At 54.4% G+C, this 54112-nt stretch carries 65 protein-coding genes and 4 tRNA genes (1 of these 69 cut by a window edge); 65 read left to right on the forward strand and 4 right to left on the reverse strand.

Features of this window, described 5'->3' with window-relative positions:
- Positions 1-306 precede the first annotated feature (306 nt).
- The 4 genes from lon to PUV47_RS01110 all read left to right on the forward strand — a co-directional run bounded on the left by lon (position 307) and on the right by PUV47_RS01110 (position 4237).
- A complete protein-coding gene (lon, locus tag PUV47_RS01095) occupies positions 307-2736 on the forward strand; it encodes an endopeptidase La (protein ID WP_274216603.1) in 2430 nt (809 codons plus the stop codon).
- Between the two features lie 185 nt (positions 2737-2921).
- On the forward strand, positions 2922-3197 hold the full coding sequence (locus PUV47_RS01100; RefSeq protein WP_274216604.1) for an HU family DNA-binding protein: 276 nt from the start codon (positions 2922-2924) through the stop codon (positions 3195-3197).
- A 238-nt stretch (positions 3198-3435) separates the two neighbouring features.
- Positions 3436-3511: transfer RNA gene (locus tag PUV47_RS01105), tRNA-Val, on the forward strand.
- 231 nt (positions 3512-3742) lie between these two features.
- The gene (locus PUV47_RS01110; RefSeq protein WP_274216605.1) at positions 3743-4237 is read left to right on the forward strand and encodes a hypothetical protein; all 495 of its coding nucleotides are present in this window, start codon (positions 3743-3745) and stop codon (positions 4235-4237) included.
- Positions 4238-4340: 103 nt separating this feature from the next.
- Here the strand turns inward: PUV47_RS01110 and PUV47_RS01115 are convergent, their stop codons facing one another.
- Positions 4341-5372 carry a peptidoglycan-binding domain-containing protein gene (locus tag PUV47_RS01115; protein WP_274216606.1) on the reverse strand — a complete coding sequence of 344 codons (1032 nt, stop codon included), beginning with the start codon at positions 5370-5372 and terminating at the stop codon, positions 4341-4343.
- 365 nt (positions 5373-5737) lie between these two features.
- Between PUV47_RS01115 and PUV47_RS01120 the strand changes: the two genes are divergently transcribed.
- From PUV47_RS01120 to PUV47_RS01245, 26 genes are all read left to right on the forward strand, one after another.
- Positions 5738-5814: transfer RNA gene (locus tag PUV47_RS01120), tRNA-Asp, on the forward strand.
- Between the two features lie 41 nt (positions 5815-5855).
- Positions 5856-5932: transfer RNA gene (locus PUV47_RS01125), tRNA-Asp, on the forward strand.
- 43 nt (positions 5933-5975) lie between these two features.
- Positions 5976-6052, forward strand: a tRNA-Asp gene (locus PUV47_RS01130).
- 537 nt (positions 6053-6589) lie between these two features.
- Positions 6590-6955 carry an NADH-quinone oxidoreductase subunit A gene (locus PUV47_RS01135; protein ID WP_274216607.1) on the forward strand — a complete coding sequence of 122 codons (366 nt, stop codon included), beginning with the start codon at positions 6590-6592 and terminating at the stop codon, positions 6953-6955.
- Complete coding sequence (locus tag PUV47_RS01140; RefSeq protein ID WP_274216608.1) at positions 6946-7530, forward strand: NuoB/complex I 20 kDa subunit family protein; 585 nt, start codon at positions 6946-6948, stop codon at positions 7528-7530. Before PUV47_RS01135 ends, PUV47_RS01140 begins: the two co-directional genes overlap by 10 nt.
- A 58-nt stretch (positions 7531-7588) precedes the next feature.
- Complete coding sequence (locus PUV47_RS01145) at positions 7589-8191, forward strand: NADH-quinone oxidoreductase subunit C (protein WP_274216609.1); 603 nt, start codon at positions 7589-7591, stop codon at positions 8189-8191.
- Positions 8192-8202: 11 nt separating this feature from the next.
- Entirely contained in the window at positions 8203-9393 is a 1191-nt protein-coding gene (locus tag PUV47_RS01150) for an NADH-quinone oxidoreductase subunit D (RefSeq protein ID WP_274216610.1), read from the forward strand.
- A complete protein-coding gene (nuoE, locus tag PUV47_RS01155) occupies positions 9393-10199 on the forward strand; it encodes an NADH-quinone oxidoreductase subunit NuoE (protein WP_274216612.1) in 807 nt (268 codons plus the stop codon). Before PUV47_RS01150 ends, nuoE begins: the two co-directional genes overlap by 1 nt.
- Positions 10200-10202: 3 nt before the next feature.
- Complete coding sequence (nuoF, locus tag PUV47_RS01160; RefSeq protein WP_274216613.1) at positions 10203-11501, forward strand: NADH-quinone oxidoreductase subunit NuoF; 1299 nt, start codon at positions 10203-10205, stop codon at positions 11499-11501.
- 3 nt (positions 11502-11504) lie between these two features.
- On the forward strand, positions 11505-11855 hold the full coding sequence (locus tag PUV47_RS01165; protein ID WP_274216614.1) for a pentapeptide repeat-containing protein: 351 nt from the start codon (positions 11505-11507) through the stop codon (positions 11853-11855).
- Positions 11852-13948, forward strand: a complete 2097-nt coding sequence (gene nuoG, locus PUV47_RS01170) for an NADH-quinone oxidoreductase subunit NuoG (RefSeq protein ID WP_274216615.1) — start codon at positions 11852-11854, stop codon at positions 13946-13948. The genes PUV47_RS01165 and nuoG overlap by 4 nt, the downstream gene beginning before the upstream one ends.
- Positions 13949-13959: 11 nt before the next feature.
- Positions 13960-15009 carry an NADH-quinone oxidoreductase subunit NuoH gene (gene nuoH, locus PUV47_RS01175; RefSeq protein ID WP_274216616.1) on the forward strand — a complete coding sequence of 350 codons (1050 nt, stop codon included), beginning with the start codon at positions 13960-13962 and terminating at the stop codon, positions 15007-15009.
- Positions 15010-15020: 11 nt separating this feature from the next.
- Complete coding sequence (locus PUV47_RS01180; protein ID WP_274216618.1) at positions 15021-15263, forward strand: hypothetical protein; 243 nt, start codon at positions 15021-15023, stop codon at positions 15261-15263.
- Between the two features lie 30 nt (positions 15264-15293).
- A complete protein-coding gene (gene nuoI, locus PUV47_RS01185; RefSeq protein ID WP_274216619.1) occupies positions 15294-15782 on the forward strand; it encodes an NADH-quinone oxidoreductase subunit NuoI in 489 nt (162 codons plus the stop codon).
- 85 nt (positions 15783-15867) lie between these two features.
- Positions 15868-16482 (forward strand): NADH-quinone oxidoreductase subunit J, encoded by a 615-nt coding sequence (locus PUV47_RS01190; protein ID WP_274216620.1) that lies wholly within the window; start codon positions 15868-15870, stop codon positions 16480-16482.
- Between the two features lie 110 nt (positions 16483-16592).
- Entirely contained in the window at positions 16593-16901 is a 309-nt protein-coding gene (nuoK, locus tag PUV47_RS01195) for an NADH-quinone oxidoreductase subunit NuoK (RefSeq protein WP_028480897.1), read from the forward strand.
- 7 nt (positions 16902-16908) lie between these two features.
- Positions 16909-18885: an NADH-quinone oxidoreductase subunit L gene (nuoL, locus tag PUV47_RS01200; RefSeq protein ID WP_274216621.1), complete on the forward strand. Its 1977-nt coding sequence runs from the start codon at positions 16909-16911 to the stop codon at positions 18883-18885.
- On the forward strand, positions 18885-20408 hold the full coding sequence (locus tag PUV47_RS01205) for an NADH-quinone oxidoreductase subunit M (RefSeq protein WP_274216622.1): 1524 nt from the start codon (positions 18885-18887) through the stop codon (positions 20406-20408). Before nuoL ends, PUV47_RS01205 begins: the two co-directional genes overlap by 1 nt.
- 20 nt (positions 20409-20428) lie before the next feature.
- Entirely contained in the window at positions 20429-21871 is a 1443-nt protein-coding gene (gene nuoN / locus PUV47_RS01210; RefSeq protein ID WP_274216623.1) for an NADH-quinone oxidoreductase subunit NuoN, read from the forward strand.
- Positions 21872-22651 (forward strand): biotin--[acetyl-CoA-carboxylase] ligase, encoded by a 780-nt coding sequence (locus tag PUV47_RS01215; protein ID WP_274216624.1) that lies wholly within the window; start codon positions 21872-21874, stop codon positions 22649-22651.
- A 93-nt stretch (positions 22652-22744) separates the two neighbouring features.
- Positions 22745-24412, forward strand: coding sequence for a ribonuclease J (locus PUV47_RS01220; RefSeq protein WP_274216625.1), 1668 nt, complete (start codon positions 22745-22747; stop codon positions 24410-24412).
- 97 nt (positions 24413-24509) lie between these two features.
- Complete coding sequence (gene mce, locus PUV47_RS01225) at positions 24510-24914, forward strand: methylmalonyl-CoA epimerase (protein ID WP_274216626.1); 405 nt, start codon at positions 24510-24512, stop codon at positions 24912-24914.
- 28 nt (positions 24915-24942) lie between these two features.
- On the forward strand, positions 24943-25212 hold the full coding sequence (locus tag PUV47_RS01230; RefSeq protein WP_274216627.1) for a DUF1467 family protein: 270 nt from the start codon (positions 24943-24945) through the stop codon (positions 25210-25212).
- Between the two features lie 450 nt (positions 25213-25662).
- Positions 25663-26994, forward strand: coding sequence for a proline--tRNA ligase (proS, locus tag PUV47_RS01235; protein ID WP_274216628.1), 1332 nt, complete (start codon positions 25663-25665; stop codon positions 26992-26994).
- Between the two features lie 115 nt (positions 26995-27109).
- Positions 27110-28399, forward strand: a complete 1290-nt coding sequence (locus tag PUV47_RS01240; RefSeq protein WP_274216629.1) for a lipoprotein-releasing ABC transporter permease subunit — start codon at positions 27110-27112, stop codon at positions 28397-28399.
- A gap of 11 nt (positions 28400-28410) precedes the next feature.
- A complete protein-coding gene (locus PUV47_RS01245) occupies positions 28411-29142 on the forward strand; it encodes an ABC transporter ATP-binding protein (protein ID WP_274216630.1) in 732 nt (243 codons plus the stop codon).
- A gap of 756 nt (positions 29143-29898) precedes the next feature.
- Here PUV47_RS01245 and PUV47_RS01250 read toward each other — a convergent pair.
- Entirely contained in the window at positions 29899-30429 is a 531-nt protein-coding gene (locus PUV47_RS01250; protein ID WP_337994489.1) for a helix-turn-helix transcriptional regulator, read from the reverse strand.
- A gap of 125 nt (positions 30430-30554) precedes the next feature.
- On the opposite strand from PUV47_RS01250, the gene PUV47_RS01255 reads away from it, so the two are divergent.
- The 3 genes from PUV47_RS01255 to PUV47_RS01265 are packed head-to-tail and all read left to right on the forward strand — an operon-like array spanning position 30555 to position 31469.
- On the forward strand, positions 30555-30878 hold the full coding sequence (locus tag PUV47_RS01255) for a helix-turn-helix domain-containing protein (RefSeq protein ID WP_274216632.1): 324 nt from the start codon (positions 30555-30557) through the stop codon (positions 30876-30878).
- Complete coding sequence (locus PUV47_RS01260; protein ID WP_274216633.1) at positions 30875-31156, forward strand: hypothetical protein; 282 nt, start codon at positions 30875-30877, stop codon at positions 31154-31156. Before PUV47_RS01255 ends, PUV47_RS01260 begins: the two co-directional genes overlap by 4 nt.
- Before the next feature lies 1 nt (position 31157).
- The gene (locus tag PUV47_RS01265; RefSeq protein WP_274216634.1) at positions 31158-31469 is read left to right on the forward strand and encodes a hypothetical protein; all 312 of its coding nucleotides are present in this window, start codon (positions 31158-31160) and stop codon (positions 31467-31469) included.
- Between the two features lie 9 nt (positions 31470-31478).
- Here the strand turns inward: PUV47_RS01265 and PUV47_RS01270 are convergent, their stop codons facing one another.
- Both PUV47_RS01270 and PUV47_RS01275 read right to left on the reverse strand, forming a co-directional pair.
- Positions 31479-31775, reverse strand: a complete 297-nt coding sequence (locus tag PUV47_RS01270; protein ID WP_274216635.1) for a hypothetical protein — start codon at positions 31773-31775, stop codon at positions 31479-31481.
- Positions 31776-31905: 130 nt separating this feature from the next.
- On the reverse strand, positions 31906-32286 hold the full coding sequence (locus PUV47_RS01275) for a hypothetical protein (RefSeq protein ID WP_274216636.1): 381 nt from the start codon (positions 32284-32286) through the stop codon (positions 31906-31908).
- Here PUV47_RS01275 and PUV47_RS01280 point away from each other — a divergent pair.
- The 32 genes from PUV47_RS01280 to PUV47_RS01435 all read left to right on the forward strand — a co-directional run.
- Positions 32278-33108, forward strand: a complete 831-nt coding sequence (locus PUV47_RS01280; protein ID WP_274216637.1) for a ParB/RepB/Spo0J family partition protein — start codon at positions 32278-32280, stop codon at positions 33106-33108. The two genes, PUV47_RS01275 and PUV47_RS01280, sit on opposite strands and share 9 nt — an antisense overlap.
- 4 nt (positions 33109-33112) lie before the next feature.
- Positions 33113-33619 carry a hypothetical protein gene (locus tag PUV47_RS01285; protein WP_274216638.1) on the forward strand — a complete coding sequence of 169 codons (507 nt, stop codon included), beginning with the start codon at positions 33113-33115 and terminating at the stop codon, positions 33617-33619.
- Positions 33619-35559 (forward strand): transposase domain-containing protein, encoded by a 1941-nt coding sequence (locus PUV47_RS01290; protein ID WP_274216639.1) that lies wholly within the window; start codon positions 33619-33621, stop codon positions 35557-35559. The genes PUV47_RS01285 and PUV47_RS01290 overlap by 1 nt, the downstream gene beginning before the upstream one ends.
- Before the next feature lie 68 nt (positions 35560-35627).
- Complete coding sequence (locus PUV47_RS01295) at positions 35628-36626, forward strand: AAA family ATPase (protein ID WP_274216640.1); 999 nt, start codon at positions 35628-35630, stop codon at positions 36624-36626.
- Positions 36623-36871, forward strand: a complete 249-nt coding sequence (locus PUV47_RS01300; protein WP_274216641.1) for a hypothetical protein — start codon at positions 36623-36625, stop codon at positions 36869-36871. The genes PUV47_RS01295 and PUV47_RS01300 overlap by 4 nt, the downstream gene beginning before the upstream one ends.
- Positions 36872-36889: 18 nt before the next feature.
- On the forward strand, positions 36890-37510 hold the full coding sequence (locus tag PUV47_RS01305; RefSeq protein ID WP_274216642.1) for a DUF3164 family protein: 621 nt from the start codon (positions 36890-36892) through the stop codon (positions 37508-37510).
- 12 nt (positions 37511-37522) lie between these two features.
- Entirely contained in the window at positions 37523-37735 is a 213-nt protein-coding gene (locus PUV47_RS01310; protein WP_274216643.1) for a hypothetical protein, read from the forward strand.
- Entirely contained in the window at positions 37735-37974 is a 240-nt protein-coding gene (locus tag PUV47_RS01315) for a hypothetical protein (protein WP_274216644.1), read from the forward strand. Before PUV47_RS01310 ends, PUV47_RS01315 begins: the two co-directional genes overlap by 1 nt.
- Positions 37971-38657 (forward strand): DUF7168 domain-containing protein, encoded by a 687-nt coding sequence (locus tag PUV47_RS01320; protein WP_274216645.1) that lies wholly within the window; start codon positions 37971-37973, stop codon positions 38655-38657. The genes PUV47_RS01315 and PUV47_RS01320 overlap by 4 nt, the downstream gene beginning before the upstream one ends.
- Complete coding sequence (locus PUV47_RS01325) at positions 38654-39292, forward strand: regulatory protein GemA (RefSeq protein ID WP_274216646.1); 639 nt, start codon at positions 38654-38656, stop codon at positions 39290-39292. The genes PUV47_RS01320 and PUV47_RS01325 overlap by 4 nt, the downstream gene beginning before the upstream one ends.
- Positions 39292-39693, forward strand: a complete 402-nt coding sequence (locus PUV47_RS01330; RefSeq protein WP_274216647.1) for a hypothetical protein — start codon at positions 39292-39294, stop codon at positions 39691-39693. Before PUV47_RS01325 ends, PUV47_RS01330 begins: the two co-directional genes overlap by 1 nt.
- 86 nt (positions 39694-39779) lie before the next feature.
- Positions 39780-40988 carry an N-acetylmuramidase domain-containing protein gene (locus PUV47_RS01335; protein WP_274216648.1) on the forward strand — a complete coding sequence of 403 codons (1209 nt, stop codon included), beginning with the start codon at positions 39780-39782 and terminating at the stop codon, positions 40986-40988.
- On the forward strand, positions 40985-41416 hold the full coding sequence (locus PUV47_RS01340; protein ID WP_274216649.1) for a 3TM-type holin: 432 nt from the start codon (positions 40985-40987) through the stop codon (positions 41414-41416). The genes PUV47_RS01335 and PUV47_RS01340 overlap by 4 nt, the downstream gene beginning before the upstream one ends.
- Positions 41413-41619, forward strand: coding sequence for a TraR/DksA C4-type zinc finger protein (locus PUV47_RS01345; protein WP_274216650.1), 207 nt, complete (start codon positions 41413-41415; stop codon positions 41617-41619). Before PUV47_RS01340 ends, PUV47_RS01345 begins: the two co-directional genes overlap by 4 nt.
- Entirely contained in the window at positions 41616-41945 is a 330-nt protein-coding gene (locus tag PUV47_RS01350; RefSeq protein ID WP_274216651.1) for a DUF2730 family protein, read from the forward strand. The genes PUV47_RS01345 and PUV47_RS01350 overlap by 4 nt, the downstream gene beginning before the upstream one ends.
- Complete coding sequence (locus PUV47_RS01355) at positions 41945-42244, forward strand: hypothetical protein (protein WP_274216652.1); 300 nt, start codon at positions 41945-41947, stop codon at positions 42242-42244. Before PUV47_RS01350 ends, PUV47_RS01355 begins: the two co-directional genes overlap by 1 nt.
- Positions 42245-42247: 3 nt before the next feature.
- Positions 42248-42823 (forward strand): DUF3486 family protein, encoded by a 576-nt coding sequence (locus tag PUV47_RS01360; RefSeq protein ID WP_274216653.1) that lies wholly within the window; start codon positions 42248-42250, stop codon positions 42821-42823.
- Positions 42820-44514, forward strand: a complete 1695-nt coding sequence (locus PUV47_RS01365; protein ID WP_274216654.1) for a hypothetical protein — start codon at positions 42820-42822, stop codon at positions 44512-44514. Before PUV47_RS01360 ends, PUV47_RS01365 begins: the two co-directional genes overlap by 4 nt.
- Complete coding sequence (locus PUV47_RS01370; RefSeq protein WP_274216655.1) at positions 44514-46055, forward strand: DUF935 domain-containing protein; 1542 nt, start codon at positions 44514-44516, stop codon at positions 46053-46055. Before PUV47_RS01365 ends, PUV47_RS01370 begins: the two co-directional genes overlap by 1 nt.
- Positions 46056-46057: 2 nt before the next feature.
- Positions 46058-47242 carry a phage minor head protein gene (locus PUV47_RS01375; protein WP_274216656.1) on the forward strand — a complete coding sequence of 395 codons (1185 nt, stop codon included), beginning with the start codon at positions 46058-46060 and terminating at the stop codon, positions 47240-47242.
- Between the two features lie 346 nt (positions 47243-47588).
- Entirely contained in the window at positions 47589-48605 is a 1017-nt protein-coding gene (locus tag PUV47_RS01380) for a phage protease (protein WP_274216657.1), read from the forward strand.
- A gap of 29 nt (positions 48606-48634) precedes the next feature.
- Positions 48635-49042 carry a hypothetical protein gene (locus PUV47_RS01385; RefSeq protein WP_274216658.1) on the forward strand — a complete coding sequence of 136 codons (408 nt, stop codon included), beginning with the start codon at positions 48635-48637 and terminating at the stop codon, positions 49040-49042.
- 61 nt (positions 49043-49103) lie between these two features.
- Positions 49104-50003 carry a Mu-like prophage major head subunit gpT family protein gene (locus tag PUV47_RS01390; protein ID WP_274216659.1) on the forward strand — a complete coding sequence of 300 codons (900 nt, stop codon included), beginning with the start codon at positions 49104-49106 and terminating at the stop codon, positions 50001-50003.
- Positions 50004-50029: 26 nt separating this feature from the next.
- A complete protein-coding gene (locus PUV47_RS01395; protein ID WP_274216660.1) occupies positions 50030-50431 on the forward strand; it encodes a hypothetical protein in 402 nt (133 codons plus the stop codon).
- A 106-nt stretch (positions 50432-50537) separates the two neighbouring features.
- Positions 50538-50945: a phage protein Gp36 family protein gene (locus PUV47_RS01400; protein ID WP_274216661.1), complete on the forward strand. Its 408-nt coding sequence runs from the start codon at positions 50538-50540 to the stop codon at positions 50943-50945.
- Positions 50945-51448: a phage virion morphogenesis protein gene (locus tag PUV47_RS01405; RefSeq protein WP_274216662.1), complete on the forward strand. Its 504-nt coding sequence runs from the start codon at positions 50945-50947 to the stop codon at positions 51446-51448. The genes PUV47_RS01400 and PUV47_RS01405 overlap by 1 nt, the downstream gene beginning before the upstream one ends.
- Entirely contained in the window at positions 51445-51969 is a 525-nt protein-coding gene (locus PUV47_RS01410) for a hypothetical protein (protein WP_274216663.1), read from the forward strand. Before PUV47_RS01405 ends, PUV47_RS01410 begins: the two co-directional genes overlap by 4 nt.
- Before the next feature lie 2 nt (positions 51970-51971).
- Positions 51972-52502 (forward strand): hypothetical protein, encoded by a 531-nt coding sequence (locus PUV47_RS01415; protein ID WP_274216664.1) that lies wholly within the window; start codon positions 51972-51974, stop codon positions 52500-52502.
- Positions 52503-52515: 13 nt separating this feature from the next.
- Positions 52516-52719: a hypothetical protein gene (locus tag PUV47_RS01420; RefSeq protein ID WP_274216665.1), complete on the forward strand. Its 204-nt coding sequence runs from the start codon at positions 52516-52518 to the stop codon at positions 52717-52719.
- Positions 52720-52723: 4 nt separating this feature from the next.
- On the forward strand, positions 52724-53092 hold the full coding sequence (locus PUV47_RS01425; RefSeq protein ID WP_274216666.1) for a GPW/gp25 family protein: 369 nt from the start codon (positions 52724-52726) through the stop codon (positions 53090-53092).
- On the forward strand, positions 53089-53970 hold the full coding sequence (locus tag PUV47_RS01430) for a baseplate assembly protein (protein WP_274216667.1): 882 nt from the start codon (positions 53089-53091) through the stop codon (positions 53968-53970). Before PUV47_RS01425 ends, PUV47_RS01430 begins: the two co-directional genes overlap by 4 nt.
- Positions 53963-54112 carry the 5' end (the start) of a phage tail protein I gene (locus PUV47_RS01435; RefSeq protein ID WP_274216668.1) on the forward strand. Its footprint extends 591 nt past the window's final position, so the window shows 150 of its 741 coding nt (coding positions 1-150); the start codon lies at positions 53963-53965; its stop codon lies off the right edge, out of view. The genes PUV47_RS01430 and PUV47_RS01435 overlap by 8 nt, the downstream gene beginning before the upstream one ends.

Here is a 54112-nt window from a genome sequence, read left to right on the forward strand (position 1 = left end):
CGCCCGTTTCGATTCACTGGGCACTTCTCTAAAGACAGGGTTGACTGTGGCTGGCGCGATCCAAGCTATTCCCGGATCACAATGCTATCAACAGAAGGCTCGCTGACGTGAATGCTGGGTGCTTGACACACAGGGGTGCGGTGGCCACCTAATAGCGTACCACCGCAATCGCGGCGGGTCTGGCTGCGCCCATAAAACGGGGCATTCGGATCCGGCCTTATAGAGTTTGCCCCAAGGAAACTTGCATTGCGTCCCTCGAGTGCGCCGCAGCGAAAGGTGCGAGCGCGCCACATGAAAGGATCGACTATGGCTGACAATGAAACGCGCCACACAGGAGATGCGGAGAAATCTGTCTTCCCGGTGCTCCCTTTGCGCGACATCGTCGTGTTCCCACATATGATCGTGCCGCTGTTTGTAGGGCGCGAAAAATCCATTCGTGCTCTCGAAGAGGTGATGAGCACTGACAAGCAGATCCTGCTTGCCACTCAGATCAATGCCGCGGACGATGATCCAGATGCAGACCAGATCTACAAAGTCGGCACCTTGGCAACGGTCCTCCAGCTTTTGAAGCTGCCAGACAACACCGTGAAGGTGCTTGTTGAGGGCGGCGCCCGTGCAGAAATCAGCGAGTTTACAGATCGCGAAGACTTGTTCGAAGCTGAAGCTCTGGTTCTTGATGAGAGCGATGAGAGCGAAGTCGAGATTGAAGCTCTTGGCCGCTCCGTGCTTTCGGAGTTCGAGAACTATGTAAAGCTGAACAAGAAGGTCTCCCCAGAGGTTCTGGGCGCGGTCAACCAGCTGGATGACTATTCCAAGCTGGCCGATACGATTGCCTCTCACCTGGCGGTGAAAATCCAGGACAAGCAGGACATCCTTGGGACGGTTTCCGTTTCTGAGCGTCTGGAAAAGGTTCTGGGCCTGATGGAGAGTGAGATCTCCGTGCTGCAGGTTGAAAAGCGCATCCGTTCACGCGTCAAGCGTCAGATGGAGAAGACCCAGCGCGAGTACTATCTGAACGAGCAAATGAAAGCCATTCAGAAAGAACTCGGCGATGGCGAAGATGGTCGTGATGAGCTTGCCGAACTGGAAGAGCGCATCAAGAAGACCAAGCTCTCCAAGGAAGCCCGTGAAAAGGCTGGCGCAGAGATGAAGAAGCTCAAGCAGATGAGCCCCATGTCTGCTGAAGCGACTGTCGTGCGCAACTATCTGGACTGGTTGCTGTCCATTCCGTGGGGCAAAAAGTCCAAGATCAAGCACGACCTGAACTTTGCCGAAGAGGTTCTGGATACAGATCACTATGGCCTTGAGAAGGTCAAGGAGCGTATCGTCGAGTATCTGGCGGTTCAAAAGCGTGCGAACCAGCTGCGCGGTCCTATTCTTTGTCTGGTTGGTCCTCCAGGTGTTGGTAAGACCTCTCTGGGCAAGTCCATTGCCAAGGCAACCGGCCGTGAGTTCGTTCGCATGTCGCTCGGCGGCGTCCGCGATGAGGCTGAGATCCGTGGTCACCGGAGAACCTACATTGGCTCAATGCCGGGTAAGGTGATTCAGTCCATGAAAAAGGCTAAGAAGTCCAATCCGCTGTTCTTGCTCGATGAGATCGACAAGATGGGCATGGATTTCCGTGGCGATCCATCTTCCGCGCTGCTTGAGGTTCTTGATCCAGAACAGAACGGCAGCTTCATGGATCACTACCTCGAAGTTGAGTACGATCTTTCTGACGTCATGTTCGTGACGACAGCCAACACGCTCAACATTCCAGGGCCTTTGATGGACCGTATGGAAGTGATCCGCATTGCGGGTTACACGGAAGATGAGAAGGTGGAAATCATCCATCGTCACCTGCTGCCAAAGGCTCTGAAGAACCACGGCCTGCGGGACGGTGAGTTCTCAATTTCCAACGATGCGCTGCGCAAGGTGATCCGTCTTTACACCCGTGAAGCTGGTGTGCGTAACCTCGAGCGTGAGATGGCTACTCTGGCTCGTAAGGCGGTGAAGGACATCCTGATGAACGACAAGTCGACCATTGAGGTTGATGAGACGCTCGTTGAGGAGTACCTCGGCGTTCCACGCTTCCGCTTCGGCCAAGTTGAAGATGAGGATCAGATCGGTGTCGTTACCGGACTGGCATGGACCGAAGTGGGCGGTGAGTTGCTGACCATCGAAGGTGTCATGATGCCGGGTAAGGGCAAGATGACCGTTACCGGTAACCTCAAGGATGTGATGAAGGAGTCCATCTCCGCGGCGGCGTCCTATGTCCGCTCACGGGCAGTAGACTTCGGCATCGAGCCTCCGTTGTTCGATCGTCGCGAGCTGCACGTTCACGTTCCAGAAGGGGCGACGCCAAAGGACGGTCCGTCCGCAGGTATCGCCATGGCAACAGCGGTGATTTCCGTGATGACCGGCATTGAGGTGCGCCGCGATGTGGCCATGACCGGTGAGATCACGCTGCGTGGTCGGGTGCTGCCAATTGGTGGTCTGAAGGAAAAACTGCTTGCTGCGCTGCGTGGTGGCATCAAGAAAGTTTTGATCCCGCAGGACAACGCCAAGGATCTTGCAGACATTCCAGACAACGTGAAAAACGAGCTGGAGATCATCCCGGTTTCTCGTATGGGTGAGGTTCTCAAGCACGCTTTGGTTCGTATGCCAGAGCCGATTGAGTGGACCGAAGCAGACGAGAAGAAGAACGCGGAACCCGTCGTTTCTGAAGATGATAAGACTGGCATCGTGGCTCATTAATGTGAGTTGAGGCCGTTTAAACGTAGACCCCGGGCTTTGCCCGGGGTTTTTTTCGTTGAAACACACCCCAAAACCGCAGTTTTCTGCGGTTTTCTTCTTGATTTGCTGGTCAAATGCCGTGAATGTCCGGTCAAGGAGTGCAATACGAATCTGGCATTCCAGGTGAATTTTGGAAAGGAACAGTCATGAACAAGAATGATCTGATCGGCGCCGTTGCTGAAAAAACCGGCCTGACAAAAGCGCAGGCAGGTGAAGCCATTGAAGCTGCTTTCGAAGCAATTACCGATACTCTGAAGGGCGGCGACGAAGTTCGGATCATCGGCTTCGGCAACTTCTCTGTTTCTGAGCGTGCAGCAACTGAAGGCCGTAATCCTCGCACCGGCGAGACCATCCAGATTCCAGCTTCCAAGACTCCTAAGTTCAAGGCTGGTAAGGGTCTGAAGGACGCCGTAAACGCTTAATCCTCGCGTTTTCGAGCTTTTAAAAACCCTGTCCGCTATGGTGGGCAGGGTTTTTTGTTTGCCCTGTTGAAATTCTTTGGCGGGAATATCTTATATATTTCAATGCTGTGGATGAATGGCGGCTAACGATGGTTTTGCACAGGAAGGGGAGTGGTAAATTCGTTTTTGGTCTTGCCAAGCCGAAGCAGGTTGGATACATACCGCTCCATCGACGACGCGCCGAGCGGCGCAGCGGAGAGGGCGATTAGCTCAGTTGGTAGAGCGCTTCGTTTACACCGAAGATGTCGGGAGTTCGAGTCTCTCATCGCCCACCATTCATTTGGAACCGGAAGCCATGCGGCTCTCCGGTTTTTTTGTGTCTTATCCCTTTTGCGGGATGGGCAGGCAACTTTCCCCTTGGTTATCTTTGTCGGATGCCGCTCTTCTTGTGGCCGAGTTAAATCGGTTAGAAGCGGGCTGCGGTTGACGCGCCGGTGCGCAATCCTTTGAGGTGTGCGGCCGGTTAAGAACAATGACGAGGTCACGCCAAGGAGGAGGGGCTGTCCATGTCAGGCCAAAACGCCAGTCTACGCGATTCCGAAAACAGAGTTGTGCCGCCGGTTACCATGTCGGTAGTCGGAACGGTTTTGTTGGCAGGTATCGCTGCCGTAACCATCTGGGAGATTTGGGCGCGGTTCATTACGCCCATGCTCATTGGTGGTCCCTTGCAGACTGAGACGCTGATCCAGTCGGTTTTCCATTTCAACGATTTCTTTATCGCTGAAGCCATCCATCTGATATCTGGAATATTACTTTATCCGATTGGCTATCTATTCATCGTGCGCCCAATCTGGAAAAAGGTAGCACCGTCTTTGCCATGGTGGTTTGTCGGCTTGGGCTACGGTGTGGTGCTCTGGATCTTTGCGCTTTATGTGATGGCGCATCTGGTTGGAGGGCTGCCAGCGTTCCTGAACTTCATTCCGCTCACATGGGCCTCGTTGGTGGGGCACATGCTGTTTGGCTTCGTAACGGCTCTTGTGGCGCTCCTGAGAAGGTCTTAGCGCATCCTAGAGCCCAGTCCCCCCGAGTTGGGGGACAAAAAAGCCGGAGGTTGGGAGGCCTCCGGCTTTTCTTTTTGGGTCTTTGCTAATCGGCTGGCGGAATTCAGAATTTCAATTCTGTCGGCACCGCGTTCGTTTCCTCAAAAATTCCCGCTCCTGATTCTTGTTCATGCAGAATCGGTGCGCTGTCGTACAGAAGAATCTGTGTGCGGGTCACAATTGGGTCGCCCGACAGCTCGATCCCTGCATAGTCAGCACAGGCCTGTGCAGCTGCGCCAAGAACGTTAGGATCTGTCGGCGCGTTGGAAACCGGTGCGACCACCGACAACATGGGTGTTTCCAGTTTGGCCTGGCAAGGCGTGCTTGATGAGAGAGACATGGTCTCTTCGTCAATCAGGGTAGGGTATGTATCTCGCATACGATTGACGAGTGCTTCCCGCGGCACCTCGGTTTTGAAGTTCAAATCGCGGTAGATCATATAGATGGTGTCGTTGACCGTCGCGACTTCGATGGCATCAACCATGGTGTCCAGGTCAGCTGAACACCGCACGTAGGTCTGGTCTCCTTCGCAAGTCTGGTAGCCTTCGCTCTCCAAAAACGCGATTACATTTTCTTCGCGCAGGCCCGGCGTTAGTCCGTGAATGGCAGGTGGTGCGGTTTGCAGGGCGCCTGCGCGCGTTGTGTCCTTCTCATCTGACGGCAGGTCTGATTTGCCGACAGGAATGGAGCTGGTGCTCTCTGCATTGTTGGTTGGTGTCGTCAGCTGATAAAGGAGGGCAAGTTCCTCATCGTTCAGCGTGCCGGTTGCCGGGAAGCCTTTATCTGTTTGAAAGGCGTTGATGGCGCCCCGCGTCTTTCGTCCCACAATGCCATCTGGTGTGCCTGCGTTATAGCCGAGAACGTTCAAGCGGTTTTGAATGTCTCGGTTTTGCTCCCGCTGCGGGTTGCTCGCCTGTGGGATGGATTGCGGCGGAGCGGATGGCTTGCGGGTTACCTTATCGTAGATTGTTTTGCCGATCGCGCCCACGCCAACGCCGACCAGAAAATCACCAGCTCCCGCCAGTGCCGTAGATGCGGAAAGTGTCAGGCCCAGAGCCATGGCCACCGCTCCGGATACCTTTGTTCCTGTTCTCATCTGTGCCTCACCTCGAAACTCAAATGGCCGGATGAAAGCTGTTCCGGCGCCCCTCTTGTGAATGGCCACTATTATATTACGGGTACACTGGAAAGTCTCAGGGCAGGGGTGGATTCTCGTCCGCCCGCGGCCTTGATCAAATTTGTGTTTTGCCAGTTTTCCAGCAGGGCATTGAGTATAAACAGCTAATTCGTTTTTTTTGACGGGTGTTTTTCCACATGGACACGCCATGGGAGAGGTGATTTGCACAGAGAAATGACGATTATGAGAAAAATCTGAGAAACGGCATTTGAGGGCGCTTGACTTGTGGCCGTGCACGCCGTACATCAGCGCCACCTCAGGACAACACAACGTCTTCGAACGAAGCGGGTGTAGCTCAGTTGGTTAGAGTGCCGGCCTGTCACGCCGGAGGTCGCGGGTTCGAGCCCCGTCACTCGCGCCATTCTTTCTAGGGTGTTGTGAGCTTGAGAAACATATCTGAGAGCGGGTGTAGCTCAGTTGGTTAGAGTGCCGGCCTGTCACGCCGGAGGTCGCGGGTTCGAGCCCCGTCACTCGCGCCACTCCTTCATAGGGGAGGCGTCTCAGATAGAAAAAATGAAATGGGCGGGTGTAGCTCAGTTGGTTAGAGTGCCGGCCTGTCACGCCGGAGGTCGCGGGTTCGAGCCCCGTCACTCGCGCCACTCATTTCATCGGAAAAAGCGCGGTCAGCTTAAAACAGCTGCCGCGCTTTTCGCGTTTTACTGGCTGTACTCATGCATTCCTCCAATACAGCGCGCTCGAAATATTTTATCGATACGAGTTTATACCTTACTTAGCGGCAGTATGAGTAAGTTTACTCATTACTGGAATCTGAACGCATGTTTGAGTCTATTGAATTGAGGGATTCAACCGCTGGGGGAAAACTTTATTTAGCAAGCCACTAATAACATGAATAAAAAACTCATGTATTTTCAAATCCCTGAATTGAGCCATTTTTGGCCATTGTTTGGTAACTGGTCAGTAGATGTAAGTCTTCTATATATGGGTGTATACTGATTTACTCCTTCTGGGGGTCTTGCGCTCTTGGAGGGGCTAAGTTAATCGTGCGTGCAATGCATAGCGGTCTGGTCTGCACCTTGGGTCGGGCACCTCCAACTTACGCGTGTTGACTTTCATTGCTTTTGCACAAATTAGCTTTTGGGCTTCGATAGCCCCATGCGCAGGGATGCAAACGAAAGATGGAAGAGCTCCTAAGGGACTATGTCCCAATCGTGGTCTTTATCGGTGTGGCTCTGGTCATTGGTCTGGCGTTGCTGATTGCACCGTTTGTACTGGCTTACAAAAGCCCCGATTCAGAAAAACTCTCAGCTTATGAGTGCGGCTTCAATGCGTTCGACGACGCGCGCATGAAGTTCGACATTCGCTTCTACCTTGTCTCCATCTTGTTCATCATCTTCGATTTGGAAGTTGCTTTCCTCTTTCCGTGGGCCGTTTCTTTCGGCGATCTCGGCTGGTTCGGCTTCTCGTCAATGATGATCTTTCTTGCCGTGCTTACGGTCGGCTTTGTTTATGAATGGAAGAAAGGGGCACTGGAATGGGATTAAATCCTGACGGAGCCCGTCCAATGGTTGCTCAGCAGCCAAAGGGCATTCTGGATCCGAATACCGGCAAGCCTGTTGGTGGTGACGATCCGTATGTCATGGACATCAACAGTGAGCTTTCAGACAAGGGCTTTCTGGTCACCTCATCAGAAAGCTTGATCCAGTGGGCGCGCACCGGCTCCCTCATGTGGATGACCTTTGGTCTGGCATGCTGCGCCGTTGAAATGATGCAGATGTCCATGCCGCGTTATGATGGTGAGCGGTTCGGCTTTGCGCCACGTGGTTCTCCTCGGCAGTCTGATGTCATGATTGTCGCAGGCACCCTTACAAATAAGATGGCTCCGGCGCTACGCAAGGTCTACGACCAGATGCCTGAGCCGCGCTATGTGATCTCCATGGGTTCCTGCGCAAACGGCGGTGGCTACTACCACTACTCTTATTCAGTGGTTCGCGGCTGTGATCGTGTCGTGCCCGTAGACATTTACGTGCCAGGTTGTCCTCCAACTGCGGAAGCGCTGCTTTACGGTGTGCTGCTTCTTCAGAAAAAGATCCGCCGCACAGGCACAATCGAAAGATAAAAGTAGGCGCGGGAAGCCGCGCCTTTCCCCCGAAGGTCCAACGGACAGGAAAAGGTTCATGGACGAGACGCTCACAGAACTGGGTGACTATATCGAGGCCAAGCTGCTGGATGAAGTCAGTAGCTGGTCAGTGACTTATGGCGAGCTCACAGTTGTGGTGCCCGCAGAGCGCATCGTGAAGGTGTTGCGTTTTCTGCGTGATGACGCCCGCTGTGGCTTTATTGCCCTTGTCGACATTTGTGGTGTGGACTGGCCAGCCCGCGAGAAGCGGTTTGATGTGGTCTATCACCTTCTTTCTCCGCGCCAGAACCAGCGCATTCGCGTAAAGGTTGCTGCTGCAGAGGGCGAGTTGGTGCCTTCTGCTACCGCAATCTATCCCGGAGCTGATTGGTTCGAGCGCGAAGCCTACGACATGTACGGCATTCTGTTTTCTGGCCATCCTGATCTGCGCCGTCTTCTGACGGACTACGGCTTTGATGGTCACCCTCTGCGCAAGGACTTTCCGCTGACTGGCTATGTGGAAGTTCGCTATGACGATGAGCGCAAGCGCGTCGTTTATGAGCCTGTGCAGTTGAACCAGGAATTCCGCAATTTTGATTTCCTTTCACCGTGGGAGGGCACCGATTACGTGCTTCCTGGCGATGAAAAAGCATCGAACTGAGGCGAGTACTGATGGCTGAGGCTCAGGTCCGCAATTTTAATATCAACTTTGGTCCGCAGCACCCTGCGGCTCACGGTGTGCTTCGTCTCGTTCTTGAACTGGATGGGGAAGTGGTGACTCGTGTTGATCCGCATATCGGATTGTTGCACCGGGGCACCGAAAAACTCATCGAGCACAAGACTTACCTTCAGGCTGTGCCGTATTTCGACCGCCTTGATTACGTGGCGCCGATGAATCAGGAGCATGCATTTGCTCTTGCCGTTGAGCGCATGTTGGGCATTGAAGTGCCGCGCCGTGGTCAGCTGATCCGCGTTCTCTACTCAGAGATCGGCCGTTTGCTCTCTCACCTTCTGAACGTGACCACACAGGCCATGGACGTTGGTGCGCTGACGCCGCCGCTTTGGGGCTTTGAGCCACGTGAAGAGCTGATGGCGTTTTATGAGCGCGCCTGTGGTGCTCGTATGCACGCAGCCTATGTTCGTCCAGGTGGCGTGCATCAGGACCTTCCGCAGGATCTGGTGGATGATATCTGGGAATGGTGCGATCCGTTCCTTCAGACCCTTGATGACATCGAGGGGCTGCTCACAGACAACCGCATTTTCAAGCAGCGTAACGTTGATATTGGCGTTGTGTCGCTGGAAGACTGTTGGGCTTGGGGCTTTTCCGGCGTGATGGTTCGCGGCTCGGGTGCAAAGTGGGATCTGCGCAAGGCGCAACCCTATGAGTGCTATGAGGAAATGGAATTCGACATCGCCATCGGCAAAAACGGTGACTGTTATGACCGTTACCTGATCCGCATGTTCGAAATGCGCCAGTCGATCCGCATCATGAAGCAGTGCCTTGAGCGCCTGAACATGGATAGCGGCCGCGGGCCGATTTCCTCTACGGATGGCAAGATCGTGCCGCCGAAGCGTGGTGAAATGAAACGCTCGATGGAAGCGCTCATCCACCACTTCAAACTCTACACTGAAGGCTACCATGTGCCGGAAGGCGAGATTTATGCCGCTGTTGAAGCGCCAAAGGGCGAATTCGGCGTCTATCTCGTGTCTGACGGCACCAACAAGCCTTACCGCTGCAAGATTAAGGCGCCAGGTTATGCGCACTTGCAGGCCATGGACTTTATGTGCCGCGGGCACATGCTGGCCGACGTTTCCGCCGTGCTGGGGTCCCTTGATATCGTATTCGGGGAGATTGACCGATAATGTCAGTGCGTCGTCTTCATCATGAGCAGCCAGAGAGCTTTGAGTTCACACCTGAAAACCTTGCATGGGCCAAGAAGGTGATTGAACGCTACCCGGAAGGGCGTCAGGCGTCTGCTGTCATTCCAATCTTGTGGCGTGCGCAAGAGCAGAACGAGGGCTGGGTCAGCGAGCCGGCAATCCGCGCGGTTGCTGAACTGCTGGATATGCCGAACATTCGCGTTCTGGAAGTTGCAACGTTCTACACCATGTTTCAGCTTCAGCCGGTGGGCAAGAAGGCTCACATTCAGGTGTGTGGCACCACGCCATGTCAGCTGCGCGGAGCCGAGGGCCTGATCAAGGTCTGCAAGAGCAAGATTGCCAGCAAGGCACACGAGCTTTCAGAGGACGGTAACTTCTCTTGGGAAGAGGTCGAGTGTCTGGGCGCATGTTCCAACGCGCCAATGGTTCAGATCTTCAAGGATACTTACGAAGATCTGACCGAAGAGACTTTCACGCAACTCATTGATGACATCGCGGCGGGCAAGCCGGTTGTGCCAGGTCCTCAGAACGAGCGTCGTTTTGCAGCTCCGGAAGGCGGCCCAACAACGCTGTCAGAAATCGAAGATGAGACCCTTGGCGGAGATCCGCAGCCACAGATCGTTGATGGCTCCGTGAACGCCACCGAGGATTATGCTGGTCTTCACATCAACAAGGGTGGCAAGGGCTACACTGGCGTTCCGCGTCCAGCGCAGGAAGGCGTGGATGTGGCCAAGAAGGCCTTTGAAGCACAGCAAATGGCCAAGCTGGCCGAACAGGGCGAGGGATAAGGGATGCTCCAAGATCAGGATCGTATCTTCACCAACCTCTATGGACTGCATGATTGGGGCCTGGAAGGCGCCAAAAAACGCGGTAGCTGGTCTGGTACAAAAGACATTCTGACCAAAGGGCGCGAGTGGATTGTCGAGGAAATGAAGGCTTCCGGTCTTCGTGGTCGCGGCGGTGCGGGCTTCCCGACTGGTCTCAAGTGGTCCTTCATGCCGAAGCAGAGCGATGGACGTCCGGCATATCTGGTTGTAAATGCCGACGAATCGGAGCCCGGTACCTGTAAAGACCGTGAAATCATGCGCCACGATCCTCACCATCTGGTTGAAGGGTGTTTGCTCGCAGGTTTCGCCATGGGTGCGATTGCTGCATACATCTATGTGCGCGGCGAATTCATCCGTGAACGTGAGCGCCTTCAGGCCGCAATTGATCAGGCCTATGACGCTGGCCTTATCGGCAAGAACAACGTTCATGGTTACGACTTTGACATCTATGTTCATCACGGGGCAGGGGCTTATATCTGCGGCGAAGAAACCGCGCTGCTGGAGAGCCTTGAAGGCAAGAAGGGCCAACCGCGCCTGAAGCCACCGTTCCCGGCAAACATGGGCATCTATGGTTGCCCGACCACCGTGAACAACGTGGAATCTATTGCTGTTGCCCCTTCAATTCTCAAACGTGGTGCGTCCTGGTTCTCCGGCATGGGCCGTGAGAACAATGCGGGTACCAAGCTGTTCTGTATCTCCGGTCACGTGGAACGTCCATGTACCGTTGAAGAAGAGATGGGCATCAGCTTCAAGGATCTGATTGAGACACACTGCGGTGGCATCCGTGGTGGCTGGGACAACCTGCTTGCGGTCATTCCTGGTGGTTCTTCCGTGCCTTGCGTAAAGGGCGAAGACATGAAGGATGCCATCATGGACTTTGATGGCCTCAAGGATGTGGGGTCCTCTCTTGGTACTGCTGCGGTGATCGTCATGGATAAGTCTACCGACATCATCAAGGCAATTGCCCGACTTTCCTACTTCTACAAACACGAGAGCTGCGGCCAGTGTACGCCTTGTCGTGAAGGCACCGGCTGGATGTGGCGTGTGATGGAACGGATGGTTAAGGGCGAGAGCTCCTATGAAGAGATCGACATGCTCTTCAAGGTCACCAAGCAGGTAGAAGGTCACACGATCTGTGCCCTTGGTGATGCGGCTGCCTGGCCAATTCAGGGATTGATCCGAAATTTCCGTCCTGTAATCGAAGACCGCATTGATCAGTACGTGGCTCGTTCGAAGTCCGCCACAACGATTGCAGCGGAGTAGGGCATGAAGTTCGAAGGAGAAAAGCATCGTCTTACTGCAACGGGGAGCGATCTGTCTGGCTCCATGTTTGTTGACTGCAACCTTTCAGGGCTAAGTTTCAACGACGTGAACCTCTCAGGCGCTGCCATTGACGATGCGAACCTCTCCGGGTGGTCTGTGTTTAACGCAAACATGTCGGGTTGGTCCGTTGATCAGGCCAATCTCTCAGGGATGCGGATAAAGAATGCCAATTTGGCAGGCTGTGACATTTCCGATAGCCGCTTGATGGGCATGACCATTGATGGAATTGAAGTGACTGAGCTTCTGGAAGCCTATGAGCGCCAGCAAGCAAGTGGTAAGGACGCCAACGCATGACCAAGATTGTCGTCGACGGCAAAGAAGTTGAAGTTCCAGCGGAATATACGCTGCTGCAGGCTTGTGAAGAAGCGGGCGCTGAGGTGCCGCGCTTTTGCTACCATGACCGGCTGTCCATTGCTGGCAACTGCCGCATGTGCCTTGTTGAGGTGAAGGGTGGACCGCCAAAGCCGGTTGCATCCTGCGCCATGAACGTGCGCGACATGCGTCCGGGCCCAAATGGTGAGCCTCCGCAGGTGTTTACCAAGAGCCCGATGGTTAAGAAGGCACGAGAAGGTGTGATGGAGTTCTTGCTCATCAACCACCCTCTGGATTGCCCGATCTGTGACCAGGGCGGTGAGTGTGACCTGCAGGATCAGGCGATGGCCTATGGCGTGGACAGCTCCCGTTTTGACGAGAACAAGCGTGCGGTTGAAAACAAGTACATCGGCCCACTTGTAAAGACTGTGATGACGCGTTGCATTCACTGCACACGCTGCGTTCGCTTTACGACTGAGGTGGCGGGTGTTTCGGAGCTGGGGCTAACGGGCCGCGGTGAAGATGCAGAGATCACAACCTATCTGGAAAGCGCGCTTTCCTCTGAGCTTCAGGGCAATGTGATTGACCTGTGCCCGGTTGGTGCGCTCACCTCCCGTCCATACGCTTTCAATGCACGTCCTTGGGAGTTGACCAAGACCGAAGGCGTTGACGTGATGGACGCTCTTGGCTCTGCCATTCGCATTGACACTCGTGGCCGCGAAGTCATGCGCATCATGCCGCGGACCAACGAAGCGGTTAACGAAGAGTGGATCTCCGACAAGACCCGCTTCATCTGGGATGGTTTGAAGACACAGCGCCTTGATCGCCCATATGTAAAGCGTGATGGGAAGCTTGGGGCTGCAAGTTGGCAGGAAGCCTTTGAGCTGGTTGGCGATAAGGTGAAGGCCGCGGGCGGCGCACGGGTAGGTGCGATAGCTGGTGATCTTGCAGCCGTTGAAGACCTTTATGCGCTCAAGAGCCTTATGACCTCAATCGGATCGGCAAATTACGACTGCCGACAGGATGGCGCGCAGCTTGATCCACGTCTTGGCCGTTCAACCTATCTATTCAATACTACGGTCGAAGGTATTGAAGACGCTGATGCAATTTTGCTGGTTGGCGCGAACCCACGACATGAGGCGGCGGTCCTGAATGCCCGCATTCGCAAGCGCTATGTCGCAGGACAAATTCCGATTGCACTCATCGGGCAAAATGTGGACCAGACCTACCCGGTTGACTATCTGGGCGCTGGAACGGATACGCTTGCAGAACTGGTTGCTGGCAAGGGGGCTTTCTTCGAAACGTTGAAGAAAGCAGCCCGTCCGATGATCATTGTCGGTGAGGGCGCAGTTGCCCGCGAAGATGGTCAGGCAATTCTTTCTGCGGCTGCCAAGTTGGCCCAGTCTGTTGGTGCCTTGGCTGACGAGTGGAACGGTTTCAACGTTCTTGCGACGGCTGCGAGCCGGGTTGGGGGGCTCGACATTGGTTTTGTCCCACAAGAGGGTGGCTTGACGACCGGCGGCATTCAAAATGCAGCAGGCAAAGGCGAGTTGGACGTTGTCTTCCTGCTCGGTGCTGATGAGCTGGACATGGCTTCTTTCGGTGATGCTTTTGTAGTTTACATCGGTACCCACGGTGATCGTGGTGCGCACCGCGCCGACGTGATCCTTCCTGCAGCTGCATATACTGAAAAACCTGGCACCTATGTGAACCTCGAGGGCCGCGTTCAGCTTAATCCACGTGCTGCGTTCCCTCCGGGAGATGCACGTGAAGATTGGGCTATTCTGAGAGCGCTTTCCGCCCACACAGGTCAGGCGCTACCATTTGATAGCTTTAATGATCTTCGCAGTGCGCTTTACAAGGATCATCCGCATCTTCTGGGTGTAGACCAGATCGAGAAGGGCGCAAGCGCTGACATTGCCAAGCTCGCTGAGCTGGGCGGCGACATGCAGGGCTCCACCTTCGTGTCGGCTGTAACCGATTATTACATGACAAACCCGATTGCACGCGCATCGGCGGTGATGGCGGAGTGTTCTCAGCTCGCCAAGTCACGGTCGCTTGAGGCGGCAGAGTAGGGGCGGGGGATATGGCTGAATTTTGGACCGACTACGGTTTCCCGTTCATCATCATGTTGGCGCAAAGTGCGCTGCTGATGGTGGTGCTTCTATTGATCGTAGCTTACATCCTTTACGCAGACCGTAAGGTCTGGGCAGCAGTTCAAATCCGCCGTGGTCCTAACGTTGTGGGTCCTTGGGGGTTGTTCCAGAGTTTCGCGGACCTTTTGAAGTTCGCTCTCAAGGAACCCGTTATTCCAGCAGGGTCGGACAAGTTCCTGTTTTTGTTTGCGCCGCTGATTACAGTCATTCTCTCATTGGCCGCCTGGGCCGTGATCCCGGTGGCTGATGGATGGGTGATTGCTGACATCAATGTGGGCATCCTTTACGTCTTTGCAATATCTTCCTTGGGTGTTTACGGCGTGATCGTTGGTGGTTGGGCATCCAACTCCAAGTATCCATTCCTGTCCGCACTGCGCTCTGCGGCGCAGATGGTTTCCTATGAAGTCTCGATTGGCTTTGTGATTGTAACCGTTCTGCTGTGCGTAGGTTCGTTGAACCTCACCGATATTGTCGAAGCGCAACAGACCGGCCTTGCCACGATGTTGGGCGTGCCGTGGCTGACCATCTTGAACTGGTTCTGGCTGCCGTTGTTCCCGATGTTCGTTGTGTTCTTCATCTCCGCGCTTGCTGAGACCAATCGTCCTCCGTTCGATTTGGCTGAAGCTGAATCCGAGCTGGTTGCGGGTTTCATGGTCGAATACGGCTCCACCCCATACATGATGTTCATGTTGGGGGAATATGTGGCCATTGCGCTGATGTGTTCTTTGACGACCATCTTGTTCATGGGTGGATGGTTGCCACCACTGGACATTGCGCCGTTCACCTGGGTGCCGGGGTTTGTCTGGTTCTTGCTCAAGTCGCTTCTGGTGTTCTTCATGTTCGCCATGGTGAAGGCGATGGTTCCACGGTACCGCTATGACCAGCTGATGCGCTTGGGTTGGAAGGTCTTTCTGCCGCTCTCGCTGTTCATGGTGTTTGCAGTCGCTGCGGTATTGATGGCAACCGGCTGGGCACCATAAGGGGTTCAGCAGTGATTGAACTGACACTGGCTGGTGCCATTGGTGCGGCGCTTGGAGCCTACATCGGGTGGCTGGACTGCAAGATCCTTTGGGGGACATTGCAGGCAGCTGTCACGAAACGAAAGCAGACCGGCGCAACAAGCGCTGCTTCCCTGGAACGGGCGGAGCCGCACCTGCGCAAACTGATATTTGTCATAACGATGTTTGGGTTTCCCATCATCGGATTTCTCGCCGGACAGACCATTGCCGGATGAGACCTGTCGTTAAGGAGAGGCTTTAGAGCTATGAGACTCGATCAGGCCGCAAAATCGTTGCTTTTGAAGGAGTTCGTCTCGGCGTTCTTTCTCGCCATGCGTTACTTCTTCAAGCCGAAGCCGACGATCAATTATCCGTTCGAGAAGAACCCGACAAGTCCGCGTTTCCGCGGAGAGCATGCACTGCGCCGTTACCCCAATGGGGAAGAACGCTGCATTGCCTGCAAGTTGTGTGAAGCGATCTGCCCAGCACAGGCGATCACGATCGAGGCAGGGCCACGCCGTAACGATGGCACCCGCCGCACAACACGCTACGACATTGACATGACCAAGTGCATCTACTGCGGCTTCTGTCAGGAAGCTTGCCCGGTTGATGCAATTGTTGAGGGGCCGAACTTCGAGTTTGCCACCGAAACCCGCGAAGAGCTGTTCTATGACAAGGACAAGCTGCTCCAAAACGGGGACAAGTGGGAGCGTGAAATCGCCCGCAATATCGAAATGGACGCACCGTACCGCTAAGTCGCGGACGGGGATAACTTTCGCCCTCTCAGTGCCGCTTTCGGGTGGCTTTGAGGCGGCACACTTAAGGACAAAGGCAACCCTAATGGTTTTGCAGGCCCTTTTCTTCTATCTGTTCGCCGGGATCGCCGTGGCGTCTGCCTTCATGGTCATTGCCTCCCGTAACCCGGTGCATTCCGTCTTGTTCCTGATCTTGTGTTTCTTCAACGCAGCAGGGCTGTTCATCCTGATCGGCGCCGAGTACCTGGCCATGCTTTTGGTGGTTGTGTACGTGGGTGCGGTGATGGTGCTGTTCCTGTTCGTTGTGATGATGCTGGATGTTGACTTCGTCGAGATGCGCCAGGGCTTCCTGCAATACCTGCCTGTAGGGGGATTAATTGGCTGCATTCTGCTTGCCGAACTCCTCATGGTGGTGACTGGTTGGGTTATCGCGCCGCAAATTGTCGGCGAGGGCGCTCTGCCGATTGCCCCTGCTGGCGATGTGCAGAACATTCGGGCGATCGGTGATGTGCTGTACACCCGCTACATCTACTTCTTCCAGGCTTCAGGTCTGGTGCTGCTGGTGGCGATGATCGGGGCGATTGTTTTGACCTTGCGCCACAAGGAAGGCGTGAAGCGTCAGGACATTTCTGAACAGGTTGCGCGCGGCCCGGAAACCTCCATCGAGGTGGTACAGGTCGAGAGCGGCAAGGGAATTTAAGTTGCGCTGATTTTGCGTTGCTTTGAATAAAACGCGTACATACCCGGTCGAGCGGTCTCCATCCAGACCGGGTTCACTCAAAAACTTACGGGGAGCACTGCGAGGCGCCCATGGAAATTGGACTTTCGCATTATTTGTCGGTGGCAGCGATCCTCTTCACGATCGGTGTCTTCGGGATCTTCCTCAACAGGAAGAACGTTATCGTCATTCTCATGTCGATCGAACTTCTGTTGCTGGCGGTCAACATCAACCTGGTGGCCTTCTCGGTTTTCCTGTCAGACCTCATGGGTCAGATCTTCGCGCTGCTGGTCTTGACGGTCGCAGCGGCTGAAGCGGCCATCGGTCTCGCGATCCTTGTGGTCTACTTCCGTAACCGCGGCTCCATTGCCGTGGAAGACATCAACATCATGAAAGGCTGAGGGGCAGATGTATTCGGCAATTGTTTTCCTGCCACTGATCGGATTTCTGATCGCCGGCCTGTTTGGGCGGGCTATCGGGTCCAAGGCCAGTGAGTACATCACGTCCGGCCTTCTGATCGTATCCGCTATTCTGTCTTGGGTGGCATTTGCTCAGATCGGTCTGGGCTCCTCCGAGATGGTGCAGTATGACCTGCTGCGCTGGATCAATTCCGGCGATCTGGAGATCAACTGGTCAATCCGAGTTGATACCCTGACCGCCGTCATGCTGGTTGTGGTGAACTCCGTGTCCGCTTTGGTGCATGTTTACTCCATCGGATACATGCACCACGATCCGGACCGGCCGCGCTTCTTTGCGTACTTGTCTCTGTTTACCTTTGCCATGCTCATGCTGGTGACCTCTGACAACCTTGTGCAGATGTTCTTCGGCTGGGAAGGCGTGGGTCTAGCGTCCTACCTTCTGATCGGCTTCTGGTACAAGAAGCCATCTGCAAACGCTGCGGCCATGAAGGCATTCGTCGTGAACCGTGTGGGTGACTTCGGTTTCTCCCTCGGCATTTTCGGCTGCTTCGTGATCTTCGGCGCGGTGGACCTGCCCACGATCTTTGCCAATGCACAGAGCGTTTCCCAAGGTGAGGGGGAGGTTATGACCTTCCTCGGCTATCAGCTGAATGGCGAAGTGGCCGTGACGGTTGTCTGCCTGCTGCTCTTCATGGGGGCCATGGGTAAGTCCGCTCAGTTCCTGCTGCACACCTGGCTGCCTGATGCGATGGAAGGTCCGACCCCAGTGTCGGCGCTGATCCACGCGGCAACCATGGTGACCGCTGGTGTGTTCATGGTGGCGCGTTTGTCTCCAATCTTTGAACTGTCTCATGTGGCGCTGACCGTTGTGACCCTGTTTGGTGCAACAACGGCAATCTTCGCGGCGACCGTGGGCTGTGTTCAAAACGACATCAAGCGCGTGATTGCCTACTCCACCTGTTCGCAGCTGGGGTACATGTTCGTGGCTCTGGGCGTTGGTGCGTACAGCATCGGTGTGTTCCACCTGTTCACGCACGCCTTCTTCAAGGCGCTGTTGTTCCTTTGCGCCGGTTCCGTGATCCACGCGGTGTCCGACGAGCAGGACATGCGGAAGATGGGTGGCCTGCGCAAGCACATTCCGGTGACCTACTGGACCATGATGATCGGCACGCTGGCACTTACCGGTTTCGGTATTCCGCTGACCTACATCGGGACTGCTGGGTTCATCTCCAAGGATGCGATCATTGAAGCGGCTTATGTGGGGCACAATGCCTTTGCAAGCTACGCGTTCTGGATGACTGTTGCTGCTGCGTTCCTGACCAGCTTCTACTCCTGGCGTCTGACGTTCATGACTTTCCACGGCAAGCCTCGGGCTTCTGCCGATGTGATGAGCCATGTGCATGAAAGCCCATGGGTGATGACTGTGCCGCTGCTGCTGCTTTCTGTCGGTGCGCTGTTTGCCGGTATGGCTTTCAAGGCCAACTTCTTTGGTGAAGCCTATGATGCCTTCTGGAAGGGATCGTTGTTCGTCTCAAGCGAAAACCACATCCTTCATGAGATGCACCATGTGCCGGTATGGGTTCGCCTGTCTCCATTCGTGATGATGGCCTCTGGCTTCCTGCTGGCCTGGCAGTTCTACCTGCGCAAGCCGGAAATGCCAAAGGCACTGGCTGCTCGCCACGACGCGCTCTACCGCTTCTTGTTGAACAAGTGGTACTTCGATGAGCTCTACGACATTCTGTTCGTTCGCTCATCCATGTGGCTGGGCCGCTTCCTGTGGAAGCGTGGTGATGGAACCGTGATTGATGGCATGGGCCCAGACGGGGTTGCTGCCCGCGTTCAAGATGTGACCGCTCGCGTGATCCGTCTCCAGTCTGGCTACATCTATCATTACGCATTTGCGATGCTGATCGGGGTTGCCTTCTTCGTTACCCTCTCAATGTTCTCGGGCGGGGGAGCCCAATAATGAGCGATTGGTCCATTCTCTCCATTACCACCTTCCTTCCGTTGGTTGGTGTGCTCTTCATCCTGCTGGTTCGCGGTGACGATGAAGAGGCCAAGAAAAACATTCGCCGGGTGGCGTTGATCACCACCTGCTTCACCTTTGTCATTTCCCTGTTCATCTGGGGTGGGTTCACCTATGAGAACCCTGGTTTCCAGATGGTCGAGAAGTATGAGTGGCTAGGCGGTGCTTTCTCCTACCACATGGGTGTGGACGGCATTTCGATGCTGTTTGTCATTCTGACCACGTTCCTGATGCCATTTTGTATTCTGGCAAGCTGGAACAGCATTCAGAACCGTGTGAAGGAATACATGATTGCGTTCCTGGTGCTGGAAACACTGATGATCGGTGTGTTCTGTGCGCTGGATCTGGTCCTGTTCTACATCTTCTTCGAGGCTGGCCTCATCCCGATGTTCCTTATCATCGGTGTGTGGGGTGGTGCCCGCCGCGTGTATGCAAGTTACAAGTTCTTCCTGTACACGCTGCTTGGCTCCGTCTTGATGCTGATTGCGATCATGTCCATGTACTGGCAGGCCGGTACGCTGGATATTCCGCAGTTGATGCAGCACGATTTCCCGGCGAGCATGCAGACGTGGCTGTGGCTGGCGTTCTTCGCAAGCTTTGCGGTGAAGATGCCGATGTGGCCGGTGCATACCTGGTTGCCAGACGCCCACGTTGAAGCGCCAACAGCCGGTTCGGTCATTCTTGCGGGTATTCTTCTGAAGATGGGTGGTTACGGCTTCCTGCGTTTCTCTTTGCCAATGTTCCCGTTGGCGAGCGAGATGTTCGCGCCGTTCGTGTTCACCTTGTCTGTGGTGGCCATCGTCTACACCTCTTTGGTGGCGCTTGCTCAGGAAGACATCAAGAAGCTGATCGCTTACTCATCCGTTGCGCACATGGGCTATGTGACCATGGGTATCTTCGCGATGAACGAGCAGGGCATTCAGGGCGCGCTGTTTCAGATGCTGTCACACGGTATCGTTTCTGCCGCACTCTTCCTGTGCGTTGGTGTGATCTACGACCGCATGCATACGCGTCAGATTTCGGCTTATGGCGGTCTCGTCAACATCATGCCGAAATACGCCGTCGCCTTCATGATCTTCACCATGGCCAATGTGGGTCTGCCTGGAACATCCGGCTTTGTGGGTGAGTTCCTGACGCTGGTTGGTGCTTTCCGCGCCAATACCTGGGTTGCTCTGTTTGCCACCTTGGGTGTGATCTTGTCTGCCGCCTATGCGCTTTATCTTTACCGCCGCGTTGTGTTTGGCGCGCTGGAGAAGGAAAGCCTGAAGGCCATGCTGGACTTGAACGCGCGTGAGAAGGTGATCCTGATCCCACTGATCATTCTGACCATCTTCTTTGGGGTGTATCCGGCACCGGTGTTCGACGTGACACAGGCTTCCGTTGACGCGCTTATTACGAACTACCAGACAGCGATTGAACTCGGCACCAAGGCCGTGGTTGATACCGCTGGTCTGAGCCATTAATTCGACAGGACACTGACACCATGCAAGCTGAGATTTTACAATTTAGCGATCTCGCCCCGGTCTTTCCGGAGCTGCTTCTGGCGGTGGGTGCGCTGGTTTTGTTGATGGTTGGCGCCTTCGGGGGCAATCGCTCCACCTCCGTGGTGACGGGGATGTGTGTTGCCCTGTTGGCCATTGCCGGTTTGATGCTGGTCGTCTCGCCGAACTACGGCGAGGTGTTCAACGGTTCCTTCGTACAGGATGCTTTTTCCCGTTACATGAAGGTTCTGGTTCTGATCGGTTCGGGCTTTGCCATTGCCATGTCCGTGGCATATGCCCGCTCTCAGAACTTTGACCGCTTTGAGTACCCAATCCTCATTCTGCTGGCGACGCTCGGCATGATGATGATGCTTTCTGCGGGCGACCTGATTTCCATGTATCTGGGTCTGGAGCTTCAGTCTCTGGCGCTTTATGTGGTTGCGGCAATCAACCGGGACTCCGTGCGGTCCACGGAAGCGGGCCTGAAGTACTTTGTGCTCGGTGCGCTTTCTTCCGGTATGCTGCTTTACGGCATGTCCTTCATCTATGGCTTTACCGGCCAGATCGAGTTCTCTGCGATTGCTGAAACTTTGACCACTGAGCGTGCGTCTCTGGGGCTGGTGTTCGGTATCGTGTTCATGCTGGCGGGCCTTGCATTCAAGATCTCTGCCGTGCCGTTCCACATGTGGACCCCTGATGTTTACGAGGGCGCGCCAACCCCTGTGACCGCGTTCTTCGCGGCTGCGCCAAAGATTGCGGCGTTTGGCATGATGGTGCGTGTGCTGGTGGAAGCGCTTGGCGGTGTTCTGCTGGATTGGCAGCAGATCATCGTGTTCATGGCGATCATGTCCATGGCTCTGGGTTCCTTCGCTGCAATTGGCCAGAAGAACATCAAGCGACTGATGGCGTATTCCTCCATCGGTCATATGGGCTATGCCATGGTTGGTCTGGCCGCTGGCACGGCTGTTGGCGTTGAGGGCGTGATTGTTTACATGACCGCCTATCTGGCAATGACCCTTGGCGCGTTCGCCTGCATCCTTTCCATGCGCCGCAAGGGCGGCATGGTGGAGGAGATTGCGGACCTTTCCGGTTTGTCGCGCACCAACCTGCCAATGGCCATTCTGCTGGCGTTCATCATGTTCTCCCTGGCTGGTATCCCGCCATTCATCGGGTTCTTTGCCAAGTTTTACGTGTTCATCGCAGCGGTTGAAGCAGGGCTCTACCCCCTTGCAATCATCGGTATCCTGACCAGTGTTGTCGGCTGTTACTACTATCTGCGTGTCATCAAGGTGATGTTCTTTGATGAGCCTTCAGATGAGTTCCTGCCAATGTCCGGTGAAATGAAGATTGTTTTGGGTATCTCCAGCGCCGTTATTTGTCTATTTATTCTGGTACCCGGACCAATTGTTGAGGCAGCAAGCGCTGCTGCAAATACGCTGTTCTAAATGAGCCAGACTAAATTGCATTTACGAGACAAGGGCCCGGTGTCATCTGCACCGGGCTTTACTTTTGAACATTACGATAGCATTGGGTCCACCAATAGCTATGGCATCGATCTTGCCAGGCAGGGGCACCCCGGCCACCTTTGGCTGCGAGCTGAAGAGCAGACCGAGGGACGTGGCCGAAGGGGCCGTGCGTGGACCTCTGACCGAGGCAACCTGTTTGCTTCCGTACTGCTGCGCTTTGACAAGCTGGATGAGACGGCGGTGCAATTTCCATTCGTTGCTGCGCTTTCTCTGGCGGATGCGGTGGAAAAAGCCTGCGGCGTGACCCATCTGGTAGAGCTGAAATGGCCCAATGATCTTCTCATCAATGGGGCTAAGATTTCAGGAATTTTGCTTGAGAGTGAAAGCCATTCCTCCTATGGGTTCTATCTGGTCTGCGGTTTTGGCGTGAATGTTGTTCACCACCCGGACCTTGGCCTTTATAAAACAACGGACTTGCGCAGCTTGGGCTTCCAGTGCAATGCAGACTTGTTGTTTTTGAAACTGGCAGAAAGTTTCGAGCATTGGCTGGGCACTTGGTCCAAGCCAAATGGCTTTGATGTGGTGCGAAAGGCTTGGCTGGAACGCGCCATTGGGGTTGGGGAGCAGATACGTGTGCGCCTGACCCGGGAAGAATTCAGCGGACGCTTTGTCGATATCGATCATTTCGGCCGGTTGATCCTGAAGATGGACAGCGGCGAAACGCGGCTGGTTTCCGCAGGAGACGTGTTTTTTTCCTGAAGCATGGCTGCATCAAGCATGTGGCTGTCTCGTCCGGCGCCGTTATTCGGGCTGCCCGAGACCGTTTCAGGACGTTTGGAAAGGTAATTCAATATGTCGAGCGAAAATCAGCTCGTGTTTTTGCCCCTCGGGGGCGTTGGCGAAATCGGGATGAACCTTGGCCTTTATGGTATGGGCCCCGAAGATGACCGCACTTGGCTGGTCGTTGACTTTGGCGTTTCTTTTGCCGGGCCCGAGCTGCCGGGCGTTGATCTTGTGCTGCCGGATATTCGTTTCTTGCAGGAAGAACGCAGCCGTATTGCCGGTATCGTGATTACGCACGCCCATGAAGACCACTATGGTGCGCTGCCGTACATCTGGAACCTTGTTGAGGCGCCCGTATATGCCACGCCATTTGCCGCCGGTTTGCTGGAGGCAAAATATGGCGTTGACGGCGAGCAGGTGGACATTCCGGTCACCATTGTCAATCAAGGCGAGCGTCTCAACATCGGGCCGTTCGACGTTGAGCTTTTGACCATGACCCACTCGATCCCCGAGCCGTGTGGCCTTGCCATTCGCGCCAATGGGCAGATGGTGGTGCACTCTGGCGACTGGAAGATTGACCCCACACCGGGTGTCGGCAAATCCATGGATATGGACCGGCTGCGGGAGCTGGGAGAGGAGGGTGTTGACGCCCTGATTTGCGACAGCACCAATGCCGTGCGCGATGGCGTGAGCCCCAGTGAAGCGGAAGTACAGGCGGAACTGACACGGATTATCAAGGAAGCGACCGGCCGTGTGGCGGTGACCACCTTTGCCTCCAACGTGGCGCGCATCCGCGCCGTGGCCGAAGCGGCTGCAGCAGCGGAACGTGAGATCGTGGTGGTGGGGCGCTCCATGCTGCGGGTGATCGAGGTTGCCAAGGAACTGGGCTATCTGGATGGCTTGCCGCCGTTTCGTGATGAAGAGGCCTATGGCCACTTTCCTCGGGACAAGGTGGTGATGATTTGCACCGGGTCGCAAGGGGAAAACCGGGCGGCGATGGCACGCATTGCGGCGGACAATCACCGCCAGATCGCGCTGACTTCCGGGGACACCGTGATTTTCTCGTCTCGAACCATTCCGGGCAATGAGAAGGCCGTAAACACGGTGATCAACTCTTTGGTGTCACAAGGCTTGAAGGTGATTACCGACCGGGATGCGCTTGTGCATGTTTCCGGTCACCCACGCCGCGGTGAGCTGGATCAGCTTTACAACCTTTTGAAGCCGAGGAAGGTGATCCCCGTCCACGGGGAGGCGCTGCATTTGGCCTGTCACAAGGACTTTGCGCTTTCCAAGGGCGTGAAGGATGTGAAGATCATCAAGGACGGCGACATGGTGCGCCTTGCTCCGGGGCCGTTGCAGGTGATCGACGAAGCGCCCGTCGGCATCATGGTGCGTGATGGTGATCTGTTGATGCTGCCGGAAGAGGCTGGCGTTCAGGAACGTCGCAAGCTTTCGTTTGCGGGCACTGTTGTGGTGTCGTTGGCAGTTAGCTCCAAGGGGGAGCTGCATGGCGACATCGATGTGGTGCTCTTCGGCATTCCGGAGTTCAACCGGGATGGAGATCCTTTTGAGGATCTGGTGCATGAAGCCGTTTATGGGGCCGTGATCAGCATTCCCAAACCACGGCGCAAGGATGTTGATCTTGTAACCGAGGCGGCACGCCGGGCCGCGCGCTATGCCGTTGTCGAACATTGGGGCAAGAAGCCGTTGTGCCGCGCCCTGGTGCGCAAGGTGTAAGCTTCTATCCGCGACATATACGCACTAGAACGTATGGGGCGCTGGACATTTCTCCCGAAATCTGGTCCATCTAACACTGGTTTTCGGGAGGAGAACGATGATAGGGCGGCTGAATCATGTGGCCATTGCCGTTGCCAATATGGACGACGGCCTGAAGGTTTATCGCGATGGGCTGGGGGGCGTTGCTTCTGAGAAGGTGGCGCAGCCGGAGCATGGCGTGTCCACGGTGTTCATTGAATTACCCAATACCAAGATTGAGCTTCTGGAGCCGCTTGGCGAGAACTCTCCCATCACTTCCTTTGTGGAGCGCAATCCCGCCGGTGGTATCCACCACGTGTGCTATGAGGTGGAGGACATTGTGGCGGCACGCGACAAGCTGGTGGCGCAGGGCTATCGCATTCTGGGGGATGGGAACCCCAAGATCGGCGCCCACGGCAAGCCGGTTTTGTTTCTGCACCCGAAAGATTTCCTCGGCACCTTGACCGAGCTGGAAGAAGCTTGAAGCCAACAGTTAGGAAGAGGGGATAAGCGTGTCACTGGCGTTGGGCCTTGCGATCTATTTCATGATGTGGTGGATCCTGTTTCTGGCGATCCTGCCCTTTGGTGTGCGAACAGCAGATGAGCTGGGCGAGGATGTGGTGCCGGGAAGTGCGGAAAGTGCGCCGGCGCACCCGTTGATGCTGCGCAAGGTGATCGCTAACACAATTGTGACCACGGCATTGTTCGTGGCGGTTTATTACGTTTTGGAATCAGGAATGGGAACGCAAATTCTTGATTTCGCCGGTCGCTACATGAACTAGCTTCATCAGGACAAAAAAAAGCAAGGCTTAAAAAGCCTTGCTCATCAAAAAGTTCCGCGTCTACTTGCCTTCGTTTGCGCCGTTTGTTGACGCCGGCTGCAACCGCTTCAAGCGTGCGCCAGAAGGCCTTCCTCCCAAGACTCAGACCGCGATGCTATCCGGGTGTTTTTCAACCCCAGATCTTTTTATTGACAGGAATATAACAAGGTGACACGAGTTTGTCATTATTTAGTAGCTGGTGGCCTAATCTTTAATCCTGCCCAAATTTTAAGCAAAAAAAGTGACTGTTGACCAAGCTCAACGCGCGGGGAAAGGGGCTGTGCCCAGACGTTTTCAGCTGGTAAAACGCCGCTAACACCGCCCATTTCAACATCAGGGCTTGTCTTTTCTCAGCGGGTTTGCTTTGAGTGCCTATCGTTCAAGGCTAACCAAACTTCAAGAGTTCAACCGATGCGTTTGTCCCGATATTTCCTGCCGATCCTGAAGGAAACTCCGAAAGAAGCGGAGATTGTATCCCACCGTCTCATGTTGCGCGCTGGTATGCTGCGTCAGCAGTCCGCCGGGATCTATGCTTGGTTGCCTCTGGGCTATCGGGTTTTGATGAAGATCCAGCGCATTGTGGAAGAAGAGCAGAACCGTGCGGGCGCTGTGGAGCTATTGATGCCGACCATTCAGTCTGCAGATTTGTGGCGCGAAAGTGGGCGCTATGAAGCTTATGGCAAGGAAATGCTTCGCATTACGGACCGCCATGAGCGTGACATGCTGTTTGGGCCGACCAATGAAGAGATGATTACGGACATTTTCCGCAGCTACGTCCGGTCCTACAAGGATCTGCCGCTGAACCTCTACCACATCCAGTGGAAATTCCGCGACGAGGTACGTCCTCGTTTTGGTGTAATGCGCGGCCGCGAGTTCCTGATGAAGGATGCATATTCGTTTGATCTTGATCAGGAATCTGCACGCCATGCCTACAACCGCATGTTTGTTGCCTACCTGCGCACCTTTGACCGAATGGGCTTGAAGGCCATTCCAATGAAGGCGGATACCGGCCCGATTGGGGGGGATCTGTCACACGAGTTCATCATTCTTGCCTCAACCGGTGAGAGCGAGGTGTTCCTGAACAAGGACATCCTTGATCTGCCTATCCCAGCTGAAGACACAGACTTTGACTCTGATCTCAGCCCAATCATCACGGATTGGACCACCCCTTATGCTGCAACCGATGAGATGCATGACGAAGAGGCATTTGCAGCCGTCGGCGACGACAAGCAAGTATCTGCTCGCGGTATCGAAGTGGGGCACATCTTCTACTTCGGCACCAAGTATTCAGAGCCAATGGGTGCCAAGGTGACCAACTCCGAGGGCGTTGAGGTGCCTGTTCACATGGGGTCCTACGGTGTAGGCGTGTCCCGTTTGATGGCTGCGTTGATTGAGGCCAATCATGATGATGATGGCATCATCTGGCCGATGTCTGTGGCACCTTTCCATGTTGGTCTCATCAACATGAAGCCGGGCAGCGAAGCTGATGAAGCCTGCGAAAGCCTTTACAAGCAGCTTGAGGCTGCCGGCGTTGAAGTGCTTTATGATGATCGTGACACCCGTGCAGGTGCCAAATTTGCTGGGATGGATCTCATTGGTCTGCCGTATCAGGTGATCGTTGGACCGCGCGGACTGAAGACTGGCGAAGTCGAAGTGAAAAACCGCGCAACTGGAGAACGTGAGATGTTGTCCCCAGAAGCGGCAGCAGAAAAGTTGATTGCTGCGGTTCGGACACAAAGCTGATTAAACTTCAGGTTAAAGGAATCGCGCCATGTGATTGGCGCGATTTCTGTTCGTATGCGTTCATATCCTGCTCTGCCGCGTGCAGAGCGCCTGATCAGGGGAGTGCGGAAGCAAGATGACGGCTCAAACACAAACGGAGCAGCTCACCCGTGCAACACGCCCATTTGCGGCGTTCGAGTGGATGCTGGCGGGCCGATATCTGCGATCCCGGCGCAAGGAGACCTTTATCTCCGTGATTGCGGGCTTTTCCTTTTTGGGCATCACCTTGGGCGTTGCAACGCTGATCATTGTGATGGCGGTCATGAATGGCTTCCGGGCTGAGCTTCTCACTAAGATCCTTGGGATCAATGGCCATGTGCTGCTCCAGCCAATCGACTCGCGACTGGATGACTTTGATGCTGTGACAGGCCGCCTTGAAGGGCTGGATGGCGTGCGCTTTGCCATGCCGTTTGTGGAAGGTCAGGCAATGGTATCAGGGCCTGCCGCAGACCTCGGTGCTCTGTTTCGCGGCGTGCGCAAAAGTGATCTCGACAAACTGCCACTTGTTTCTCAAAACATAAAGGTGGGCACCCTTGAAGGGTTTGATGAGGGCCAGGGCATTGCCATCGGCACGCGTCTGGCGCGTTCCCTTGGCGTTTCGGTGGGAGATCCGATCCGTGTGATCACACCGCGCGGGGCCATAACGCCGATGGGTATGACGCCCCGTGTAAAGGCCTATCCGGTTGTCGCGCTCTTCGAAATTGGCATGAGCGAATATGATGGCACCATTGCCTTCATGCCTTTTGAAGAAGCCCAGCTTTATTTCAACCTTGAAGGTGTCGCGACCGGTGTAGAAGTCTATGCCGATGATCCTGACAATGTGGGCGCGGTGCGCAAGGCGGTGGAAGAAGGCGCTGGACGGCCGTCTTTTGTTACTGATTGGCGGCAGCGCAACATGACATTCTTTTCAGCGCTGGAGGTCGAGCGGAACGTGATGTTCCTTATCCTGACGCTGATCGTGTTGGTCGCCGCTTTGAACATCATCTCCGGAATGACTATGCTGGTGAAAGACAAGGGGCGGGACATTGCGGTCCTGCGCACGATGGGCGCCACCCGAGGCGCCGTGATGCGTGTCTTTGTGATCACGGGGGCCAGTATCGGCACCTTTGGAACCATTGCCGGTGTTGCGTTGGGTACTGTTGTTTGTTGGAACATCGAAAGCATCCGGCAAGGCATATCCTGGCTGACCCGTACTGAGCTGTTTTCACCAGAGCTTTACTTTCTATCCAAGTTGCCAGCAGAAATGGACTCCACAGAGACATTGGCAGTTGTGGCAATGGCGCTTGGCTTGAGCTTTCTTGCTACAATCTACCCGGCGTGGCGCGCAGCGCGCCTCGATCCTGTTGAAGCGCTGAGGTACGAATAATGAATGCGCCGATGAAGAAAAGCTTTTCCTCGGAACAGCAAGACCGCCGCGTTGCTTTGAGCTTGAGGAGTGTCTATCGCAGCTTCTCGGAGGCGCATGGCATTTTAGAGATCCTCAAAGGGGCCGATCTTGATCTTTATGAAGGTGACCTTGTTGCGCTTGTGGCGCCTTCTGGCTCAGGCAAATCGACCTTGATGCATATTGCCGGGCTGTTGGAGAAGCCAGATTCAGGCGAAGTCTATGTTGGTGGGCGGGCTTGTGGATCACTCGGCGATGATGACCGAACGGCCATACGCCGTACGGAAGTCGGTTTCGTCTATCAGTTTCACCAGTTGCTTCCCGAGTTCACGGCGCTTGAAAACATTGCCATGCCGCAGATGATAAATGGCTTGGCGCGCAAGGATGCCGAAGAGCGATCCAGACAATTGTTGAAGTACATGCGCCTGCAAGATCGGGAAACCCATCGCCCATCAGAATTGTCGGGCGGTGAGCAGCAGCGGGTTGCCATTGCGCGTGCCGTGGCCAACGCGCCGCGCATCCTTTTGGCAGATGAGCCAACTGGAAATCTGGATCCCAAGACATCCGCGTATGTTTTTGACGCTTTGCGCGCATTGGTAAAAGCCTCAGGCGTGGCCGCCTTGCTTGCGACCCACAACATGGACCTTGCAGCGAAGATGGACCGTTGCATTACTCTTCAGGACGGGAAGGTTGTGGAGCTCAAGCGGGTTCCAAAGGCGAGATAACTGCCAACCGAGCCCGGTCCCAGCTACGACCCGTTGTGCAACGGACGACCAAGCTCCCTAGTTTTATTAGATTGTCAAAGAACACACCTGTTCCTGCGAGTGCGGGAGCAGGTGTTTTGTTGCATGCGTGTAGGGAGACACTTGAACTTGGAGTAGACGGGAATATCCGGGATTAGGCGGTCTTTGGCGGTTATATCTCTGATTTCGTGAAAGAAATTGACATTAAAAGATGTCTATTCCGAGTGCTCCAATGGACACTTGTTTTTAGAGTAAACTGGCAGTTGGACACTTGGATTTGGAGTTCGAAGGTTGCTGTTGAGTGTCACGTTCGAGGCTTCGAAGGCCGTTCGAAACCGCAGATTACCGCCATTTTTCCAAGTGTTCAAACCTTCTGCAGCTGCTCTCTCCAGCCCCGCAAACAATCAGAGAAGTCTAACATTTTGTTAGACTTCCATTAGCGGCAGAGTTCTGCCGTTTTTGAAGGATTTGGCTTTTGAGAAGATTAATCAAATTCTGAAGGATTTTGCCGAATTCACGGGTTTTGGTGCGCTGGCTCCCATTTTGCCTGGCTGGGGACGCTCTGGCTTCGAACGCTCTGTCAGAGGGCCTTCGAAAGACCTTCGAGAAACCTCAGGAACGCAGCCCAGATTATGCTTGAAACGGGTGTGCGGAAGGCTTTTGCAGCTTTTGGATGTGCGTAGTTGCTTGTTGCAAACCCTGACGGAAGATATGGGAACTTCGCCGTGAGGAGTAACCTCAAGCCTGGCGTTTGCTGGATGTGTCTTCAGCAGGTGCGGTGGTGAGTTGTTTCTTGAGGCGCTTGTGAAGCAGGCTCATGAGCGCTTGGCGCTCTTCGTCGTCTTGGGGATCTTCCGCCATGGCAATGTATTCTTCGTATTTATCCATGGACAGGCGTGCCAGGTCGCGCTCTGTGATGCGGGCCCCCACTTCCTTATAGGTGCGGCCAACGACCTCCAGCACGCGGGCAAAGAACTCTTTGTCCATACTGGTTGGCCGCGCTGTTTCTTGCTCATCCAGGCGCATGGGGCCTTCACCGAGAATAAGCCAGTTCAATGATAGGTCGTGTGCTTTGGCGATTGCTTTAAGAACGTCTGCATTCGGGAGGCTCTTTCCCGTTTCATAATCACGATATGTGTGGGGCGATAACCCCAAACGCTTGCAATAGTCCACACGTTTTTCGTCGCCGCGTACGTCGATAAGCCTTTGACCTAATTGGGTTTTCGATTGTGCAATACGCGCCATAGATAGATAAGCACAGAAATCCATCTTTTGCCGTTTACTTAAAGATGGAAATCTATCAATATCCTTTTGTATTTAAATAGAAGCAGTTGCTTCAAAAAAGACAATCGCAAGGCTGCACCCTTTTGATTGTCGTTGATTTAGAGGCACTTATGACGCACAAGCAAGACGACATGGACTCTGCGGAGATCCTGTTTCTCTTACGAAAGGCGGGACGGTCTTATCGCTATGTTGATGAGACCTATGGCCTTCCCAAGGGAACTGCCGTTAACACTGCACGCCAACCTCACCCCGGTGGTGAAAAGGCTTTGTCTGAAGTTCTCGGTCTTCCTCCTCAAAACATTTGGCCTAGCCGTTATGACGGTTCTACAGGTGAGCGGCTGAGCCCTCAACCCTTGGAGAACTATCGCACACAGCCAATTCTCAGTCCACGTCCAAACGGCGGCTCTGAACTGACATGCGGGGTGGCGGCATGATGACGATTGGCTTTGTCGTGCGCCAGTACAGCCTGGCCCCCGGCTTTGTGTATCTGGTTGATGCCCCGAGCCTGGGGCAGCCAGTCCAGATGCCGAAGACCAGCGCCAATGCTGGTGAGGCGAAAGTGTTTGAGCGCCGGGAAGCGGCCAGCTTCTGGGCAGAAGAACTGACCAAAGATCAACCCGCCTACGTGCCAGCCTGGCAAGTGAGCAAGGTGAGCATGCTGCCTGGTGCTGATGATCGGATGACGCTGCACGAAGCCCACGGGGGAGCTTAATATGAGTGACCTCACCATTACCATCATTGATGATGCACAGTCGCGAAAGCCGTCGTTGTTTCGGCAGTTCGCCGTGATTGCTTTCTTTGTCGCAATCCTCTTTGGGCCCGGATTACTGGCGAACAGCGCCGCCATGCAATGGGCGGGCTTCATTGTGTGTCTGATTTTGGTTTCGGCAGCAATGAAAATAAGAGCCGGTGATCGGATGACGCTGCATGAGGCCCGCAGGAAACTGGAAGAGCTGGAAGCTAAGGGTAGAGCTGAAGCTGCTTTTAATCCCCCAAAGCCGACGCGACAGGAGGGAATGAGATGATCGTACTGTCTAAAGTTCGCCATCATCAGGGACTGGTTCAAGATCCTCAGGTCGCAACCGTAAAAAATCATGAACAGCAGACGGTCCAGCATCCAGACTTTGGAGGATGTTCTGGTAAGAGGAAAGAGTTTTTAAGGCTGTTTCGTGAGGCGGCTCGTTCAGAGCTGCAGATAAGTCTCGATGAAACTGTTTCATCGTCTCACACATATCGCTGATTTCGTTTGGCGTGATAACGCCTTTATCGACAAGCGCATGTGTGAGCGCGAGCAAGGGCCAATAACTTGGGTCCTTTATAGAGATTTTCATTTCAACGTTCTCCTGTGACTCGTTTGGTTTGCATCTTTGAGTTTAGGAGACTTCGGCTTCGCTGTCCTGCTTCCTCCCGTGTGGGGCAGCGGAGCCGTCAGATCACAGGAGCTTAAAGGCTTGCTATGTCCTACGCTTTTCCAGTTCTGAAGGCTAACTGTTTGGCTGCTTCGGCATACATGCTTTTCATAAGCATGTCTGTTTCTTCTGCTGCAAGGTCTTCCAGCTTTGCCTTCACCTCTTCACGAGAAATCGATGGTTGTTCTTTGAACATCTCCAGAATGATGTCTCCAAATGCGAGATACCACATTGTCTCACCTCCTTTTGAACTAACAGCGTTCATCCGTTCGCTGAGGCTAATCAGCTTGGATTTCATGAGATTTATCTCCGTGTGTTGTTGCCACATGGCGGTAAAGGTTGCGGCGCTGCCCATCAGCGTCGCAGCCACTCTACCAAAAGATTTTGCCTCCCAAAAAACAATCAGAAATTGATGTGATTTGATATGTCTCACTTGCCCTTGAAAGACATTGTTGTTCCTGAGCGTTTACGCCCGGTCCACGGGGACTGGATCGAGGTTCTTGCCGCCTCGATGGACGAGATCGGCCTTAAGGAGCCCATTGTGGTTCGTGAGGTCAAGCGAGGACGCAGCAAGCAGACAGAGCTTGTGGCGGGCGCACACCGCCTGGCGGCGGCCGAGCGGCTTGGCTGGGAAGAGATTTCGGTCAGCCTTGTGGAGGCCTCGGATCTTGAAGCCCGGTTGATTGAGATTGATGAGAACCTGATGCGGCGCGAGTTGTCGCCGCTTGATCGCGCCATCTTTTTGAATGAGCGCAAGAAGGTTCATGAGGAACTGTATCCGGACACCAAGCATGGTGGGGACGTCAAGAGCGCTGATTTCAAAGAGAAAAATCAAGTGGCCAACTTGGCCACTCGATTTTCGAAGGCGGCGGCGGAGAAAACCGGGCTCTCGGAGCGCTCTATTCGCAGAGCTGTCGCAATCATCTCCAGGCTGTCGCCTGATGTGATTGATCTAGTGCGCCAGACCGGCCTTGCCGAAAGCGGGAAGGAACTTGAGGCGCTGGCCAAGAAGGAGCCTGCGGCGCAAAAAGCGGTGCTGCAAGCCATTGCTGATGGGCAGGCCAAGAAGGTTTCCGAGGCTGAGGTGCTGCTGTCCATGAAGCAGAGCGCTGCGCCGACAAGCGAGGATGAGAAGCACTATCGCGCCTTGCTGGCCAGTTGGAACCGGCTGGGGCGCAAGCCGCGCCGCCGTTTTCTGGAGGCGCTTGGGCTTGAGGCCTCTGAGGCTGTTCTTGATGCCAAGGTGAAGGACTAGTGCCATGGCCCGCTCAAGATCCAGATCAAGACGGCCTGCGGATGAGCGCCAATTTGAAATGTTTGGCGGGGATGGCCAGCCCGTGCAGCAGCTCTTTCCGGTGCGCACGCCCAAGGCTGACATTGAGTGCATGGACTTTTCTTCCAGGCTGAAGCGGGACATGAGCCTTGCCTTGAAGGAGTGCAGCAAGAGCCGTGAGGAAGTGGCGGCGCGGATGAGTGCCATTCTGGGCTTGCCCAAGTTCTCCAAGGCGATGCTGGACAAGTACACCTCTGAGAGTTCGGAGGCGCACCAGATCAGCCTGCTGCGGTTCAAGGCATTTGTGAAGGCGACGGGGTGCAACTGGCTGTGGCAGCGGGTGGTTGAGGATGATGGCCTGACCCTTATGGAGGGGGAAGAGGCGCGGCTTGCCCAGATTGGGGTGCTTGAACAGCAGATCCGGGAGAGCCAGCAGCTTTTGAAGGATTTGAAGAATGACCCGGTGGACCTGCGCAGAAGGCGGAGACGGTGATGCTGAAAGAATGGTTTGATGTCTCTGAGATGATCGGTGTCCGTGTTTCAGGGTGGCCTGAGACTGAAATGGGAATGAGCCGTTTGATTGAACGCGAAGGCTGGCGGAACCATGGTGACCGTTGCCGGGAACGTGAGGGCCAGGGTGGTGGCTATGAGTACCATGTGAGCCTGTTGCCTGCGTGCGTGCAGGCCAAGCTTCTGGCGCAGGCCGGTACGATCAAGATCAAGGAAAAGGGCGCGGCAACCAGCGAGGCATGGGCCAACTATGAGCGCCTTTCTGCCAAGAAGAAGCAGGAGGCCAAGGACCGGTTGAGCGTGGTTGCTCGCATAGACACCATGTATCGGGGCGGCATGAACAAGACGCACGCGGTGGCGTTCGTGTCCCAGGAGACGGGCATCAGCTCTTCCACCTTGTGGAACTGGGAGAAGCTGACGCATGGCTATGCCAGGGAAGACTGGTTGGCTGTGCTTGCGCCCAAGCACCCTGGCAGGACTGTGACGGCGGACTGTCATCCTGCGGCCTATGAGATGCTGAAGGCGGATTATCTTCGCCCTGAGAAGCCGGGGTTTGCGGCGTGCTACCGGCGCATGAGTGAAGCGGCTGTTGAGCATGGCTGGGCTCCTATCCCCAGTGCGAAGACCTTGAAGCGACGCATTGAGCGGGAAGTGCCTGCGGGGGCGATTGTGCTTTCGCGGGAAGGTAAGGACGCGGCAAAGCAGCTTTATCCGGCGCAAACCCGTGATCGGTCTGTGTTCCATGCCATGGAGGCGGTGAACGCGGATGGACACAAGTTCGATGTGTTTGTTCGCTTTGAGGATGGCAGCATTGGCCGCCCTTTGATGCTGGCCCTGCAGGATCTTTATTCGGGCAAGATGCTCTCTCACCGCATCCAGAAGTCGGAAAACAAGGACGCGGTGCGCCTTGCGATTGGGGACATGGTGGAGAGCTTTGGCATCCCCGATACGATCTATCTGGACAATGGTCGCGGCTTTGCCTCCAAGTGGATTACTGGCCGGATGAAGAACCGTTTCCGGTTCAAGGTGAAGGATGAAGACCCGGCGGGCATTTTGACCACTCTTGGTGTGACAGTGCACTGGACCACGCCGTATTCAGGCCAATCCAAGCCGATTGAACGGGCGTTCCGTGATCTGTGTGAGGAGATTGCCAAACACCCGAAATGCGCCGGGGCCTATACGGGTAACAACCCGATGGCGAAGCCTGAGAACTATGGCTCGAAGGCCATTCCCATTGCTGAGTTCGAGCAGCATGTTGCTGAACAGATTGTGCGCCATAACACCCGTGAGGGGCGTCGTGCGGCCGTGTGTGCGGGGCGCTCGTTCGAGCAGGCCTTCCGGCAGTCTCTGGAAGACCCATCGACAATCATTCGAACGGCTTCTGAAGCGCAGCGCCGGTTGTGGTTGATGGCGGCTGAGGGTGTGAAATCCCGCAGGCCTTCTGGTGAAATCCACCTCAATGGCAACCGTTATTGGGCTCCTGTGATGGTTGAGCATGCGGGGTCAAAGATGATCGTGCGCTTTGACCCTGACAACTTGCATGACGGGATCTTCGTTTATCGGCTGGATGGGTCGTTTGTGTGCGCGGCTGAGTGCATTGAAGCGGTTGGCTTTAACGACACCAATGCGGCGCGTGAGCATGCCCGCAAGCGCCGTGCGTACCTTAAAGCGCTGCGTGAAGCTGAGAGCATTGAGAAGAGCCTCGACATTCAGGAGGTGGCGGATCTCCTGCCCAAGATTGAGATGGAAAGTGAAGCCTTGCCTGAACAGCGGGTTGTTCGTCTGGCTGTTGGGCAGGATCGCCCGGTGCCTGATGGTCCTGCGTGGAATGATGAGGCTTCGGATAGTTTTGGCCGTGCTGTGGCGGCCATGAGTAACGCTAGTAACCGCGTTGTGCCCTTCCAGAGCGGGGCAGATAGCTGAGGAGATGCCTTGCACGCATCCCCCCAACAACAGTGTCCTAAACGGACCACAAGCAAGTGGAATAGAACATGTCTGATCGAATTAAACAAGCCTGGGATTTGGTTGAGCCGGTAGCCGAGATACCGGAAAAGCAGAAGTGGGCGTGGCTGGATGCCCGGACTGCTGCGAAGAAGTATGCGGAAAACAAGGGGTTTTCAAAGGCAGCCTTTGCCCGGGAGGTGGGTATTCCTGCTGCGACGTTTTCGGAGTGGTGGTCTGGCAAGTATCGTGGTGACTACGGCAAGACCACAGAGGCTGTCAGTCAGTTTGTCGAGAACCAGCGTGCATTTGAACAAACGGAAATGCGCATTCCTGACGATCTCGATTACGTTGAGACGCCGACTTCTCAGAAGGTAATGAGCGCGCTTCAGTTTGCCCAGGCGATGCCTGAGATGGTCGTGATTGTGCTGGGCGCTGGGATGGGTAAATCCATCACGGTGCGCAAGTACCAGGAGAACCATTCGCACACGTATCTTGCAACGATGCGGCCAACAACGGCAACGCCGGGAACCATGCTCAATGAGATCGGCTTGAGCATGGGGATTTTTGAGCGCAGCGTTTCCTTGCGAGAGCGCGCCATTGGAGAGCGGGTTCAACGCAATGGGCGAAAGCCGCTGCTGATTATTGATGAGGCGCAGAACCTTAATGACAACGCGGTCAATCAGTTGCGCCACTTCCTTGACATTTACCAGTGCGGCATTGCGCTGATCGGCAATGAAGAGCTCTACACTCGTTTTGGTGGGACCAAGCCCAAGGCAGCTTATGCGCAGATCAATCGGCGGATCGGCATGCGGGTGCGTCAGATGCGGCCGAGCAAAAAGGATATCGACGTGATTGTCGATGCATGGGGCATTGAAGACGAGGATGCTTGCAAGATGCTGCGTCTGATCGGAAGCAAGCCTGGAGCTCTTTCTCAGATTTCGAAGACCGTTCGGCTGGCTCACATGCTGGCCATGGGAAGCGGCGGGCTTGTCAACGCAGAACTGATCCGGGCGGCCTGGTCGAACCGTGGGGGGGAAGAGCTATGAACGTTGCATTGAACAGGCAGCTCAGAGCGCTTGAAGTTTGGTTTCGTGAGTACACCAAACATGGTGAGCCGTTTTCGCAGGAAAGCGCAGATGCGTTCTTGAGCGCTCTTGGGCACGCCATTGACCTGGCTAATGCGCAGGTGCCCAGGCTCAATGAAGACCACCTCAAATCACCGGCAGTGGTGTTGTTTCCCGTTGTGGCGCGACCTCATCCCCAGTCCATTCAACCCGACCTTACAGCCTAAAGCGACAGGACTTTCCCAATGACCAGCGAAATGCTTGATCCGGACAAATACTGGAAGAATGCCAAGGGTGCACTTGTGCCCTTGGAGACCATCAAGATGGAGCATCAGGAAGAGGATGCTCTTGTGAAGGAGATTGTGGCTTCGGCCCGGTTCCTGAACACCGCGCTGTCAAAGTTCAAAGCGGATGCTCTTGGCAATGTTCAGGCGTTTCGGGACCTTGTTGCGGAGAAATACGGCGCAAAGAAAGGCGGCAAGAAGGGCAACATGACCTTGATGTCGTACGATGGCACGTTGTGTGTTCAGGTTGCGATTGCCGAGCATATCAGCTTTGGGCCGGAGCTGGAGGCCGCAAAGGCCTTGATTGATGAGTGCATCAACAAGTGGAGCAAAGGGGCTAACCAAAACCTACAAGTGTTGGTTGATGATGCCTTCCAGGTGGATAAGGAGGGCAAGATCTCGACAACCCGCGTTCTCGGATTGCGACGTTCCAACATTGAGGACGACGATTGGCAACGTGCGATGGATGCGATCTCCGATGCAGTGCGTGTCACAGGTTCAAAGACTTATCTTCGGGTTTATGAGCGTGATCCAATGACCGGCTTGCAAAAGCCAATCTCGTTGGATCTGGCAAGTGTTTAGAGAGGTCTTGAGATGAGCAGAATACCCGTTGAAAAGACCTTCTACGATGACTTTGATGGTGAAGCCCGGCTTGAAGTGAAGACGACTGTTGAAGGTCATTTTCAGATGAATGTGACCAGCCAGCAGTACATGAGCGGTGAGTATCGAGAGGCTGGTGTCACCTTTTCCGATACTGAGCTGAGGCGTCTTTGCGAGACTATCAGCGAACATCTTGGAGGCGCGTGATGGGAGCGAGTCACGATTTCATGCGCACCTGTGCGCAAGACGAACTTGAGGCTATCCAGGCTTATTGGGCAGATCAAGGATATGTAGTTGAGGGGCGTGTTGTTTACTGCCGCGAGGCGGAAGGTATCGGACACTATAAGGTCGAGACCAATTTGATTGACGGCTTGCCTCGTGGTTTCCGTGCTCATCATGCCCAACGGCTTGTTGGTGGGATGCTTCTGAAGGATGTGATGCAATGACACAAGCCAACAACATCCGCGATAAAATCGCAAAGCTGAAACAAAAGACTAAGGCCAATGGCTGTTCAGAGGCTGAAGCCCTTGCTGCAGCCGAGAAAGTTGCATCCCTAATGCGGGAGCACGGTATATCTGAAAGTGAGATCGGGATCGATCAGAAGTCAGCCAATATCGGCACCAAAGGAAATGGTAGCGCAGATCGGCTATGGAACGTGATAGCCCATTGCACGAACACCGTATGCATTTACCACAGCGATATGGACGAAAGTAAAGTCATTTATGTTGGTATGGACCCGTATCCGGATATTGCGGAGTATCTACATGTTGTGTGTGCCAGAGCACTGAAACGTGGGGTTAGAGAATTTAAAAAAAGCCGTGATTATCGTCGTCTGCGCTTGTTGAAGTCTAAGCGTCAAGCCTGCCGTGATTATGTATGGGGGTTCACTTTTCGGCTCTCCAACCGCTTACGTTCGATCTTTGAAGATCAAGCAAGTAAAGATGCAAGAGGCAGAGCCAAGGCTGCATTACCACATTTGTTTCCAAGTTTGTCTGAGTTCAAACGCCGCCCACTTGAGCCCACAAACCAAAGGGCAATTGCCGCGGGAATGGCAGCCGGGAACACCGTCAGTCTATCGTCAGCCGTAAACCAAGGCAGACCAAGTCCAACTCTGGAGGCTTCCTCATGAGTACCCCTCACAAACGCCTGTATGCGGCGAAGAAGGCTGCCAACCTTGATGATGATACCCTTCGGGATTGTTTGCAGGCGTCCATTGGTCGCCGTTCTGCCAAGGGGTTGACGATGGTCGAATGCGACAAGGTTTTGGACCACATAAAAGTCAAGGGACATAACGCTGAAACACGAGGTGTCACACAGATCAGCGGTGTGTTTGGCAAGAAGGCAGTCGCGCTGTGGCTGTCAGCCTGGAACCTTGGCATTGTGCAGGATAGATCTGATAGGGCTTTGCTTGCCTGGGTAAAGCGCCAAACGAAGATCGACCACATCAATTGGGTGGATGGAGAAGACGGTTCTAAGGTGATTGATGCATTGAAGGGCTGGATCTCCCGCTCTGCAGGCGTGGATTGGAGAACCGATCAAAGCCTGCCTTCTGTTTATAACCGTCCAGAGTTCAAGGTTTTCTGCGCTCAGGTGGCTTTGCTCAAGAGCCGTGAAGTGATGGCGTCTCATGAGAGCCTTGCCAACATTACATTGACCATCGTTGGCGAAGACAACCTGCATACACTAAAGGGTAAGGACTGGATTGTCATAATGAATACGCTGGGCAGGAAGGTACGCGCCTGTTTGGTGCGGGAGGCCCACTGATGAACACTCTCCCACAAGTGCTTCAGGAGATCTGTGAAGTGGCTGGACTGGAGGCGGCTATAAGAATTGCACGTCGTTATGGCGGTAGCCGCATGTCTATTCCGGCGTACCCGAAAGGGGATCACTGGCTGGTGGAGACTGTGGGGGAGAACGCTGCAAGGAAGATCTGTGATCACTACAGGATCATAAATGGTAGTGACAGGGCCGCAGGGATTTACCTTGACATTCCCCTTGGTCCAGCGGGCATGCGTGCTTTAAGTCATCAGCGAATAAGAGCTTATCTTGCAGACGGGCTCTCAGCTGATGAGGTTGCACGGCGGGTTGGCGTGCACAGGCAAACTGTGCTAAGGCAGGCACAGAAGTTACGAGATCCCCGACAAGCGGATCTGTTTGAAGATTAGAGCCGGTAACAACTGTTACCGGCTCTTTTTCTATCTGTTGATGCACTTTGCAAACACTAGGTTCCCCCGTTTGCAAAGGCTTTTTCATGACCAGCTTTGTTGACCATCTACGCGAGACTTTGGTCACGCCCTCAGAAAATGGCATTTCCGCGTTTGCTCGGGAACATGGCTTTAATGAGTTCTTCTTGCTTGCGATCCTTAATGTTGAAAGCCGAGGGGCTGCGTCTGACAGTTTGGGTCGGATGCTCATATTGCCGGAAAAGCATGTTTTCTGGCGGGAACTGCCTGAACACCTTCGCACCCAAGCCAAACGAGCCGGTCTTGCACGGCCTAAATGGTCCAGATCAAATTACAAAGGTCTTGGTGGGAATGGATCTGACCTTCGCTGGGATCGCCTCAAAGAGATGGCTGCGCTGCACGAGGACGCGGCTTTAAAGGCGTGTTCTTACGGCAAAGCCCAGATCATGGGCTTCAATCATAAGATGTGCGGCTATGACCGGGTGCAAGACTTTGTACGCGCCATGGCTTCTTCTGAAGAGGCGCAGGATCATGCTTTCTTCAGTTTCCTGATCAACTCTGGTCTTTCTGATGATATCCGCCGACTTGATGTTGAGGCTGTGGTAAGGGTTTACAACGGCCCTGGGCAGGTTGAACGCTATTCCAGCTTGATCCGCGCAGAGTATCACATGCTGACGGGCGATGATTTGTTCGAGTTCAGGGCCAGTCGGTATTTTGATCTGCTGCGGTTGGGGTCACAAGGCTACCAAGTCCGGGCACTTCAGGAGCGTTTGTGTGAGCTTGGTTATCATTGTCGTATCGACGGCGATTTTGGAACGGGAACGCGCCGTGCTGTTCTGGCATTTCAAGCTGACAATGGACTGGATGTTGATGGACGCGTCGGCCGTGAAACCCATCAGGCCTTGCTGGCTGCCAATCCTGACAGCATGCCTGTCAAGGTTGCTCGGGAAAGCCTGACAATAGGAGATCTGCGCAAGAAAGGGTCTCAAACCATTAAACAGGCTGATCGGATGACGGTCCTGGGCGGCAGCGCCGTTGGAGTTGGCGTACTGTCGCAAGCCGGTGACTTGTTCTCAAACCTTCCGTTGATTGAACGACTTTCCCTGTTCAAGAACCTGATGGCTCAGGTTCAGGAAGCAGTGGAACCATTCTTGTCGCTTGTGGGCACGAATAAGTGGCTGGCGCTAGCTGCGGTAGGTGGGGTTGTTGTCTACCTGGCCTGGAAGATCAAGCAACGGCGTCTGTGGGATGCAAAGACTTGGAGGCATGTCGCATGAGCGTTCTTGTCTCCATTGCAATCAAGGTTTTGAGCTCACTGGGTGGTAAGACGGTTGATACTGTTCTGGCCCATTTGGAGCGCAAAGCGGATACCCAAACAGATCGTCAGCGGATCAAGGCTCAAATTACGATTGAACAAATCCGAGCTGAGATTGCCGCTCAGCAGTCAGCACGAGATATTGTGCTTGCCGAGCAAGGCTGGTGGCTTACAGCGATGATACGCCCGGCATTTGCATGGCCTTTGATTGCGTGGTGGTTCGCGGTCATTCTGGATTCCATTTTTAAGTTCAGTTGGAGTGTCGCAGCACTACCCTCTCCTTTGGATGAGTGGGCGGGATGGATTATTGCGGCCTACTTCATGGCGCGGCCGTTGGAAAAGTTGGGCCGAGGCTACCTCCATTCAAGATTTGGCAGGAATGGTCGATGAGTTTCGATGACGTTGACCGTGCCAATATGCTGGCGGAGCGAGAACGGGATGCAGGCGTTGCTGCGATCCAAAGCAAACACAGTTTAGAAGGACGCGAGATCTGCATCGACTGCGATGAGCCAATAGGCCTCTCCAGGCGTGTTGCAAATCCCCATGCAACGCGTTGCATTGACTGCCAGAGGGAACTGGAGGCCGCACGATGAGCGCCGAAGAGCTGAAGATCTGGATCGGCATTGTGTTGGGCGTGGTCTCTCTTACTGGTACCGCCTGGAGCCTGTTGTCCCATCGCTCCAAGGACAATTCGACAAAACTGGAAGAGTTGCAGGATCGTGTTTCGGAGACAGAGGCCAGTGTTAAGTCTTTGGCCCGTGAACTGGAGCACCTTCCCAGCAAGGAGCAAGTCCATCAGTTGGAACTCAACATGATGGAAATGGGTGGATCGGTGAAGGCGATGAATGAGAGCATTCGCTCACTTCGTCACCTTACCGAAGGCATTGATGATTACCTCAGACAGAATAAGAGCGCATGATGGAGTACCAGGAACACGTCAACCAAGATGTCCGTCTGATCATCTTGAAAGCACTGCATGAGCAAGACGATTACGCCTTGAACTCTTCCATTCTTCAAGCGTTGTTGGAGAGTTACGGTCATACCGAGAGCCGTTCTTACATTCACAATCAACTGCGCTGGATGGAGCGCAATGTTCAGGCGGTGAAGCTCACGGAGGCAGGCAGCATTCTGGTGGCAACGCTGACCAGTGCAGGCCGGGACCATGTGGAGCGTAGAGCGCGACTTGAAGGGATCAAACGCCCGAGCCCTGAGGTATGAGCCATGGGAAAGCGCAAAGGACGTGGGCGGCTTTCCTCTTTGGACCTGTTGCCGCCAGAAGCCTCTAGCCTGGTGGATTGGGCGGCGGCGGAGCTAGCGAACAGGGACCGCACTCAGCAGGAAATTCTTGAAGAGTTCAATGGAAAGCTGATTGCGATTGATCCCACCATTCAACCTATCAGCAAAAGCGCATTTAATCGCCATGCAGTGAAGCTTGCCACCATGCAGCGGCGAATGAAAGAAAGCCAGTCCATTGCCAAATCCTTGGCAGGCCAGATGAAAGCAGATGCCGTGGATGATCTGACCATCATGGCAAGTCAGGCGGTCAAGACGCTGGTGTTTGAGATTCTGACCAGCGCTGGGGAAGCGGGGATTTCACCCAAGGCGGCCATGGAATTGGCAAGCGCGTTGCGTTCCGCCGTCCAGGCGCAAGCCGTATCAACCCGGCGCCGGAAAGAGATCGAAAAAGAGTTTGAGAAGAAGACCGATCAGGCTCTGGAGCAAACAGCCAAGGTGGCTGGTTTGACCTCTGACCAGGTGAAGAAGCTGCGTGGCGAGTTCTTGGGGTTACGCACATGATCAGTCCGCAGCAAAACCCGGAACAGGTGGCTGGGTCCCCAATCCTGTCCAGAGATCCATCCAAGCCAGGGCCAGAGTTCACACGCGGGGCTGAGATCCCTCAGGATCTGGACCCGTTTGCCGATGGCATCCTCATGGACCATCAGAAAGAGTGGCTTGAAGATGACAGTGATCTGAAGATTGCAGAAAAAGGGCGCCGGACAGGCATAACCTTTGCAGAAGCGCTGGACGATGCACTGATTGCTGCCAGCGCCCGTGAGGCTGGTGGCGATAATGTTTTTTACATTGGTGACACCAAAGACAAGGGCCGCGAGTTCATTGGCTATGTGGCGCATTTTGCCAAGACGGTTTCCAAGGAAATGGTGGGCATAGAAGAAAGCTTCTTTGAGGATATTGATGAAGACGGCAACACCCGCAAGATTTCCTCTTATGTGGCTCGATTTTCCTCTGGCTACCGCGTAGAGGCACTCTCCTCACGTCCTGAGAACATCCGTGGTCTGCAGGGCATCGTGGTCATTGACGAGGCGGCCTTCCACAAGGACGTGCGCGAGGTCATTGATGCGGTGAATGCGCTCCTGATCTGGGGCGGCAAGATCCGGATCATATCCACCCACAACGGCGTTCTTAATGCCTTCAACGAACTTATCCGGGAAGCGCAGACTGACAAAGCCAAGGGCATTGATACCTGGTCCATTCATCGCATTCCGTTTTCGAAGGCCGTTGATAATGGTCTGTTTAAACGGGTCTGCCTGATCAAGGGTGAAGTCTGGTCTGAAGAGGCGCAGGCCAAATGGGAGGACAAGATCCGCTCTGCCTATGGGTCTCGCAAGGCGGCCATGCGTCAGGAGCTGGATGCCATCCCGGCTGAAAGTGAAGGTCAGGCACTAAGCCGCGTCCAGATCGAAGCCTGCATGGAAAAAGGTATTCCCTATATTCGCTGGCAGGTGGAGGATGATTTTCGGGATCTGCCTCACGCCAAGCGCAGCGAGATCTTGCAGAAGTTCTTGCAGGATAAGTTGCTGCCGGTTCTGGAGAGACTGCCAAAGGAATTGCAGCATGTCTATGCGCAGGATTTTGCCCGTAAAGGGGATGCATCTGCCATTGATGTGAAGTCCATTGAACGCACCCTTGAACGACGAACCCGACTAGTCGTTGAACTGCGCAATGTGCCGTTTGATGAGCAACGCGAAGTGATGGAGTTCATTATCAATCATCTGCCACGGTTCTCAGGTGGAGCGTTTGATGCCACCGGCAACGGGGCCTATCTGGCAGAAAAAGCGGTTCAGAGGTTTGGATCTTCCATTCGTGAAGTACACTTTTCGCAGAGTTGGTATCAGGAAAATATGCCACCTTACATAGAGGCATTTGGCTCCAACAGATCGCTGATCCTGCCTGCTCACCCTGACATCGTGAAGGATCATCAGGCTCTGGCCTATGTGAATGGCATCATCAAGGTGCCAGATGGTTTTCGTTTCAAGGGAACAGATGGCAACACGCGCCATGGTGACTATGCCATTGCTTCCGTGCTTGGCTACTGGATCAGCAGGCAGGATATTGCCGAGTATGACTATGTGAGCGCCGGCACACTTGCCCGTGACACCATGAAACCTCCCAAGGATGAGGAGGGCGTTGGCGGTGCCAACATCTTCTCTCGTGGAAGCGTTTTCGGAAAGCTGAAGGGGCTGTGGTAGTGGAAAGATCTGTTATTTTGGACCGATATGGCAACCCGATCAAAGTTGCAAAAAAGGACCTGAGCGACGAAAGCTCTGCTACTGTGCGCAAGATCAGCAACAAGTTTGGCGATGCCTTTACAACCGAGCTGACACCCTTGCGGCTAAAGCGCATCCTTGAGGCAGCTGATGCGAGCCAGCCGGATGAGTTTTACAAACTGGCTGAAGTGATGGAGGAGCACGATGCTCATTACTCGGCGGTTTTGTCCAGTCGCAAGCGTGCCGTATCCAGTTTGGCCTTGACGGTGAAAGCGGGAAGCGACACGGCAAGGGATCTTGAGATTGCCGATGCCGTGCGCCGAATGGTTGAACAGCCCGATTTCATCGACATGCTGGATGATGCTCTTGATGCGCTCGGAAAAGGCAGTGCGGCTATCGAGATGATCTGGGACACAACCTCCGAGGAATGGATGCCACGGGAGTTCATCTGGCGAGATCCCCGACTATTCAGGTTTCATCCAACGCGGCGCAGAACCTTGCAGCTCAAACTTGACAGCTCAATGGAAGGTGAGGATCTGGCGTTTGGCAAGTTCATCACTCACATGCCCAAGCTCAAGAGCGGCATGCAGATCCGTACTGGACTGGCGCGGGTCGCAAGCTGGTCCTATTTGCTGAAAGGCTACACGCTACGTGGCTGGGCTGCTTACAATGAAGTGTTTGGAATGCCGCTTCGAGTGGGGAAGTTCGACAAGAGCGCCTCAGATGAGGACAAGGCCAAGCTTTTAAGGGCAGTCATCGGCATAGCCAATGATGCAGCCGGGATCATCCCGAAGGAGATGGATATCGAGTTCATCACCAACACCAGCCGTGGTGGTGACAGTCTGTTTGAACGGTTCTCGGAGTATCTGGACAAACAGGTTTCAAAGGGTGTGCTTGGTCAGACCATGACCACAGATGATGGGTCCAGCCAGGCGCAGGCGATGGTCCACAATGATGTTCGCGAAGATATCCAGAAATCTGATGCCCGCCAACTTGCCAACACCTTGAACCGGGATGTGGTGAGACCGTTCGTGGACTTGAACTTTGGCCGTCAACTTGCCTATCCAAGCGTGCGCATAGACGTGCAAGAAGCCGAAGACCTTGAACGCATGGCCAGCGTTCTGGGCACGCTTGTTCCACTTGGTCTCAAGGTACAGATGTCAGACGTTCGCTCTCGTTTTGGATTTTCCGATCCAGAGGACGGCGCTGAGGTGCTTGGAGATCCAGATCCTTCAGCGAAGTCAAAGACGGCGAACAAGAGAGTGGCGCTGGCTCGCAATGAAAAGGAAGAGGATAACGAAGATCCATTTGATGAAGTAGGACAGGACGAACTCAGTGAGTGGCGACCGCAAATGAATGGCTTGCTGAAGCCGGTTCGCGAGCTAGCAAAGCAGGCCAGTTCCTATGAAGAGTTCCTGGATGGCTTGAGTGATTTGGCCGTGGATATGGATGATCGGGTTTTGGCTCAGAAAGTGACTGATGCCATGTCAAAAGGGATCTCCTGGGGAGATGATCGGGGTTAGTTTTGAGCGATTTTCAGTTTGACACCAAACCCTCTCCAGAAGTTTTGGCCTTTCTGGGTGCAAAAGGTTTGACGCCATCGTTTCACTGGGCTGAGGTCTCGCCAAGAGAGCACGCTTTTGGCTTTACGGTAGCCAAGGCCACCAAGCTGGACGTGCTTTCAACGCTCTTTGCAGAGGTTAAACAGGCGCAGCGTGAAGGTGTTCCGTTCGATGCCTGGGCAAAGGATCTGGAGCCACGCCTGCAAAAACTGGGATGGTGGGGCAAGCAGAGAGTTCTTGATCCCAAAACAGGCAAGATGATCAAGGCCCAGCTCGGAAGTCCGCGCAGGCTCAAGACAATCTACTGGGCAAATACCAGATCGGCGAGAGCTGCAGGGCTCTGGGAGCGGGCGCAGCGCACCAAGGCAGCGCTGCCTTACTTCATCTATTCACTGGGACCAGCAAAACGTCACAGGCCGCATCATGCGGATAAAGCGGGCGTTATACTGCCAGTTGATGACCCGTTTTGGGATGTGTGGTTTCCGCCCAATGGATGGCGGTGTGTGTGTTGGCTGCGGCAGATTTCCCATACTGAGGCAGATCGCAATGGCGGGGTTTCTGATCCACCAGAGATCGAGATGAAAGAATGGGCTAACCCGCGCACGGGCGAGAGTGTCTGGATACCTGAAGGTATTGACCCTGGATGGCATGGCAATCCAGGAAAGAACCGGGCACGGACCCAGATAGACAATCTGTCCTTGAAGATGGAAAATGCAGGGACACACAGTGCTGCTCTGCCGAAGCAGGTGATTGACGAGTTCTGGCGCTCCAAAACACCACAGAGCTATTCAAAGATGAATGAGCGTGTGCATTTGCCTGTGGCCTACGTTCCAGGCCTTGCTGAAAAGCTGAAGGCCAAAACACCGCTGGTCGCGGTTTCCAGTGACACCATCGCTGTAAAGGTGGGGAAGCATCGCAATATAGAGACTGAGAAGTTTGCCCTGGTTCAAAGGGTCCTGGAAGAAGGAACACCAATTGATCGCGGCGGATCGCAGGGTCTGACGTTCTGGATGGAGAATGAAGGTCGATACTGGGTTGTAGCTGTAAAAAAATCCAACGGAGGTTTTCTCTACATCTCGACATTCTTTAGAAGTGGAGAGCAGCGATATCGGTCAATTTTGGAAAGACACGGCAGGTGGGAGGGGTAACTGGCTGCGGGAGGGCGGGTCTATTCTCCATACCATTCGAGGGTACCGATCCATTTGCACAGCCAGCAGATTTAGTATAGGCGCAGCACCTCTTTATGACAAGCCACGGCCTTGAGAAGGATAAAAACGCCTCAGAAGCTCGTAGAGAGCATTGCAGGGGGTTTGGGTAACAGGATGCATGAGCGCTTTTCGAGTGCGTTCGACGGCGTTCGAAGACCATTCGAAATTGATTTTGACCCGCGCTTTCGGGTGATGTAAGACAAAAGGGTGCGATTTAGTGGATTTTGTGGGCTGGTAACATCTGTTACCGGCTTTTTTTGTGCCTGCATGGCCCACAGTGGTGCCCATGAACAGACATGCACACCTCGCCCTCACCATCAATGAAATTCAGTTGGACGGCAACAATGTTGTACCGGCATGGATCGAACTTGTTCCTGCTGGTCGCTTTGAAGGCCGGGATGGACGGTGGTTCGTCAATGACCGTCCTGAGGATGTGGTTGCCTTCTTTCTTGAAGATGAACTTGATCTGGTTGTTGACTACGAGCACGCAACGGAGTGGGGAAATGTAAGCGGAGCACCTGCCGCTGGCTGGATCAAGGAACTGGAGATCCGCGACGGGGCACTTTGGGGCCGTGTGGAATGGGTAACTCGTGCCTCTGAAATGATTGCCAACAAGGAGTTCCGGTTCATTTCTCCTGTTTTTTGGGAAGACTTGCAGACGCACCGCGTTCTCAAGTTGGTTTCGGCGGCCCTGACGCACCAGCCCAATCTTAAGATGACGGCGCTCAACAGTTCTCGTCTCACGCCTCCTCAAGATTTTGTTTCACCTGACCAACACAAAGGAACCGTTGCCATGAAAGATGAGCAGCGCAAGGCGCTATGCAAGACGCTTGGCCTTGCTGATGAAGCCTCTGACAGCTCCATTCTGGAAGCCGTTGCCACATTGAAGAACGATTTTTCCAAGGCCCAAAACTCTCTGCAGACACCAGATCCCAAGAAGTTTGTTCCGGTTGCTGATTTCAATCTGATGAAGGAACGCGCGGAGAAGGCTGAGAACGCATCCAAGGAAGTGTTCAAGGCAGAGGTTGAAAAGGCGATCAATTCGGCGGTCGAGGCAGGCAAGATCGCACCTGGTTCAAAAGAGTTTTACGTCAAGAGTTGCAACACTCAAGACGACCTCGACAGCTTCAATAAACTGGTTGCAGGCGGGGCATCTGCCGCCGTCACCAAACCATCTGGGCTGGATCAGGCTGATCCATCAAAAGGCAAGGCAGCTTTGTCCGCTGATGAACGCCTGATTGTCAAGCAGCTCGGTCTTTCCGAGGAGGACTACCTGAAACAGCGAGAGAGCGCATCAAGCTAAGCAGCGCTTCAAGCTGAAGGAGCAGATCAATGGTACAGCAGTCTCGAAAAGCAAGTCGTCGATCAGGTGATGAGGTTGTTCATCCTGTCAAGGGCGGCGAATACATCCGCCGTGGTGCGTTGTGCCTCCTTGATGGGGATGGAAACGCGGTGGCGGGAAAGGAAGTGGCAGACCTAACGGTTGCGGGTATTTGCCAGGAGACCATCGATAACAGAACCGGTTCAGATGGTATGCATCGGGGAGTGTTTTCGCGGGGCCGCGACCTTCACTTCTTGTCCAATGACAATGCAAACCCTGTGTTGCGCCAGCACCTCAATAAGCCTTGCTACGTGGTGAATGATGAGACCGTCTCGTCTTCGCACAACAATAATGCGCGTTCAGAAGCTGGCATTGCTCGTGATGTGACAAGTTCCGGCGTTTTCGTCGAGTTCGTTTAACAGGCAGCTGATCAGCAGCGGTGTTTGGCTCGACATGGGCGAGCCTGAGGAGATTGGTAAAATGGAAGTAACGGGTTCAACGCTTGCCACACTAGGTGTTGGCTTTAGTGCGGCGTTCCAATCCGGTCTGGCCGAAGCGCCGATGGATTGGAAGAAAGTCGCTACTGAGGTGCCAAGCACCACCTCAGAGCAGGAGTATGGTTGGCTTAAAGACTGGCCTGCAATGCGGGAATGGGTCGGAGACCGGTTGATTAAGGAACTTTCCGGTGATAGCTACAAGATCAAGAACAAAGCCTATGAAAGTACTGTAGCCGTCAAGAAGCCCGACATCGAAGATGACAAGGTAGGCATGTATGCGGCGCGTTTTAAGGCGCAAGGCAAAGCGGCAGGTCAGTGGCAAAACAATCTTGTTTGGGCAGCTCTGAAGCTCGGCCTGAGCGAGAAATGTTATGATGGCCAAAACTTCTTTGACACTGACCATCCGGTTGGCTCCAAAGAGAACGGCAATCTGCGCACCCTATCCAACCTTCAAGATGGTTCCAAGGCCCCGTGGTTCTTGTTGGATGTGTCTCAGGCCATCATGCCTATCATCTTTCAACTCCGCAAAAAGCCCGAGATGGTTGCACAGACCGATCCCAATAACTCCGATCACGTCTTCAAAAGAAACGAGTTTCTTTATGGCGTGGATGCACGCGGCAATGTGGGCTTTTCTTTCTGGCAGTTGGCTTATTGCTCGAAGCAAGACCTCACAGCGGAGAACTATTCCCTGGCTCGCCAGTCCATGAGTGGTCTTAAGAACGATGAGGATCAGCCTCTTGGCATCATGCCGCGTTTGTTGGTCGTAGGACCTGGCAACGAGGCGAAGGCTCGCAAGCTGCTGAAAGCCGAAAAGCTTGCGAACGGTGAAGACAACATCTGGCAGGGAACTGCCGAGCTGTTTGTCTCTCCCTGGCTCGACTGAGCACATACGATCCAAGGGGTACGTGGATGACTACTAGCGTTTATTCGATTGCGACCAGCCGCACACACTGGCGCGGGGGGCAGTTCTTCGTCCAGGGCAAGAAGAAGGAGTTGACCGTTCCTGACCAGATCAGCGATGAGCAACTTCGTCAGATCAAAGCTGATCCGGAGCTTCTCGTTGAGTTGGTGGGTGAGCTGTCTCATGATGCCCTGAAGCCGTCTGACCTTGAGACGCGCCTCTTGACTATTCAGAAAGCTGTTTTCGCTTTGCCTGGCGGCAAGGATGCGTTCACCAAAGCGGGCACCCCGCGGGTTTCCGTTCTTGAAGATGCCATCGGTTGGAAGCCTGAGGCTGATGAAATCGAACAGGCCATTGAGGCACTGAGCGATCAGGAAAAGGCGGACCTGAAAGCGGTCCTGGAAGGCTAGCGACAGCCTTCGTTGATGTCAGACCTTTCGGGGCAAAAGGTCTGCATCCTCCCTGGGAGCTGCTGGCAAGGCAGCTCCCTCCTTTCCAAACAAAATGAGTTTTCAGATGGCATATGCAACGGTTCAGGACTGGCTTGATCGCAATGGGAACCACTCATTTGTTGCTGACTTCAATGAAGATGGCGAGGCTGATACTGCTGCAATTGCACGCACCCTTGAAGATGCATCAGCAGAGATCGATGGCTGGTTGGCGCGGCGTTACGGGACACCTGTCAAAGATCCACTGGCCGCCCCAATACTGCGCCAGCACTGTCTGGTGATCGCCACTCACTTGATGGCCGACACCAGGTACACCCGAGATGATGAAATCGATGCGCGCTACAGGGCGTCGGTTGATTTTCTGAAAGCCATCTCAAAGGGCATGGCTGATCTGCCCATTCAACAAGCCAGTACTGATACCGGAAGAGCCTCCAATGTCGGCGTGACTTTTGTCATGCCTGAAAGGGTGTTCTGATGGCTGGTGTCGGCTTTGTTTATGACGAGCAGGGCGTCAAGCGCCTGGAGCTGATCGCAGAGCGGCTGAGCTCTCCTGATGTTCCGTTTGTTCTGGATACACTCGGGGCACTGGCTGTGGGCCAGACCCAGCGACGGATCACACAAGATCAACAAGCACCGGACGGGTCGTCCTGGCCTGAGCATTCGAAAGGTTATGCCGATAGCCTGAGCGGCTCCCAGGGAATGCTGCACAATGAAGGTGATCTGGTCACCAGTCTCGACCACGTTGTCAGTTCAGATGAGGTGAGCTGGGGATCTTCCCTTGTTTACGCGGCTATTCATCAGTTCGGCGGCACCATCAAGCCTAAAGATGGCGGCTCTCTCTTCTTCATGATTGGCACAGAAGCGATTGTTGCGTCCGAGGTGACCATTCCAGCAAGGCCTTATCTGGGCACGTCCGACCAGGACAGCCGGGAGTTTGAAAGCTCTGTCATTCACTACATGGAAGGTCTTTTGTCATGAGCAGCTGGACAAAACCTTGCTCCTACAGCGCCATCCTGGAGGCAATCGTTGCGCAGATCGGTGCAAGTGACGTGCTTTCTAGAAACGGCCTTGTGAAGTCGGCCCCTGGCATTGTCAGTGACGCTTGGTTGAAGAAAGAAAAGGTACCAAATTCGGGAGGTGCGTTTGTTGGTCTTGGCCGGGTTTCATCCGTAAAGCAACTTGCCGATGGGACCAGCGTTCATGAACTTGGACTTGGTGTGTTTTTGGTCCCGCCTTACCGGCGTCGTGATGGGCAGGCGGCCTCCATCGCGGACACAGCGCACAGACTTATCGAGTTGATTGATGACAACCGCTTTGAACTTGCAAAGGCCCAACGGCCGGTAGGTATTTCAGCACGCAATCTTTATTCACCTTCCGTGGATCTCCTGGGGTCAGCGCTCTGGCTCATTGAGTGGCGGCAGAGCTTTATCCTGTTCGATGCAGAGGGCAATGACATTGGTAACGCGGCGAGTAGATCTGCGGCTCTTGGGAGGGGATAGATATGAATGACCTTCTTGTAGAGCTGCAAACTCGTATCGCTGAGTTGGAGCGTCGCTCAGGCAATTTTGTGCGCAAGGTTAAAGTCGCGTCCTATGAAAACGGCAAGGTGGTTGTTGAGGACGGTAGCGGATTTAGATCCGCACGGGTTACGCAAGCTTCCATCACTTCCGGCGAATGGCAGATTGACGCGCCTGCCAATGTGGGTGCGCAAGGATTCCTGTTTTGTCAGGACGGTGAAACCGAGAACGGCATCTTCTTTCCCTGCATTCCATCCAGTGCACATCCGCATGCCAGCAATACGGGCGGCACGCTGTGCCTGAAGGGGCCAAGTGGCGTCCAGATTGAGATCTCCTCAGGCACGCTCACCATCACCTGCACTGAGGCTACGGTAAATGCCGACACGATCAACCTTGGTGCAACGGGTGGCAAGAAAGTTGCCCGTATTGGCGACATGGTCGCCGTCGGTGGGGGCTCCTCGAAAGGCAACTGGCCCATCGTCGAAGGATCTTCGACGGTTTTCGCAATCGATTGAGTGAGGAATGACAATGAGCATGAAGAAAGAAGCATTTGCAGTCCAAAAGGAAGCTCCGATTTTCGGTCAATGGCACAAAGCTGGTGACACCGTCGAAATGTCGGAAGCGCAAGCCCGGTTTCTTTGTCTGAACGGGACTTTGAAGGCCACGAAGCCTGCCCGCAAGACTGGTAGTAGCAAAACGACTGCCAAGCCTGACGAAGCAAACAAGGCTTGATCTCATGGCAGGATACGACGCTGAAACAGGAAAACCGATTTATGGCGATGCGCGCATTGCGCAGGCCATGCGTCGTCTCGTGCAGACGCGCGGCGATCTTGTGATGCGTCGACATCTGCGCTGTGAGCTGCCGGACCTGATTGATACCCCGCACAACGCAGCTCAGCGGGTTTTGTTTCAGGCGGCTGTGGCAACGGCCATCCATGAGTATGAGCAACGTGTGGAACTGGAAGAGGTTCGCCTTGTTGCTCCTGCTTCACCTTCAGAACCGGAGGCCGCCAAACGCGTGGCAGATGGTGAAAATCGGTTGGAGGTCCTGGCGGTAAGCCGTGAGACGGGCAGGCCGATTTCTTTGATTGAGGTGGTCAAATGAGCCGGTATGACGACATCATAGATCTGTCCAAGGTCGCTCCCCCAAAGCTCATCGAGGAAAAAGAGCACGCTCAGCTATTTGATGAACTCAAGGCTACCTATGAGCATTATTGGCCTGAGTTCGAAGATGAAACCGAATTTGAGCCCGTACGCGCCCATCTGCATGTAGATGCGCATCTAGCGTATCAAGTCTATGCACGTATCAACACAGCTGGAGCTGCTGCCCTTTTGGCAAGCGCTTCCGGTACAGATCTGGACGCCAAGGGGGACGGCCGCTCTGTTGTGCGAAAGGTGGTTCAGGAAGCCACACAGGACATGCCAGTTGTCATGGAAACGGATGATGACTTCCGAGATCGCATCCGTCTGGCTCCAGAAAGTTGGTCAGTGGCCGGGCCCGAAGGTGCCTATGAGTTTTGGGCAAAAAGTGTGCCTGGGGTCCGCGATGCGCGTGCTTATTCACCCGCTCCTTGCGAGGTCGAAATCTATGTCGCCCCTGATGACTTGAGTGAACCGGCGCATCAGGATCTGCTGGACCGTGTATCTGCGGCCGTATCTGGTCATGATCGACGCCCAGTTGCTGACAGGGTGGAGGTCAAGGCTGCTGAGATCCTGAAGACACCCGTTGTTGCAACACTGTATGTCCTGCCCGGTCCCAGTCTTGATCTTGTGAAAGACCAGGCGGAGAGACAAGGCAAGGCCTATCTGGAGACCCGTCAAAAAATCTGGAAGTCCCTCTATCGCTCTAAGCTCGATGCCGCGCTTGTTGTCCCAGGCGTTGAGTACATGGATGCAAATCCGGTTGGCAATGTTCTGGTAGGCAAACACCAGATCATCTGGGCATCCTCTCTTACAGTGAATGTGGAGGTCATCGATGCGTGACGTCTCTTCGCTCTTGCCTGGCTATGCCACAGATCATGATCGCCGGTTGGCGTCAGTCTCGTTCTGGTCTTATGAGATCGATCAGGCCATCGCGGATTTGCGTGATCTGACCAATCCGGACCTTACGCCTGCGCGCTTCCTG

Origin of the sequence: Pseudovibrio exalbescens, assembly GCF_028737195.1 — a bacterium.
In the GTDB taxonomy this organism is placed as follows: domain Bacteria; phylum Pseudomonadota; class Alphaproteobacteria; order Rhizobiales; family Stappiaceae; genus Pseudovibrio; species Pseudovibrio zosterae.

Coding starts and splice junctions, on each gene's coding strand:
- PUV47_RS01315 (WP_274216644.1), top strand. CDS start 37,735: ATGGGAGCGAGTCACGATTTCATGCGCACCTGTGCGCAAGACGAACTT.
- PUV47_RS01215 (WP_274216624.1), top strand. CDS start 21,872: ATGAGCCAGACTAAATTGCATTTACGAGACAAGGGCCCGGTGTCATCT.
- PUV47_RS01385 (WP_274216658.1), top strand. CDS start 48,635: ATGGTACAGCAGTCTCGAAAAGCAAGTCGTCGATCAGGTGATGAGGTT.
- PUV47_RS01115 (WP_274216606.1), bottom strand. CDS start 5,372: ATGAGAACAGGAACAAAGGTATCCGGAGCGGTGGCCATGGCTCTGGGC.
- PUV47_RS01285 (WP_274216638.1), top strand. CDS start 33,113: ATGGCCCGCTCAAGATCCAGATCAAGACGGCCTGCGGATGAGCGCCAA.
- PUV47_RS01110 (WP_274216605.1), top strand. CDS start 3,743: ATGTCAGGCCAAAACGCCAGTCTACGCGATTCCGAAAACAGAGTTGTG.
- PUV47_RS01205 (WP_274216622.1), top strand. CDS start 18,885: ATGAGCGATTGGTCCATTCTCTCCATTACCACCTTCCTTCCGTTGGTT.
- PUV47_RS01145 (WP_274216609.1), top strand. CDS start 7,589: ATGGACGAGACGCTCACAGAACTGGGTGACTATATCGAGGCCAAGCTG.
- PUV47_RS01240 (WP_274216629.1), top strand. CDS start 27,110: ATGACGGCTCAAACACAAACGGAGCAGCTCACCCGTGCAACACGCCCA.
- PUV47_RS01325 (WP_274216646.1), top strand. CDS start 38,654: ATGAGTACCCCTCACAAACGCCTGTATGCGGCGAAGAAGGCTGCCAAC.
- PUV47_RS01360 (WP_274216653.1), top strand. CDS start 42,248: ATGGGAAAGCGCAAAGGACGTGGGCGGCTTTCCTCTTTGGACCTGTTG.
- PUV47_RS01425 (WP_274216666.1), top strand. CDS start 52,724: ATGGCAGGATACGACGCTGAAACAGGAAAACCGATTTATGGCGATGCG.
- PUV47_RS01335 (WP_274216648.1), top strand. CDS start 39,780: ATGACCAGCTTTGTTGACCATCTACGCGAGACTTTGGTCACGCCCTCA.
- PUV47_RS01395 (WP_274216660.1), top strand. CDS start 50,030: ATGACTACTAGCGTTTATTCGATTGCGACCAGCCGCACACACTGGCGC.
- PUV47_RS01250 (WP_337994489.1), bottom strand. CDS start 30,429: ATGGATTTCTGTGCTTATCTATCTATGGCGCGTATTGCACAATCGAAA.
- lon (WP_274216603.1), top strand. CDS start 307: ATGGCTGACAATGAAACGCGCCACACAGGAGATGCGGAGAAATCTGTC.
- proS (WP_274216628.1), top strand. CDS start 25,663: ATGCGTTTGTCCCGATATTTCCTGCCGATCCTGAAGGAAACTCCGAAA.
- PUV47_RS01305 (WP_274216642.1), top strand. CDS start 36,890: ATGACCAGCGAAATGCTTGATCCGGACAAATACTGGAAGAATGCCAAG.
- nuoN (WP_274216623.1), top strand. CDS start 20,429: ATGCAAGCTGAGATTTTACAATTTAGCGATCTCGCCCCGGTCTTTCCG.
- PUV47_RS01405 (WP_274216662.1), top strand. CDS start 50,945: ATGGCTGGTGTCGGCTTTGTTTATGACGAGCAGGGCGTCAAGCGCCTG.
- PUV47_RS01245 (WP_274216630.1), top strand. CDS start 28,411: ATGAAGAAAAGCTTTTCCTCGGAACAGCAAGACCGCCGCGTTGCTTTG.
- mce (WP_274216626.1), top strand. CDS start 24,510: ATGATAGGGCGGCTGAATCATGTGGCCATTGCCGTTGCCAATATGGAC.
- PUV47_RS01380 (WP_274216657.1), top strand. CDS start 47,589: ATGAACAGACATGCACACCTCGCCCTCACCATCAATGAAATTCAGTTG.
- PUV47_RS01390 (WP_274216659.1), top strand. CDS start 49,104: ATGGAAGTAACGGGTTCAACGCTTGCCACACTAGGTGTTGGCTTTAGT.
- PUV47_RS01290 (WP_274216639.1), top strand. CDS start 33,619: ATGCTGAAAGAATGGTTTGATGTCTCTGAGATGATCGGTGTCCGTGTT.
- PUV47_RS01150 (WP_274216610.1), top strand. CDS start 8,203: ATGGCTGAGGCTCAGGTCCGCAATTTTAATATCAACTTTGGTCCGCAG.
- PUV47_RS01350 (WP_274216651.1), top strand. CDS start 41,616: ATGAGCGCCGAAGAGCTGAAGATCTGGATCGGCATTGTGTTGGGCGTG.
- PUV47_RS01220 (WP_274216625.1), top strand. CDS start 22,745: ATGTCGAGCGAAAATCAGCTCGTGTTTTTGCCCCTCGGGGGCGTTGGC.
- PUV47_RS01135 (WP_274216607.1), top strand. CDS start 6,590: ATGGAAGAGCTCCTAAGGGACTATGTCCCAATCGTGGTCTTTATCGGT.
- PUV47_RS01320 (WP_274216645.1), top strand. CDS start 37,971: ATGACACAAGCCAACAACATCCGCGATAAAATCGCAAAGCTGAAACAA.
- PUV47_RS01140 (WP_274216608.1), top strand. CDS start 6,946: ATGGGATTAAATCCTGACGGAGCCCGTCCAATGGTTGCTCAGCAGCCA.
- PUV47_RS01260 (WP_274216633.1), top strand. CDS start 30,875: ATGATGACGATTGGCTTTGTCGTGCGCCAGTACAGCCTGGCCCCCGGC.
- PUV47_RS01340 (WP_274216649.1), top strand. CDS start 40,985: ATGAGCGTTCTTGTCTCCATTGCAATCAAGGTTTTGAGCTCACTGGGT.
- PUV47_RS01165 (WP_274216614.1), top strand. CDS start 11,505: ATGAAGTTCGAAGGAGAAAAGCATCGTCTTACTGCAACGGGGAGCGAT.
- nuoH (WP_274216616.1), top strand. CDS start 13,960: ATGGCTGAATTTTGGACCGACTACGGTTTCCCGTTCATCATCATGTTG.
- PUV47_RS01265 (WP_274216634.1), top strand. CDS start 31,158: ATGAGTGACCTCACCATTACCATCATTGATGATGCACAGTCGCGAAAG.
- PUV47_RS01410 (WP_274216663.1), top strand. CDS start 51,445: ATGAGCAGCTGGACAAAACCTTGCTCCTACAGCGCCATCCTGGAGGCA.
- nuoI (WP_274216619.1), top strand. CDS start 15,294: ATGAGACTCGATCAGGCCGCAAAATCGTTGCTTTTGAAGGAGTTCGTC.
- PUV47_RS01420 (WP_274216665.1), top strand. CDS start 52,516: ATGAGCATGAAGAAAGAAGCATTTGCAGTCCAAAAGGAAGCTCCGATT.
- PUV47_RS01415 (WP_274216664.1), top strand. CDS start 51,972: ATGAATGACCTTCTTGTAGAGCTGCAAACTCGTATCGCTGAGTTGGAG.
- PUV47_RS01300 (WP_274216641.1), top strand. CDS start 36,623: ATGAACGTTGCATTGAACAGGCAGCTCAGAGCGCTTGAAGTTTGGTTT.
- PUV47_RS01280 (WP_274216637.1), top strand. CDS start 32,278: ATGTCTCACTTGCCCTTGAAAGACATTGTTGTTCCTGAGCGTTTACGC.
- nuoE (WP_274216612.1), top strand. CDS start 9,393: ATGTCAGTGCGTCGTCTTCATCATGAGCAGCCAGAGAGCTTTGAGTTC.
- PUV47_RS01345 (WP_274216650.1), top strand. CDS start 41,413: ATGAGTTTCGATGACGTTGACCGTGCCAATATGCTGGCGGAGCGAGAA.
- PUV47_RS01310 (WP_274216643.1), top strand. CDS start 37,523: ATGAGCAGAATACCCGTTGAAAAGACCTTCTACGATGACTTTGATGGT.
- PUV47_RS01255 (WP_274216632.1), top strand. CDS start 30,555: ATGACGCACAAGCAAGACGACATGGACTCTGCGGAGATCCTGTTTCTC.
- PUV47_RS01355 (WP_274216652.1), top strand. CDS start 41,945: ATGGAGTACCAGGAACACGTCAACCAAGATGTCCGTCTGATCATCTTG.
- PUV47_RS01270 (WP_274216635.1), bottom strand. CDS start 31,775: ATGAAAATCTCTATAAAGGACCCAAGTTATTGGCCCTTGCTCGCGCTC.
- PUV47_RS01295 (WP_274216640.1), top strand. CDS start 35,628: ATGTCTGATCGAATTAAACAAGCCTGGGATTTGGTTGAGCCGGTAGCC.
- nuoL (WP_274216621.1), top strand. CDS start 16,909: ATGTATTCGGCAATTGTTTTCCTGCCACTGATCGGATTTCTGATCGCC.
- nuoK (WP_028480897.1), top strand. CDS start 16,593: ATGGAAATTGGACTTTCGCATTATTTGTCGGTGGCAGCGATCCTCTTC.
- PUV47_RS01365 (WP_274216654.1), top strand. CDS start 42,820: ATGATCAGTCCGCAGCAAAACCCGGAACAGGTGGCTGGGTCCCCAATC.
- PUV47_RS01330 (WP_274216647.1), top strand. CDS start 39,292: ATGAACACTCTCCCACAAGTGCTTCAGGAGATCTGTGAAGTGGCTGGA.
- PUV47_RS01430 (WP_274216667.1), top strand. CDS start 53,089: ATGAGCCGGTATGACGACATCATAGATCTGTCCAAGGTCGCTCCCCCA.
- PUV47_RS01100 (WP_274216604.1), top strand. CDS start 2,922: ATGAACAAGAATGATCTGATCGGCGCCGTTGCTGAAAAAACCGGCCTG.
- nuoG (WP_274216615.1), top strand. CDS start 11,852: ATGACCAAGATTGTCGTCGACGGCAAAGAAGTTGAAGTTCCAGCGGAA.
- nuoF (WP_274216613.1), top strand. CDS start 10,203: ATGCTCCAAGATCAGGATCGTATCTTCACCAACCTCTATGGACTGCAT.
- PUV47_RS01400 (WP_274216661.1), top strand. CDS start 50,538: ATGGCATATGCAACGGTTCAGGACTGGCTTGATCGCAATGGGAACCAC.
- PUV47_RS01190 (WP_274216620.1), top strand. CDS start 15,868: ATGGTTTTGCAGGCCCTTTTCTTCTATCTGTTCGCCGGGATCGCCGTG.